Consider the following 57251-nt stretch of genomic DNA (forward strand, 5'->3'; position numbering starts at 1 on the left):
TGTCCGTGCATACCTCGAACAATCAGGAAGTTGTCACCACACCACCGATCACAGGACCTTCCGGCGTAGGGGCGCCGGTGAACGGTTTAGGTGTACCGAATGAAGTCGATGTGAAATTGACCACGAGTGAAACCAACGAATTGGCCCAAGCCATTGCAGAGGGAGAAAAGCTGTTGATATCCGGAAGTGCTCAAGGAGGGCAAAGGTCGTGAAAGTGTTAGGGGAATTAGAAACCATACAGGGAATGGAACTCGTCTCCTCATTGGAAGAGTTGAGTGCGACGCGCGAGGATGTGATCATTGACAGCCGCAAGGTGTCCAAAAGTGAACTATACGCCTGGCGACAACAGCATCCAACAGGGAAAGTTTACTATCTGGTTGAGGAAAAAGATCCCGTCCTGGACGCTTTTGCGAGAGCGCAGGACGTACAGCTGGTCTTGTCGGGAGACATTCCTCACTTGCTGCGTGGACAAACACTCTCGGACCAACCCGTACTGGCTTTGTGGGGCGTGGTACCGCGTGTAGGGACGACCTTGCTTGCCTTGGCTTTGGGCCGTGTCATGACCGAGATGCACGGGGGCCATGTGGGGGTCATCGGGTTAAACGGCTACAATCCTGGATTTTGGATGCTCAAAGAACAAGATCATGCACTGGACGATGTGCTTTCATCCGTCAGAACGAAGCGTATAGATGGGACGACACTGCAAACAGCCATGGTGACGATGAGCCACAAGCTGTCCTATTTACCGGGTTTGCGTAACGCTTTACATGCGCTGGAATTCCAGCCAGAGGACGTCCAATTCCTCTTGTCCGTGGCCAAAAGATCGTTTGATGTCGTGATCGTGGATGTGGGGAGTGTCCTGAACACGGCGCTGGCGCTCGAAGGAATTCGTCAGGCGACACATCGGTACTGTGTGTCCAGTGATCGGTTCTCGGCACAACAGCAATACTTTCAGCAGATGGACTACTGTTTGAAGCCGATGGGATTGAGTTCGGAACACTGGATGCTGGTGGGCAATCAGTTGTACGGGAAGCAGGAAGTGCTGGCCAAATCCTTAGGGATGTTGCCAGTCGCAGGGATTGCTTATCAGGATCGGTTCGATATGTACGCTGAACAACAACCCGATCCCATTCAGTATTTTCTCGATGATCGACGCACGAAAAAAGCTCTGGAAACCATTGTGACTTCCGTTATCGATACCAAAAGAGAGCGGGTGGTGAAATGAAAACGATAGAATCGCTTTTACCCGAACACCCCTTTCGAGCCGATCAATACCTGCAAGCTGTGCAAGAACAGCAAGTGCGCATGTTTGGGGATATCCCCTTTGATAAGGCGCTCGCCGCGTTTTCGGCGTATATGGATGCGCAGCTGTTGCAAAGAGGGGCCAAGGGTCAGGATGATGAGACGTTTTTGGCCAGAAAGCATCAGGCGATGGTCGGGGACGCGGCAGCGAAACACTATTTTTTTCAGCAGATTCGCGATTTTTTACGAGCTGAGCCGGTGTATCGCCGTACCCAATATCCGTCTTACTATCGAAGCTTGGAAGAAGCAATTTTTGAGCACTTGTACGGGTTCGGGCCGATGGCCGCATGGTTTCGAGATCCGACGGAGTCTGCCATGGTCAATGGCGTCGATATCCTGTTTGGTGTTCCTGGGAAAAACACGAAGGAACTGCAACCGTATCGCTTTGATTCCATCGAGCAAGTTGAAAAACTGGTGCGTACGCTGACCCTGAAAGATCCGTCGACCCAGGTGAATCACAAACAGAACTGGACGCAAGTGGATATGTTGAACGGGACACGCGTGACCATCTTTACGCCGCCTTTATCCGAAACCCTGGCACTGGTTTTCCGCCAATACCTCTTTCGCACCTACAGTTTTGAAGAGGAGGCGAAGATGGGGACGATTCCTGCCGAGAGCGTGGAGTGGTGGAAACAACTGAGTCGCCTGATGCTCTCCATGTTGACGACGGGGCATAGACGTTCGGGCAAGACCACATTTTTGAAGGTCATCTACGGAGCCCGTGATCCCAATCTCGATGTACTGACGGTGGAACGGGGCACGTTTGAAGCGCACCTTCGACGTGACTTCCCCGAAAGGGCGGCTCATATCATCGCGCTGAGGTCTGAGTTGGATGGTATGGAATCTCTTTTTCCAGCGTTTTTACGCTCGGATGCCCACTACATTTTGGTTCCAGAGATTCGCAGCCAGGAAGTGTGGCTGGCCATACAGTCCAGAGAAAGAGCGGACGGCTGGCTGGGCAGTTATCACGGGCAGTATGTAGCGAATATTCCTTTGGAACTGGCGCACTTGATGCTTGAAGGACAAGCCAATCTGGACTTTCGTTCAGCCTACATTCGTGCGGCTCAAAGTGTCGATGTGGTCATCGTGATGGGGGAGGATGAGCAGGGAAAAAAACGCGTCCTCGAAGTTCATGCGTATGACTATGATCCGGACACAGAAAGCTTTACAGTGACACCCTGGATGCGTTACCACAAGCCAAGCGAGACCTGGACGTTTCATGATGAGATACCGCCTCAATTACTCACCAGGCTGCGACAAAAAGTACAGCCCCAACTGCTCCAGGCGTTTGAGAGCGAGTTTGCAGCACTGGCGTCGGCCTTCCCGATGGAAGAGACCAGCGTCCGGCGTCTTTCCATCGGAGGTGGGAAAAGGTGATCTACCGTGTGCTCAATCTGGCGTTGCAAGGATTTTGGTACGCTCTGGCAGTCGCAGGGTTTTTGATCCTCTTTCGTTCACTGCGCCAAGATACCATCGAACGATTGCGCAGGATGTATTACGGGTTCGGTCATCGGCAGTTGCTGCGAGTGCATGGAGGATTCCAAAAACGCACACTTCCTGATCGGGAACAAGAGACATGGTTACATGGGGTGAATCATCATCTGGAAACGCTGATTTATACCGTGCGAAAACGTCCGAAAGATCCAGTGGTACCAAGGTTTCTCATCACGTCGGGCAGTATCGGAGGATTGACTTTTCTCTTTTGTCTGGTGGGTGTACAAAGTTTCGCTTTTGCACTGATGGCTGGACTTTTGGTCACGGGACTGCCCTATCTATGGTTACAGGTGAGGCGGTACCAAATTGGCGTACAAAACAGTTATGAAATCTCAACATTGCTCGATACGCTGTTGGCGGAGTATCGCAAGCACGATCACAGTATGATGCATGCGCTCGAAGCCACGGTCAAAATCTTGCCGGATCGTCCCATTCGCCGGGCCTTGTTTCGACTGACAGATCGGTTGGCCAACTATACTACGCCCGAAGAAGCCAGACGCGCGCTGCGTCGATTTTCCGAGGAGATGTCCACGACTTGGGCACTGCAACTGGCGAACGATTTGGAGCACGCCTTTCTCGATCAACTCGATGTGGAGATGTCATTGGCCATGACTCGCAAAGAGCTTCAGTTCATCGAAGATGCCAGAAAGGACGAGAAGTGGGTCAGTTCGGACAACCTCCTCATTGCCATTGTGCCGTTTTTGCTCTGGCCGCTCATCCTGGCCATCTTGCAACTGAAACTCTCACACCATATCCTCTATGACCAATTTGCGACTCGTGAAGGTTTGCGGTGGTTTGTACTGACACTCTTTGCCACGTTGGGATCGTTTGCGATTGGGATTATCTTCTTTCGTCCCAAGCAGGATTTGTAGGAGGCGAATAATGATGGGAGCCTGGTGGGTTTTAGCGCTTGGCGTGATACCGGCAGTCTTTTTCTTTGTGTCGGGTGTCCAGACCGAATCGGAACGGATACGGTTCCGCGCGCGTGTGATGGGAAGGTTGTACGCAGCCAGAGCCAAGATGCGATCCCGATCCGAGGAGAGCGAACTGCAAACGTTATTTTATGCCGCCGATATTCCCTGGAAAGTTTCCACCTATCGGATGTTGCGCTGGATGATCGTGGCGTTTCTACTCGTTTGGGCAGGGTTTCAGGTTTGGCATCGACAACTATGGGGCGTATTGCCACCGCTGTTCTTTGTGGTGTTGACGGATCCGCATAAAGGTTTTCCCATGCACTCTTTGCTTCTTTTGCTTCAGAAGCAGGCTACGAAAAAACGCAATCGGAGTGTGTATCTGCTCTACCGTTTGTTGTATCAAGCAGTGTTGGTGTTTCAGGATCGTCCGGTCAGTGTCTATGATTTATTGCGCCGCCAATGGCCGCGCGTGCCTCGTCTGGCTCCGTTTTTACAACGTTGTTTGCTGACATATGTGGAAAACCCCAAAGCCTCGCTGGAACGGTTTGCGGAAGAAGTCGGTACGAAGCAGGCCAAAACGCTGACCGATATGCTGTGGCAAATGGAAGAGGGCGGCGCGAAGGTGGCGCTGGATGTGTTCCAAGCGAACTATGAGAGCTTTCAGGCCGATCGCAAGGCCGACTTTAAGGCCAAGATCAGTGCGAGATCTTTGTTGGCGACGGGTTTAGTGATGATGGGGCTGCTGGCACTTGATCGGGACATCAATGTGTTGGTGCAGATTTATACCTCACATATCTTGCAGTCAGCCATGAAATGACGGATTCAAAAATGACGAAATGTTGATGATAAAAAAGTGATTCCATTTGATATGTTTAAGTTAGCCGGAAAGGAGGGGGGCAAGTGTCTGTCACCAGGCGGGCAATTTTGGGTTTGCTTTTGCTTTTAGCGGTGATATTACCCGTTCTCTCGAATGTGGTGAGTGGGGTTGCTGCAGAAAAGCAAAGCGCCAGCACGAGTGCAGGTCAGAGTTTGGTACACATCACGCAGCAAAATTTGGCGACAAGATGATGGAGGAGAGGAAATCATGGGTTCTGTCAGTCGATGGTTGTTGTATGGGTTAATTGGGTTGGCGGCAGGTTTAGTCATGGTAGTAGGCTATATGGCCTGGAGTAACAACCAACAATCCAGCGCGCAAAATTATGCGGGACAACAATTAACCAAAGCGGAACAAACGTACAGTGTATCGTAACGAGTAGGGAGGGCGGAGCTGGTGAGCTTTGGGTTGAGAAATATCCTCATTGTAATTTTGCTTTCGATCATCGTCCTTTCTTGGAACTATCAGCCGTATATGGACATGATCAATGGTGTGAGAGAGCAGTATCTCCAATCCGCCGTCTATACAGCCCTCTCCGAGGCGAAAATCAAGGGGGAGTTCACCAGCTCCGATCTGGATACCATTCAATCGACAGTGGCGGATACGCTTGGTTATCCGCCCCAGGATGTGCTGGTGCAAGGGACAACCACGTTTACTACAGTCGGCTCTCCCATGAGTCTGACGATCTCGATACCGAGTCAGATCAGCCTCTTTTCAAGTAGTGCGTCCAATGCTTTGCAGTTGACAGCTTCTGAAACGGTGGATAGCGAGGCCATCTCATGAAGTGGATACTCATGGTGACGTTTCTTGTCGTACTCTACGGGATGACGCATATTCAAGTGCTCAACATGACCACGCAGGAAATCGCGTACACACGCATTGAAACTGCCATGCGATTGGCCGATCACGATGCTACGCTGGATGTGACAGAGGCTAGTGTAGCAGCAGGTGAGCCTGTGTTTGATCAAACGGCTGCACTAGCCACGTTTGAACAGTCGTTGGCGGAAAATTTAGACTTGAATCCAACCACACTACAACCGTATCCCAACACCCTGCTGACCGTGGCCCCGAAAATTCTGACGGTATCGTATTTTGACTGGAGCGATGTGACGGCCTTCCCGACTACGATCGTGGATACCACTGATGGGGTGGATATGCCTGTATCAGCTCCGTCGATCCTGGCAGTGGTGCAATTTACCATCCCAAGCCACGCGCCGGGTGTACCAGCGATTACCGAAGCGGTACCTGTTGTGGAAAGCTACCACGGTGAGATGTGAAAGGAAAATTCGTTGAGTCAAAGATAGGTGAGACGGAAGCGATGATGCTCAACATGCTTCTGTCTTTTTTTTTGTGAAATACGCAAGTATACAAGGGTGTTATTTATGAATATAATAAATTACAAAATTAATAACAGGGGATGCCTGACATGCAGCAAGAAAGTTTGCGTTTGGTTAATTCAAATGGGCAAATTTCCATTGGGAAAAAATATGCGGGTAAAACATTCAGTGTCATCGATATGGGTGATGGGATTTTACAGTTAAAAGAAGGTACTTTTATACCAAAGAGTGAAGAATGGTTATTCGAACCGGATGTATCTGAAGATTTAAAAAGAGCTATTGAATGGGCTGAACATCATGAGCCTAAAGAGACTGATTTAGAAGAGTTGGGAAAGCAGGTACAAAACGACGATGAGTGTTAGACTGGATTTGAATAATGAAGTTTTCCAGGAACACTGGCTTTCACTTGAGAAACAACAACAACTTGATGTGCTTCGGACTTTAAAAAAAATCCGTCAAATGACTTGGCAACAAATATACTCTGATCAGGGATTGAGATGGGAAAAAATCCTGTCTAAAAAAGGCCCTGATGGTCGAGATATTTTTACCATTCGAGTGACAAAAGAGCATCGTGCTATCGTATATCGACGAGAGGAATGGATGATTTTTTTGTCTCTCCATCCGAATCACGATTCGGCTTATACGAGATAGTTCAACACAAACAGCCGCCTTGGTTAGACTGGGGCGGCTTGCTTTTCAAAAATGTGTTTGGAAAGTCGTTGAAGGCTTCCCTAACTTGGTACAATTTGGGCAAGAACATCGAAGGGACTGACCCATGTGAAAAAAAGCATCGTAGGTATAACGGCAGCACTTGCTACACTATCCACTTTATCTTTATGGGCAACACCAAGTGCCATGGCGGACACATATGCGCGTGCTAACACAGAAATCGCATTGAACAACAGTTCAGTGATGAATGCGGTACATCTGATCGCCAATGACCCGTGGGCTGGAGACAGTACCAGTTGGTTGCCCGTTTATTATCTGGATGAGGCCATGCAAAAGTTGGGATTTCAAGCGAGTTGGAACGGAGACAGCTATATTTGGTCGTTGACGGTTCCGAATACGTATAGTCTTGCACCTGATGTCTCCAATCCACCAGCGAATCAAAGTCTCAACAGTGGGCGGTTGGCGATAGCATTGAATGGGACGATTGTGGAGTATGCACCACGTCTGGTTGCACCCGATCCATACAGCGGCGTAGAGACGACGTATGCCCCCATCTACTACATCATGCAAGTGATGAAACGTGTAGGGATCACAGCTACATGGAACGGTACGATGTGGAACATGACAACACCGTCAGGTACAGGAAGTAGTCCAACGGTCAATAGCAACGTGGTGACCCAGCAATTGATGGCGGACCAGATGTGGGCGATGTTTGACGCCAAAACGTGGGATGTGTATACGCATCCAACGATGAGCGAAGCTGGAGTGATGCCAAGTGCTACTGCGCCCGTCACAGCAGGAGATGTTGCCAATTACCTGTCTGATTGGGCATCTCACGCGATTGGGTATGAGGCTCAAGGTTATGGGGAAACTGCCCCATCTTTTCATTGGTTCAGTATACAGTATACGGCTTCGACGAATCCGTTCGATTGGGGAGAGATCAATGGTCTCTACGACAATACAGGGGTTACGAGTGCCAACCAAACCTTAACACCAAGCCAAACGCAAACAGTACTGTCAAATCTCCAGTGGTGGTTGAATGGATATAAAGTGTTGCCTGATGGAGCCTATGAATTGCATATGCCGTTAACTTGCTATTATGTGGCGTATGCGGACGAAGTGAATGCGCAGTCGCCTTATACCTTAGCGGACTATGAGGCTGTATTGACGGAAGATGCGAAGTTTTACGACGAGGTGACGCTGCAAAAGTCGGGGAACGATTGGTTGTTGACGTTACCCAACACCGAAGGAAGTCCGACAAATGTGGCATGGGCCGTAGCTTATGACGGTAACAACATCTATGGCTATGAAGGAGGACCAAATGATACAGGGGATCAAGGAGGTAAGACCCTCACGGTATCTTTTCAGCCTGGCGGAGGTTTTGCCATAGGTATCCATTCACTAAATGAAAACGGCTTTGGTGATGAATTTGGAATACCAGCTAACAAGACTACCTTGATGCCTCTTTATGTATTAGATACATTAGGAATGCAGTCAGCCTCTGATTTGCCTAGTGGGTTGTCTATTTAACTGAACATAGTATAAGAACCGCCCTACGAGTGTAGGGCTTTTTTGATAGGATGACACATGGAAGGTGCGGAACTTCCGCCTTCACTCCCGCGAGAAAGGGGGTGAGGGGTGCCTATGGACATGTTTCGTGTTGTTGAATCTTTCTGCAACTTGATAGTTGCCATCCTAAACACGTGCAAAGCGTGGATTGAATGGCAGACGGTCAAGAAGATGCAGGAAAAGGAGACAGGCGAAAACGGGGATGGCGTCCAACCTAATCCCCGTTCCTAGCACTCCGGCGGAAGGGCTGGTTCTAGCCAGCCTCGCCCTTCCGCTTTTATTATCTTTAGCATATGACTTATAAGATATTTCTGCAATAGTTCTTCTCTACAAAAGAAAAAATGGGAATGGGTCAATGATTTTTGATTTGACTGTTTGTTGCACATTCTTCCTGGAGAACACAAAAAATGACGAAATAATGATGATTAATAAGACCTTCCGTATGCTACGCTCAAAGAAACAAGTCCAAAGGAGCGTATGCTGTGGAGAAACGCAAAAAATGGTGGATCACGCTCGGCGCAACAGGTCTGGCGGTTGTGGCCTTGACTGCCTTTATGACGGAAAAAGCGTTGGCCTACACCTTTTACCCATCCAGCTTTCAATATGGATGATTTTTTCTCTCCATCCGAATCACGATTCGGCTTATACGAGATAGTTCAACACAAACAGCCGCCTTGGTTAGACTGGTGCGGCTTGCTTTTCAAAAATGTGTTTGGAAAGCCGTTGAAGGCTTCCCTAACTTGGTACAATTTGGGCAAGAACATCGAAGGGACTGACCCATGTGAAAAAAAGCATCGTAGGCATAACGGCAGCACTCGCGACACTATCCACTCTATCTTTATGGGCAACCCCCAGTGCTATGGCGGACACATATGCGCGTGCTAACACAGAAATCGCATTGAACAACAGTTCAGTGATGAATGCGGTACACCTGATCGCCAATGACCCGTGGGCTGGAGACAGTACCAGTTGGTTGCCCGTTTATTATCTGGATGAGGCCATGCAAAAGTTGGGATTTCAAGCGAGTTGGAACGGAGACAGCTATATTTGGTCGTTGACGGTTCCGAATACGTATAGTCTTGCACCTGATGTCTCCAATCCACCAGCGAATCAAAGTCTCAACAGTGGGCGGTTGGCGATAGCATTGAATGGGACGATTGTGGAGTATGCACCACGTCTGGTTGCACCCGATCCATACAGCGGCGTAGAGACGACGTATGCCCCCATCTACTACATCATGCAAGTGATGAAACGTGTAGGGATCACAGCTACATGGAACGGTACGATGTGGAACATGACAACACCGTCAGGTACAGGAAGTAGTCCAACGGTCAATAGCAACGTGGTGACCCAGCAATTGATGGCGGACCAGATGTGGGCGATGTTTGACGCCAAAACGTGGGATGTGTATACGCATCCAACGATGAGCGAAGCTGGAGTGATGCCAAGTGCTACTGCGCCCGTCACAGCAGGAGATGTTGCCAATTACCTGTCTGATTGGGCATCTCACGCGATTGGGTATGAGGCTCAAGGTTATGGGGAAACTGCCCCATCTTTTCATTGGTTCAGTATACAGTATACGGCTTCGACGAATCCGTTCGATTGGGGAGAGATCAATGGTCTCTACGACAATACAGGGGTTACGAGTGCCAACCAAACCTTAACACCAAGCCAAGCGCAAACAGTACTGTCAAATCTCCAGTGGTGGTTGAATGGATATAAAGTGTTGCCTGATGGAGCCTATGAATTGCATATGCCGTTAACTTGCTATTATGTGGCGTATGCGGACGAAGTGAATGCGCAGTCGCCTTATACCTTAGCGGACTATGAGGCTGTATTGACGGAAGATGCGAAGTTTTACGACGAGGTGACGCTGCAAAAGTCGGGGAACGATTGGTTGTTGACGTTACCCAACACTGAAGGAAGTTTGACGAATGTGGCATGGGGTGTTAATTACGGAAACTGGGCCTACGGATATCAAGGAGGACCAAATGGTGCTGGTGATTACGGTGGAAAAACATTTAGTGTACCTTTCCAACCAGGCGTAGGATTTTCGATAGGACTGAATTCGTTGGACGAAAATGCATTTGGAGATACAACGGGAATACCAGCTAACAAGACTACCTTGATGCCTCTTTATGTATTAGATACATTAGGAATGCAGTCAGCCTCTGATTTGCCTAGTGGGTTGTCTATTTAACTGAACATAGTATAAGAACCGCCCTACGAGTGTAGGGCTTTTTTGGTAGAATGGCAGATGGAAGGTGCGGAACTTCCGCCTTCACTCCCGCGAGAAAGGGGGTGAGGGACGTGAATGTGTTCAACTCTTGGATTGGTTTGATCACTTCTGTCATAGGTCTATGTACTGCTTTGGTACAATGGGCATCTACACGAAGGATCAAGCGGCATTCAAAGGGAAAAACACGAAAGAGCGGCAGGGACACCACCCGTAATCGCCGCTCTTAACGTCCCGGCGGAAGGGCTGGTTCTAGCCAGCCTCGCCCTTCCGCTTTTATTATCTTTAGCATATGACTTATAAAATATTTCTGCAATAGTTCTTCTCTACAAAAGAAAAAATGGGAATGGGTCAATGATTTTTGATTTGACTGTTTGTAGCACATTCTTCCTGGAGAACACAAAAAATGACGAAATAATGATGATTAATAAGACCTTCCGTATGCTACGCTCAAAGAAACAAGTCCAAAGGAGCGTATGCTGTGGAGAAACGCAAAAAATGGTGGATCACGCTCGGCGCAACAGGTCTGGCGGTTGTGGCCTTGACTGCCTTTATGACGGAAAAAGCGTTGGCCTACACCTTTTACCCATCCAGCTTTCAATACGGGAATCTGGTGCTGAATCAGCAAAACCAGACGCAAATTGATGGTGGGGCAACTATGACGATTGAAAGTCCAGGAACTGAGTCAGGGCTAAGTCATGCCACAGTGCATGCTTTTGTAGCACACGCGGATGTCCCTGGAGATGCTCAAGGGAACTGGCAGATTCCGGATATCAATATTGAAGGCACAACATTTAATGATGGCTACCCCATGATTGGTGGGTTAGGTTCGAATACTTATGACATTAACTCTTGGGTTTCCAGATTGGATGGAAACATCAACTATGTCCAAAGTTATATTCAATCGCATGGTGGAAATACGGAGGCTAACGATAAATCGAATTTTCAAAATTACGATCTCGTCGATCTCGCCACAGTGGTCATGACTTCGGGCGGGTCTATGACCGTCTACAACACGCCAACTGGGCAGTATGATGCCGAGGGGAACGAGATCTTGTCCAGTCAGTATACGGTTATCCCTTCCGCACCTCCCACGGCGGAAAGCATCACGGTATCCGATCCTTCCGCGCAGCCAGGCACGATCTATACCAACGATCCCCTTTATATCAGCGTAACGTCGCAGCAAAATGTCAACAATGGCAGTTATCAGCACCACTATGACGCTGTTGAAATCGTCAACAACAGTACGGGTCAAGCCACATGGGTTGTCGGCAGTGGATATGAGCATGCGTCACAGATGGCAGAGGAGAGCGGAGCTTATGGGACTCTGACCGAAAGTTTTCAAGCGAACGCATTGCCTGCTGGCAACTACACAGCGTACTTCTATACCAAAGACGCCGTGCACCGTTTGGCGGCTGCGCCAGCTACAACCACATTTACGGTTACAAACAGTGGTGGTGGTACGCCGACAGGTGGAGGAGGGGGCGGTATCGGGATCACGCTGTCTGCGTCTCCCACATCGTTGCCGACAGGGCAGTCCAGTACCTTGACTTACAATGTGACGGGTATGTCGAATGCGGAAATGAACAACAACATGGACTATGTGGCCATCATGGATGAGTCGGGAGATCACACTTTGAGTGGTCAAAATGAGGCAGATAGCTATACGACATCCGGTTCCGCGCAAGCCACAGATAACACTGCACAAACGGTGAGCTATGTAGCAGAGTTGATCAATTTCAACACGGGGCAAGTTTTAGCGGAGTCGAGTCCGGTACAAGTTCAATGGACAAGCGGTTATGTACCAACCTCCCCACCGCCACCACCGCCGTCGATTAGCCTGTCTCCGTCGCAAAGTGAATATTTGAACGGTGGACAGAGTGCGACCATCTCTTATACCGTCACCAACTGGGAACCATCTTATCATGTCGTTATCTTATCTGCTGGAGACGGCACAGATACCTGGAATAACAGCTACGATACCAGTGCCAGTGGATCGTATGTTGAAACAGAGCATCCAGCTCCCGGTCAATCCATCTATGTGACCTATATTGCCTACGTAGAAAACGCAGAGGGAGCGGTATTGGCTACCGCAGAGTCCGGCACGATCACTTGGCGGGCGGCTGCGCTACCAAGCATTACGATGGGAGCGAGCCCGCTTCGTACCACCAGCGGGAACACATCTTACATCTCGTACAGCGTCAGCAATATGGCGCAAGGGGATACCGTAGATGTCACAGCCGTGGGGAATGGAACGGACGAATGGCATGTGACAGGCAGCACTTCTGCCTTTGGAGCTTATGATGAAATGGAATTTCCAGAGAACGGGAATTCGACAGTAGTGACGTATACAGCGACGGTTTATAACGCCGAAGGTCAAGCTGAGTCTACAGCATCTGTGACAGTCACCTGGACCAGCTCTGTGCCGAGTATCAGCATGTCTTCACCCGCGCAAACCACAACGGGTCAACCCATTCAGGTGAGTTACCAAACGCAAAACTTGGGTTCTGGCGACTATGTGGTGGTCAAAGGTACAGGTGGGCAAGATATGTGGAGTGAAACGAGAGATACGGCTTCTTTTGCCAACTATACCGAAGTGGAGAATCCAGAAAACGGGCAAAAAACGGTGGTGGACTATACGGCCACAGTGTATAGCAAGTCAGGGCAACCACTCGCTCAAGCGACCACGACGGATACCTGGACAAGTCAGATGCCGACGATTACCCTAACGGCTAGTCCAACCTCGATGCAGCCTGGGCAACCGAGTACCCTCACGTATACCGTGGAAAACCTGGGGGCGAATGATACCGTCAGTGTGGTACCCGATGGTAATGGATCGGATATGTGGGACGTGAAAGGCCAAACCAATGCAACAGAGAGTTACCGGGAGACGGAAAGTCCGCCGGAGGGGCAAACCATCGCGGTCGAATATACGGCCACGGTCTATGATGATGCTGGAAATGCCTTAACCAGCGCAACGGTGAAAGTAGACTGGGTGAACGCTTGGACGGGCAATGTCACGCTTACGGCAGAGCCGAAGTTTCTGGCTACAGGACAGAGCACGACATTAACGGCGACATCGAGCGAAGCGATCCCAAACGGCTATGCACTCACCATCTACGATGCTTCAACCGGACAAGTTGTAGCGAGTGGTACGTCATCCACATTGACGGCTCCATACAGTAGTGGTGTACCAGAAACCGAACAGTTTGTGGCGCAGATATCCGACAGCTATGAAAATGTAGGCAGTCCTTCCAATACGCAAACAGTGGTGTGGAGTTCATTGAGTTTATCGGCTAACCCGCAACAATTGCCGTCAGGTCAGACCACGACCTTAACCGTGACGGGAGAGAATGTTCCAAACGGTGATTTTCTGGTGCTCTATAACGTCAGCACAGGTCAGGTGGTGGGATATAGCAACTCGACACCCTATACGACGACAGTCACGGAACCGACACCGCAAACGGATCAGTTCATAGCCTACATCAGTTCGGATACTTCGGATGGTGGAGCTTATGCTTCCTCAAATATGGTGGCCGTGGATTGGTACGGCGTCACACTGACGGTGAATCCGGCCTATTTGCCTACAGGTCAAACCAGCACATTGACAGCAACGGCACAGGACTTGCCAAGTGGGTACGTTCTCGATATAGAGAATCAAACGACAGGCCAGGTCATCGCAACAGGTCAACCCGGCCAAACGTCACTGGTCACAACACAGATGTATACCACGCCACTGACGGATCAATATGTGGCACAAGTGGTTCAGCCGAGCAATCCTACCGTACCAAATATGAACGTACCTGCTAGTGGTGAAACGATCAATGTAGGCGATCAAGGAGAAGTTTGGGCGGGTACCTCCAACCATGGCGTGGCCTATTGGAATGGTTCGACTTGGGTAGATGTAGGAGATCCGAATGGTCAGGGTCAAATTTTGGCACTCGCATATGATCCAGTGACGAATCAGGTATGGGCAGGCACCTCGAACGGAGCTGCGTATTGGAATGGATCTCAATGGATAGATGTTGATAGTCCCTGGGGACGGGTGTTCCTATTCAGGCTTTGGCTTACGACACATCTACAGGAGATATGTGGGCGTCTACCTATGAAGGCGTGGGTGTTTGGAATGGGACAACGTGGTCGAATATCCCAACACTACCTGGTGGCGGGCCAATTGGTTTGGAAGCAACCAATCAAGTTGTCAGTTTGGCCTATGATTTTGAAAATAATGTGATGTACGCCAGTGACTCTAATGGAGAAGTAGCCTATTGGAATGGCTCTAATTGGATAAGTGCTGGTAATGAACATGGAGATGGGCCAATCTATTATGATCCGACTTTGAATCGTATATATGCAGGAAGTTACACCTATGGTGGCATTGGGTATATTTCAGCGCTTGGATCGAATTGGACAACAGTTTCAAATGCCAGTGCAGATTGGGGTATTGAGGCCATAACTGGGATAGGTGGAACTATCTATAACGGAGCGTATAACAACTATCAGTTGTATGCCTGGAATGAAAATCAAAGTGGTGCAAGTGCGGTAACGTCGCAAGGTGCGGACGCTATTTCCATGACGATTGGTCCAAAAGGTACCGTTTGGGTAGGGACAGATGGAAATGGTATTTATGAGTACAATCCCTGGTCGGGTTCAGTTTCTTATCCAGCGCCAACTGATGTCAATGGTTCGAGTTCGATTACGGCTCTAGTTTCTACGGCGCCTATGAATTTTATCAGTAATAGTCATCAAATTCTAAGCAATATACCGCAAGAAACGCCTAATCCAGGGTTTTCAGAAGATACACCGTGGAACCAAGAGGTGAATTTACAGACAGGTGAGTATGCCGAACATATGTATTTTGCTCCTTCCGGACAAACCATATCGTCTGTTTCAGCCTCTTTGGAAACCAATATGTTTGGGTACAACGGAGGCACATATTATTCGAATCCTTTTATCAAAGCATTCAATAGTAGTGGTCAACAGATTGGAATAGATAATATCCAGGCAACATTTGATTCGCCTGGAGATCAAAGTGTGCATTGGACGCCGCCTTCTGGTACAACAAGCCTTGCATTTGGGTGGGTTTATAACAGTGGGTATAATGGCGCGATCAACTGGACTGCTGAGTGGAGTGGTGTACAAATTCAACTGGGTACAGGCAATCAATACTTTCCATATTGGTCGTTTCAGTCTATGCCAAGTTATATTCCTCAATCGTTGTTTCCTTATCAAGCGGTGGCGAATGGGGAGGGTTATGGTTTTTGGTCCAGCAATCAAGAGGATGTTCCGAATGGAACAGAATTTTTTGAGTCCACTTTCCACTTGACATCCAGCCAAGAAGTACAAGTGTCTGTGCCAACAACTGCGGACGACTTTGAAGCAGTTTATATTGATGGACAACCTGTATTACAAAATGGGTATTCAGCTGGATATTTGAATGCTCCCAATACTTCTTCAGTCAATGTCAATTTATCAGCAGGAGAACATCAAGTCATTATTGAGGCGATGAATACCAATGGATTTTATAGTGCTGTTAATAATCCTGCCAGAGCAGACTTGCAAATTCTTACGATGAATGGACAAATTCTGGTTCCCAATACACCGTCTGCATGGATGACAACGGGGTATCTGACTCAACTACCTCAAGGATGGTTTAGTGGTGCTGTTGGAACGTATCACTGGACGGAGTACGTTTTGCAAGAAAATCACAGTCAACCGATCTATGAACAACAAGCCTTTAGCGTCACGACCACGGCACAAAACGTGGCAGCGACATCTACAGTACAAAGCATCACGTGGTTACAGCATGTTTTGGATTTATCGGCTTCGCCTACTGCACTAAGTGCAGGAGATCCAACCACTCTTTCTGTAACCGCACCAAACGGTGCAGGTAGTCAAGATGTGATCAAAGTAGTGGATATCACCACGAATCAGGTGGTAGGCACGAGCACACCTGGTGCAACGAATTGGACGGGTCAGTGGACGGAAAACTCTGCACAAACCGATACGTTTGAAGCGTACTTGATCAATACGCAAAACGGTCAGCAGGATGCAGCGAGCAATTCAGTGCAGGTCACATGGTCGCAGGTGCCGTTGACGCTATCGGATGCAGAGGTTTATCACACACCAAGTTGGCAGAAAAACCTGGATGACTATAACTCGTACATGCAGATCAACAACCCAAGCATGATTCGGCCCGAAAGTGATTTTTGGGCGGGAGAGATGCTGATGTTCAAAGCTAAACCAAGTCGACCAGATATCGTTTCCGCCCACGTCACTGTGCAAGGGTTGACCTTTAGGTCAGATGTTCCAGGGGGCATGCCCATCGACTTTACCATGCCATTTGAAATTCCGCTGACGTATGACGCAGCTACAGGCTATTTGGAAGGGAACACATCGGGCGATTGGACAGAGTGGTTTCAGTACCTTGCGAATGGGACGTATACCGTGCAGTTCTGGGCTAAAAGTTCAGACAATCAAATTGCTACAGCTTCAGCAAGTTTTACGATTCTCCATCCTTGGCTAGGTGGGAATCTGGGCTCCTATTTCCAACTTCATGAAACGTATTAACCAACGGGCCGCCATTTGCAGGCGGCCATCAAAAAGCTGCGGATTGAGTCAAAGTGAAGTTCACGCCTGTGGTAGCGTAGAATTAAAGTCCAATAGAGGAGTGTTGTAAGATGAAGTCCAAATGGTTCATAGGTTTCAGTATATCCCTTATCGGTCTTGGAATGATCACTGGCTGCGGGAGCAAGCCAACGCCTGTTTCCAATGTGGTCATCAAGAAAACGCCGCAAAATGTGAGCGATAAGCTTATTCCCGTGAAAGAACGAGAGATGTACGTCAAAGATCTACCCACGAAGGTGGATGCCGAGAATGTCGTGTATCTGTCACCGTTTGAAGGCTTTGCCATCCAACAGTACGCAGCGGTTTGGCCAAAACTGAAGCCGGAACCGGCCGTAGTTTGGGTAGGATGTGACCAGGTCATTGCAGAGAAAGCGTGGAAAACCGAAGGATTTTCTGTCGATCCTCTGCCCTCACAAAAGATTTTCTATGATCCTCAATTCTTGGCTACACCTGTGGCGTACCATAAAACGAAAGATATGTGGCTGGAGTTGCCGGGTATATTGAATGATCAAGCAAACAAAACATGGATAGCGTTTTTTAATTGAATCAAAATATCATAAAATCTAGTTTTTCCTGGAGCGGAAGAACCCTAAAAAACCTTTTTTGTGTTCATTCCGCTCTGCTTCCGTAGCGTTTTCTTGCATTTGACGAAGCGTTTGCATCAAGATTTTATCTCTATCTGTAAGTAGTTGCTTGATTTCTTCGTTTTCTCTACGTATAGCTGATATTTCATCGAGAATTGTAGGTAGAGTATTTATTTTCTCTAATAAGTCAGAATAACGTTCTTCAAAACGATAAAATTCGAGTGTTTTTTCTTCTTTATTTGAAAGTGCTATGCTTTCGGACGTTTTTAATCTATTGAAATGCTTGGCAACTACAACTTCAGCTGCTTTTTCAACGGATAAACCGCTGTTATCTCGAAGCGTTTTTAATTGCTGGAATATCATAGCGTCTTGTTCGGAATATTTTCTATGCCCTGTTGGAGTGTTTTTTGAACGAACAAATACATAACCTGCGTTTTCAAGAGCAATAGCATACTTCCTTACCGTAACGCTTTCCAAACCCATCATTTCTGCGATATCACTAGAAGAAAATTGGTTATAAGAATCGTTATGTGTCACGTATTACACCACCTCCTCGCTGATGATTCTATAAAAAACCCCATGAATCCTGTGTCGAATGAAGGAGGTTGTGTGCCGACTGAATGAGATGGAACGTGGCAAAGGGTGAAAGGAGGAGCCAAGCGGCTCCTTGTTAGTTACAATGGTTGTATCGGAGGGATTGAAGGGCGTTTCTTCTCCGGGCGCTGAGTATTGGATGATGAAGAACTCACAGGATGTGAAAGAGAGTTGTTCTTTTGTTCAGCTTCCATGCCTGCCCGTAAGAGTTGTCGGACTCGTTCGGACTGACGTCGTTTTGGAGTGCTTTCTAGCATAGCTGATATATCTGCATCATATTCGTCATCGTAGGAAAACACGAAACGTTTAGTTGTCATGAGTATCACCAAACTTCAATATGCCGTATTTCATCAATCCACGTGCGACAGACAGTTGAGGTTCAGGCATAATTTCGATAGTAGGCATCCATTTCACAAAGTAATTTCGAAATGCGTCTCCCGAACCGCCAGCTAAGAGTACTCTTTTGAAAATTGACCTGTCCGGATAGCGCTGTTGTATTCCTTGCTGCATGCGATCCCAAACTTGTCGCATAGCTTGATCTCGGAATTTTGTAATGTCCATTTTTACACGTCCATATTCAAATTGGAACTGAGATGAGCCATCTTGAGCACGTAATTGATGTTCTAAATCATAGGTCGTTGCATAAACTTTGGGTTCCCGTTGCTGTATTGATTCTAAAATATGTTGATATACATCGTTAAGGCCTGCTGGAATCGAACTCTGCTTGGAAAGTTCTAAACGATGGATTTCACTTAAATCGAGCGTTCCCGAGCCACTGTCGATGACAAGAATATCTTCCGTTTCCATTTCCTCTTTATCGACGAAGCCATCTTCTGTTACATAAGCGTCAATGAATACAGCAAACGGCTGTGGAGTGATTTCAATTCGTTTAACCATAATCACAACTTGTTGACCGTTTTTTGCGCCAGTTACGGGTGTGGAGAACCACTGATGGACAATTTCTTTTGTCCTTGCGGTATAGTCTTCGGCGGGTGTTCCAAAAACCAAATCAACTTCTAGTACGCCCGTCTTTCCATTACGAGTGGCAGCATCAAGCAAAGACAATTTACTGAGTGTTTCAAATTGAGTACTTTCAAATCGATTTTCACGATCGTACGCCCCAATAGGAGTACTATGGACGGTGCGGATGTTTTCGTATCCAAGCACAAAGGATTCCGACCCCAAAGTAAATACATCTGGTAGCTGTTTAGATTTACCGGATACAGACAGCACTTCGTGTGTACTATCGAATCGTCCATAAACGGAAGGCATCAGATTATAAAGCACGCTGCCATTATCGTGAATTCCCATTCCTATACTTCCATTGCCAACGTCGAGTCCAATAATCACCACTGCCAGCTCCTTCAAACATATTCAGTAATACTGTAGGTAGCATTAAATTACAATAAAGCATACAAATTATCAATGGGGGAATAAAATGATACTTTAAACATATTATAAACATACTTAGAGTTACTGTAGTATGTTTTATAGATCACAAAAACATAAATACGCAAATTATATGCGTTAAAACATACTATATGGCATTTAGGTATGAATAAATGTGTTTTATTATCAAATGCGCCGTAAAACCCCTTGCTTTAGCTATGGGGATATAAGGCACTCGCCGTGAGGCGAAAGTCTTTTAGTTCTTACACAAGACGATATATAATGTAACCATGACACAGAGAGCCTATAAATTCCGCTTCTACCCAACAGAAGAACAACAGCAAATTCTAGCCAAGACGTTTGGCTGTGTTCGCTACGTCTATAATTGGGGATTACGTCTCAAAACCGATGCGTACTACCAGACGGGCAAACGTCTGTACTATAAGGATTTGTCTGCTCAAATGACGGTCTTGAAACGGCAACCAGAGACGGTGTGGCTCAATGAAGTTTCCAGCGTCGCGCTCCAACAGGCGTTGCGGCATCTTGATCGTGCGTTCATCAACTTTTTTGAAGGCCGAGGAGAATATCCGCAATTTCACAAGAAGCATGGTAAACAATCGGTTACCTTTGCATCATCTGCTTTCAAATGGGATGGAGAGAGCATCACGCTTGCGAAAATGTCCGAACCACTGAACATTCGCTGGTCAAGGCGGTTTACAGGCTCTCCTTCATCCGTCACGGTGAGCCGAGATGCGGCAGACCGATACCACATCTCGATCCTTGTAGATGAGGAAATTCCTCAAGCACCTGTTTGTGACAGCCAAGTGGGTATCGATCTTGGGTTGACCGATTCCGTCATTCTTTCGACAGGTCAGAAGTTTGGCAATCCACGTTACTTCCGTAAAGACGAAAAACGTCTTGCCAAAGCGCAACGCCGACTTGCAAAGAAGCAGAAAGGTTCCAAAAACAGAGACAAAGAACGTCTTAAAGTTGCACGTATTCACGCCAAGATTGCGGATCGTCGTCAAGACTTCCTGCATAAACTCAGCACACGGTTGATAAACGAGAACCAAGTGATCGCCGTAGAGAGTTTGCAGGTAAAGAACATAATTCGCAATCACCACCTTGCAAAATCCATTGCAGATGTAGGATGGGGCGAGTTTGTACGTCAACTCGAATATAAGGCTGAATGGTACGGTAGAACGGTCGTCAAAATCGACAAATTCTACCCCTCCAGCAAACGGTGTTTTGATTGCGGACATATCATGCCGAAGATGCCACTCAGCGTTAGACAGTGGACATGTCCAGAATGCGGGGAACATCACGACAGAGATGTGAACGCCGCTCAAAACATCTTAGCCGCAGGGCTTGCGGTGTTAGCCTGTGGAGAGGCGATAAGACCCGCTCGAAAGCTCAACAGCCAACGAGAAGGCAAACCTCAACGAAGCAGGAAAGCCAACTAGTGATGGTTGGAATCCCCTGCCTTTAGGCATGGGGAGGAGGTCAAAAGATAACAGTTCCTGCATAGCCTATCGGTTGAATTGACAGAAACGTAATGATACATTGTAAGCAAACCTGCCTAAGTATGAGATTTTCCCTTCCTACATCTCATACAGGTCAGGAAGTGTGGAGTAGCCAAAACCAAGAAACCTGGTCGGAGTAGCCGAAGCCAAGAAGCCTGCCGTCATGGAGTAGCGAGAGCGAAGAAGTGAAGGATGGGTGGAGTAGTGGAGGCGAAGAAGTCAGGCGGAGTAGCGGAGGCCAAGAAGCACGAGAGTACTGACCTGGCAACCATCAGGGAGGTCGGTGCTACGTTCCTGGTTGCGCAGCATCGGGCGGTAAAGAAGCCTCGATGGAGTAGCCAAAACAAAGAAGCCCTAATGGAGTAGCGGCAGCGAAGAAGTTAGCGGTGGAGTAGTGGAGGCCAAGAAGTCGTGCGTGGAGTAACCGCAAAAACCAGGGAAACTGTCTCATCTGTACTGGCCGGATGAGGTTGGGATCGCAGGAACTGCCAGAATGGTCACGGGGAACACTCCTTGGAACAGGAGCAACGAAGCGCTAGGCGCGAACGTGACATCGATCCCATCGGGCATGGTCTACCGAATCAATGGACTAGAATTGCGAGTTTGACCGAAGTGGTCAAAGTGTGTGGCTGATCTATGGATCGCTCGCAAGCTGCACTCATCGTTCCATGAGGCCCATCGGGGTGATGCAGCATTGGTGCTAAACACCATTTTTTTTACCCTTCAATTAGAAGGTGACAGTTTTATATGATGATAAAAAAATCAAATAATATAAGGACTGTCATTTAAAAATATATATTTAGAAAAAGTAATAGAGTAGAAATGCTCTGCGCAGCCTTAGGAAAGCTATGCCCAAAAGCCCTCGTTTGAGCGTCGCAGACCCTAGCGTGAGCAGGGGCGAGACGTTCAAATGAGGGCGCACGAGGAGGCAGGAAAGTGACGGTAGGTACATATAGCAACTTGATGGCACAAGTAGAGAAGTTGCGCAGGCATGCGAAACAGGGGAGTGTGCAGACAAGGTACCGATATTATCACGCGGTAGATCGATTTTGTCGGTTTGTTGCAGAAGAGTACAAGTTACAGAAGCTGGCGAATGTGAAAGAGAAGCATCTCGTGGCGTATGCGAAGCGATTGCAGGAGACAGGGAAGTCAGCAGGGTATGTGAAGACAGAGTTGTCAGGAATACGATACTTCTGTCACGAGCTAGGTGTAGAGGTAGTGACTAACGAAGAAATTGGCGCATTACTAGGGAAGAAATTAGAGCGTCGTCGATTTGGTGAAGTGCCAAGGGCGTGGAGCGACAGCGAGGTAGAAAACGCGTTGAAGTGGGCGCGGTTGGAAGGGAAAGAGGACTTAGTATTGATCATCAAGCTGGCGCGGGTGTTGGGATTGCGGATACACGAAACCATCCGTTTGCGGCAAGGACAAGTTCAGCAGGCTTTGGCAGAGGGGTATCTGACGATCAAGGGCAAAGGCGGTCTGGTTCGGGAGGTTCCTTTAACAGGGAAGGCGCGAACGGCATTGAAGGCAGCGTTAGAATTGGCGCAACAGGAACGCCTTTTTGTGCGTTCGAATGAAAAAGCGCACCAGGTACAAAAGCGGGTCGAGAATTGGATTTACAACCGACGATCGGAGTTTACAGAAGGAGAGACAAAACTTACGTATCACGGATTGCGTCACACATACGCGCAAGAACGGTATGCGTATCATTTGCGCCGTCTGGATGGGAACGAGAAGTGGGCGCGGTTGGCGGTGGCAGAGGAGCTAGGCCATGGCCGGGACGCTGTGACGCGGATTTACTTGGCCGGATACAAAGCTAAAGTGGCGGATGGGGCGACAGGTCGACGCGTTCACTTGAAACGGGAGTGAGAGGCGGAGATGGAGTGGATGACGCATCGTTTGAGTGGTATGTGGAGCATCGACTTGAATATTTGCAACACCGTCAAGAACGCTTGCGGTCGGAATTAATGTCGGAAACGGTGGATAGTGAGCATTTTCCCTATGATAGACTGCGCGAGTATATGGAAAACAAGGGAAGGATTGCGGAGTTGAAAAGGCTAAGAGAGCGGTCAGAACGATGGTAGATGTAAATATGAAGCGAGCGTGCAAGAAGTGCGGAAGAGAGATGCCGTGGACGGAGCGGTATTTTTCGCAAAAAAACGGTCAAATGAAGCAGATCTGCCATTTATGTGCTGAGCGTGCGAAAGAGCGCAAACGGAGTTTGCAACGGGTGAGAAACGGTGAAGAACTCGAGTATGTGAATCGGCTGATGCTGATGCGTTTGGTGGCAGCGGTGGTGAGTGCGATGCGAGAAGAAGAGCAGCTGGAGCAAGCGCGGATACGTCGAGAACTGTGGGAGAGGTCGAGGCGAAAAAATATAGGAAAATGAGAAGTGGTAAGAGTAATCGGTAAATTGATATAATTATATCAATAGGGGTGATGAACTTGATTCAAAAGGTATCTGCTATGGACGTTCGTAAACACTTTGGGGACTTGTTAAATGATGTACATTATCGACATAATACTGTACTCATTACCAAAGCAGGGAAACCAATGGGAGCCCTTATCGATGTTGAGCTATTTGAGAAAATTCGTCTTATGGAGACAGAGTTTCATCGAATGACCAACGAACTGGCAAAAGCGTATGAAGGTGTCGATCCCATTGTTGCTGAGGCAGAAATTCAGGAAGCAATTGAGGCACTGAAAAATCAATGAAAGTCGTACTGGATACCAATGTTTTTATTTCTGGACTTTTAATGCCCCAAAGTGTTCCGGGACGAATTGTACAAGCGTGGAAAAATTCACAATACACGCTCGTAATGTCAGAAGCGTTGTTGAATGAAATTGAACGAGTGTTGAATTATCCGAAAATACAGCGACGGTTACATTGGGAGCCTGAAAAAGTTAAACAATATGTATCGTTGTTGAGATTTTATTCAGAACTCGTGTCAATTGAAGAAACGTTAATCAGCATTCCACGAGAATTGTTGCGTGATGAAAAGGATTATCCGATTTTAGCAACATATATTTCTGGTCAAGCAAATTGGCTTGTATCGGGTGACGAACATTTTCAAGATATAAGGAGACAATATTCTATTTGTACTCCAAGCGAATTTTTAAAAGAAATAGGAATCTAAACAAAGTTAAAAAGATGGTAAGCAGGAGCGTGGTGAGAGCCATGCTTTTTTTGCTATCGAAAATCCTGGCATTTTTTTGGCGCTTTTTCGGAGACGAGACGTGAGACAATCCATAGAGGGGGAAAAAGAGGTGAGATCGCCGCTCAAAGTTGAGGAAAACTTGACGCTGCGTCTAGTCAAAAAAGTCTCAAAATGGGGGCAAGGGGGAGTGTAGGTATGTTGGCAGATGTTGCATGGATCAATCCGCATCAACTCACACCACATCCTGAACGAGCACGTGTGGGGACGATATTGAAGAAAACAGATGGGAAGTATCAGCTATTGAGAGATAGCATAGCAGCGAATGGGATCGAAGTGCCGCTCAAGGTGCAGGCAGGGACGAACATCATCCTGGCCGGGCACACACGTCAACGCATCGCGATAGAGCTTGACATGCAGATGGTACCAGTACAGTACATGGACGTCGATGATGAAACAGCGGAGTTTACGATGGTGATCGATAATCATCTTCGTGCGGGTGATGAGAAAGATCCTATCAAGATGGCGGAGACGTTTAAAGCTATCGTTGATTTGATTGGATATAGTCGGGGAGGTCATCGGAATAGAAAAGTCGATGTAGAGGATATTCACTTATCAATGGTCACATCGGACACCTCTATTGAGGGAAGTTCAAACGGACCTAATGTCAGTTTGATAGGTTTAATAAGAAAAAGAACATTAAAAGAAATATCAGGATATTATGGGATGACAGAAAGAAATTTTTATAGATATCTGGAGTTGTTAAAACTGATACCCGAATTAAAAGAAATGGTTTCACAAGAAAAAATCGGGTTAAAAGCTGGCACTATATTAGCAAAACTTCCCGAAGAACAACAAAAGAAACTATATGACAGTATCCCTGTAGCGCAACGGATGAAATCGGAATATCGACTCGGAGAAAAGGAAGCCATCAATCTGGCAGAAATCTATGCTATAGACAAAAAACCAACGACATCTGTAGCTATGCCCATGCAATCAGATGTCATCAAGAAAACGTTAAAGATCGAAGAAGAACAAGATAGTCAGGGTTCTAACGATGAGTTGTGGATGTATGGTAAATCAAATGACAAAATCTCGGTGGGAGCGGCAGCGCTCCACTATATCAGTGATGAACATCGCAGGGATTATTTAGAGGCAGCCAATGCTGTGGATGAAGCTCATGGTAAGAATAGTACTGAAGAACGAAAAAAAATCGAAGACGCCACACAAGAAATTGCCGAAAAAATCGTTTTAATGGAAGACGAATCCACGCGAATAGCTTATGGGAATCGACAATTAGAAAGTTCATGCAAAGAAGCATTGGCAGATATCCAAAGACATGAAGTGAGACTAATAGCCAATCGATCGGTAGTAGGAAAAAACTTGGATATGAAAGTCATAGAATCTTGGGATCGGGTGATGTCCGAAATAAAGAGGCTATACGAGAAAATGGAGCAGATGAGAAATCTGGATGGCGATGTTCATGCCTGAGCTCATCTATCACTACAGTGGGAACCGTATTCGATATGGGGACTATAGCGATATTATCGTGCCTGGTGAACGTGGAAAGAAAATTTGGAATCAACAGGTATTGAGAAAGCTTGTAGAGCCTGAACGACCTTGGCTGGTTGAGTGTTGTTGTCAGACCAACCCTTCCAAGCGTGTGAGCATGCACGTAGTCGAGAGACCAATAGGTAAGCGGAGATATTATCTTGCGAATAACCCGAATTCCCCTTATCAACATACATCCGATTGTCCCAAAAAACAGATAGAATCGGTGGTTTCTCTTCCGCCGATTCTATCGAAAGATGATGCCGTGCGCTGGAGTGTCAATGAAAACGGTGAAATGCAAGTGGACGTACATGTCTCACTTTTTGCCGGTGGATTAAGAGAAATAACAGAAGATAATGTGGTTTCGGATACCGTAGAAATGAATAAAAGTAGAATCGGAGTATCTGGTGATAAAGAAGAGACGGAAAGACGCCGTACGGTACGATCACACGTGGAATTTGGTGGACTCATTCGTGAGTGGTACCTAATCGCCAGACATTGTTTGCTGGAGAATCGACCGGCATCTAATATTTCCAGTCTTATCACGCCAGCGCTCATTTTAGGTGTTATGCTGAAGACTCTTTTAGAAGGAAAAATCACAGCGAATGGAAAGGAATTGCGCTCGATAGCACACATCCCCCATCCCAGTGTTAAAAGGCACATAGAAGGAACAAGAAAAATTTTGTTGGGTATCTATGATGGAATGTTCGAGTCGGGTAAATTTGTGAAGCTTCGCGGTCTAAAATCAGCTAGTTGGCGAATAGACATTCCGGAACAATTCGCAAAATCGTTTGTTGGGTACTCTGTAGGAAAAACCTTAACGGCCGTTCGTGTGATGCGTAAAGGTGATCATTGGCGTCTTACACATGCGCCGTTTGGTGCGCTTTTGGCTCAACCAGACGCCATGTGGGTAGAATCTCGATATGAGGCTGAAGCATATCAGACGATGGTAAAAGAAGGTTGGTATGTAGAAAAACCACTTCGAATTCGTGACGATCTCGGCGGACTGAGACCGGACTTTGTGTTGCATGGTTTGGATCGTGATGTAGTGGTGGAAATCTACGGACGTGTGGGCGACGAAAAGTACAACGTCCACAAAGAGGCCAAGCGCGAATTTTATCAGGCAATGCAACGGGAAGGACTGATTCACTACGTTGAGTGGGATGCTGAGGAAAAGGATGGACAAGTTCGGTTTATGCGCTCGTTGCAAGAGCTGAAGCGAAAAAAGTGGTTGAATCAATCCAATCCAGGCTAAAACGTGTGGCATGATGAGAAAAATTCAAGGTTGTTTGTCTATCCTGATAAAAGAATAGCTTTTGCGTGGAGGGATAGGACATGAACAAACCGTTGAATCCAACATATTGCACGTTTTGTGAAAAGAAACTAACAGGCAAGGAAATGTATGAGGACATGTGTGATTCGTGTGCAAAGAAGTATGGTTGGCTGGTTGAGTTGGATCGGAGGTGACCTACGCTGGCATGTTGTGCTGTGGTGTGTTGGCGTGGTGGGCAATAGCCTAGTTGGTTTTTCATATCGCTTTGCACGTCCACAGCGCATGGTGGTATTTTAACAAGGTTGAGTTGGTTGAGCTGGTGTCGGGTTTCATTTTGAACCATCTTTTTCTAAAACGAGAATTATTGTGGACGCATATCCGGATGAAAGTCCTCTGAGCTAAACGGGTTCTGAGTTAAACGGGTTTAGAAATTCGTGCTAGAATGACATCAGGTACCGAACCTTGGGGGCCACTCCCTACCCGAATGGTGGGAGGGGGTGAGGCCAGCCATGACTGTAGCCAGTGCGTTAATGCTCATGATTCAGTTTGGATCATTTGTCATTGCGCTTCTGACACTCGTTGTGACTATCATACTTTCCGTTAAACGGAAGTAGCCGCCCCCATTAGGTTCACGCCGATTGGGGCGGCTCTTGCCTAGAATTAATCCATATGGGCAGGAAGTGCCCAAGGCGATGGTATCTGAGAGTCAGAGGCCGAACTCTGGCTCTCTTTTTCATCTTTAGTGTACCACATGCGTTTTATACGTCAATCCGGTGAATGCAGGAAAACGCGCCCCTGCTGTTGGTTCGGCTGGCCCCGGCCTACCGAGGCTACCAGATTCGCTCTCAGGGCAAGCGCCGGCGCTTCTTATCCTCCGCGCTGCGCTCGTCCGGTACCGCGCCTTTCCGCTTGCCTTGAGCCTCCCGCTTCGTCTGGTTTGTTGCCTCAGGCGGAGCCACCCCTTAAAGGGCGCAGGGGCTAAAAATCAAAAGAATGGAATGATTAAATGTGAAAAAACAACTCAGCATTGCCTTTGTAGCCGGAACTTTGCTATCGCCATTCGGTATTGTGACCGCTAAAGCGGATAGTGCTTTGTCCACAACGCTCAGTTACAACCATCGGGTGGTCACGTCAGCTGAGCATCAGGTGGCCACTGATCCTTGGTCAGGACAAATGACCAGCTGGTTACCCATTTACTATGTTGACGAGCTTCTGTCTCAGATGGGGATTCAAACTTCTTGGGACGGAACGAATCAAACCTGGTTATTGTCCGTCTCAGGGAACGTCAATACGTCTCAAACACCTGCTCCACATACGACCAGTGCGGATGTATTGGCCATCGAGATCAATGGCACGGTCGTAGAATATGCTCCTCGTTTGGTAGCGGTCGATCCTGCAAGCGGAAAAGAGACAACGTATCTGCCCATCTACTATGTTTCTGAAGTGCTCACAAGACTGGGAGATACGTCTTCGTGGAACGGATCGGATTGGTCTGTCTCTCAAGTGGTTGGCGTACCTCAGTCGACCGTCGCATCTCAGGTGTGGCCGATTTTGAACAGCTTGTGGGACGCTGCGGCACATCCTACGATGAGCGAAGCAGGTGTATCGGTGAGTACGACGACCGATACGACAGCTGGGGATGTTGCAAGCTGGATCGCGGATTGGGCCAGTCATGCGCTAGGGTACGTGGATTACAACCAGAACGGGCAAAACAACAAATTTCGCTGGTTTAGTTTGCAGTACGAAGCTTCTCAAGATCCGTTCACGTGGGCACAAATCAACGGACTCTATCAAGGAACAGGCATTACATCGTCGGAAACTACCCTATCGTCTAATCAAGTACAAACGGTCCTCTCTAATTTAGAGTGGTGGATTGATGGCGGTAAAACCTTGCCAAACGGCGCGATACAGCTTCACGCACCAATGTACTCCAAGTACAATTCCTGGAATCTGGTTCCGGCCAATCTTTTGACTCAAACAGAGTACGACGCAGTAACAACGGATGACACGATCTATTATGACAAAATTACGGTTCGAAAATCCGGACAGAATCTACTGGTTACGCTACCCGATACGGCAAACTCGGCAACGAAATTGGCGTGGAGTGTGGCCGATGGGAACTGGTCAGGCTACGGATATCAGGGTGGGCCAAGCGGGGCAGGGGATTGGGGTGGAATCACATTAACGGTTCCAGACGATGGACCGTTTTTAAGCATTGGTGAAAACTCCTTAGGCATCAATGAACAGGGTCCATACGGCCTTTTATTTGGTACACCAATTTTGAATGGTACACCAAACACTGCCTATACCATCGATATCTCCGATTTACAAACCGTCGATTCGTTGCCGAGTACGATACGTGCACAACTGACCAACGAACCAAGCTAAAACGAAAGATCAAGGTGGGGCAGGGATGCCCCAAGAACCTAGGGGCTTTAGCCGTGTGGAGTTTCAAAGAAAGGAGGTTACGTTGTGCCAAAACCGAAAATTAAAGCTAAAGATGCTGTCCAAGGTTCTAGGTTGTATATTCGCATACAAAACCAGTGGCATCATGTACAAGTCGTGGGAACCAAACCATCTCCCAAAGGTCTGAAAGTGTTGTATCAAATGGACAACGGTACGCAAGGCGAACAACTGCTTTCGGCGTTTTATACGCAAATTTCGGATGACTCAATCTAGTAGAAGGACCACTAGCCAAGGGGAAAGTATTACCTTGGCATTCGTATCCTCTGGAAAAAATCAAAATGCTAAATGACTTGTGAATACATTTCATCCTCCTTTCATAGATTGAAAAGGCTTCCAAGACTCACAGCATGAAGAAAAAAATGAAGGAGGAACTGTTGTGCCCAATTACACTTTGAACATTGAAATTGATGCGGAATCCTTAAAGAAAATCTATGCATCCAATGAAAAATTAACGCTGGTTAAACAAACCGATCCTAGTCAAACTGAAGTAGCTTGGGTGGCTTTCTATCCATTCGAAAACAATACCGTGCAATGGACAGAATCCTATGCGGTGTATGCCTCACAAACGGAACTTACCGCAGGCACAACGATCAAAAAGGTATCGACACGTTCAGCTGCTGATCAAAATGCCTATGCATTTGCTCAAGGTTCGTTCGATTTAGCCACACCCAAACAAAGCCTTGGAAAAGGGCAATATCAAGTTATCAAATGCGCCGTAAAACCCCTTGCTTTAGCTATGGGGATATAAGGCACTCGCCGTGAGGCGAAAGTCTTTTAGTTCTTACACAAGACGATATATAATGTAACCATGACACAGAGAGCCTATAAATTCCGCTTCTACCCAACAGAAGAACAACAGCAAATTCTAGCCAAGACGTTTGGCTGTGTTCGCTACGTCTATAATTGGGGATTACGTCTCAAAACCGATGCGTACTACCAGACGGGCAAACGTCTGTACTATAAGGATTTGTCTGCTCAAATGACGGTCTTGAAACGGCAACCAGAGACGGTGTGGCTCAATGAAGTTTCCAGCGTCGCGCTCCAACAGGCGTTGCGGCATCTTGATCGTGCGTTCATCAACTTTTTTGAAGGCCGAGGAGAATATCCGCAATTTCACAAGAAGCATGGTAAACAATCGGTTACCTTTGCATCATCTGCTTTCAAATGGGATGGAGAGAGCATCACGCTTGCGAAAATGTCCGAACCACTGAACATTCGCTGGTCAAGGCGGTTTACAGGCTCTCCTTCATCCGTCACGGTGAGCCGAGATGCGGCAGACCGATACCACATCTCGATCCTTGTAGATGAGGAAATTCCTCAAGCACCTGTTTGTGACAGCCAAGTGGGTATCGATCTTGGGTTGACCGATTCCGTCATTCTTTCGACAGGTCAGAAGTTTGGCAATCCACGTTACTTCCGTAAAGACGAAAAACGTCTTGCCAAAGCGCAACGCCGACTTGCAAAGAAGCAGAAAGGTTCCAAAAACAGAGACAAAGAACGTCTTAAAGTTGCACGTATTCACGCCAAGATTGCGGATCGTCGTCAAGACTTCCTGCATAAACTCAGCACACGGTTGATAAACGAGAACCAAGTGATCGCCGTAGAGAGTTTGCAGGTAAAGAACATAATTCGCAATCACCACCTTGCAAAATCCATTGCAGATGTAGGATGGGGCGAGTTTGTACGTCAACTCGAATATAAGGCTGAATGGTACGGTAGAACGGTCGTCAAAATCGACAAATTCTACCCCTCCAGCAAACGGTGTTTTGATTGCGGACATATCATGCCGAAGATGCCACTCAGCGTTAGACAGTGGACATGTCCAGAATGCGGGGAACATCACGACAGAGATGTGAACGCCGCTCAAAACATCTTAGCCGCAGGGCTTGCGGTGTTAGCCTGTGGAGAGGCGATAAGACCCGCTCGAAAGCTCAACAGCCAACGAGAAGGCAAACCTCAACGAAGCAGGAAAGCCAACTAGTGATGGTTGGAATCCCCTGCCTTTAGGCATGGGGAGGAGGTCAACAATGAATATACCGATATGCTGGTGTTTGGATTGGCTCAAGATGTGGTAGCCAACGGCAGTAAGATTGTTGCTTCTCCTATTAACGCTCAAAATGTCCCCAACTTTCATTTTGCCACTTTCACACCCTTTGAAAAGGTCAAAATCTATCTACATGCTAGTGCCATGAGTGGTATGGTTTTAACAGAAGTGGCGAGCGACGTGTGTGTGGTGACGTTTGGCGGAGATGTAACGACGATATCCGTTCGTTATGAGCCGTCGACAGGTAATTTTGTTCAACTATAGAGGATTTTTGTCGTCCTCCACTTGGGGAAGTGGAGGACGATGAGTGATCTTTATGCAACCGCTTGACAATTGGGGCAAAAAACAAAAAATACTTGAACATCATTTTGCAAGTCATCTTGCAAGCGGCTGAACTGGATGTAAACGGCATGGAAAGGTGGGAATACCTTTTGTGCGGACGTTTCGCTTTCTACTTTGACGACTTTTCAGATGTGAGACGTTTTTTCCACGTGGATGTAGCCACCGAAATCCCTCAATCGCACTACAACCTAGCACCAGGTCAAGCGATTCCAGCGATTGTATCGGACGGAGAGAAACATCGGTTTGGGACGCTACATTGGGGCCTTCAACCCGCAGCCTGGTATGGACAAGGTCCGAAACCAATTAACACTCGTGTGGAGACTTTGCATACGAACATCGTTCTGCGTCAACTGGCCGAACGCAAACGGATTATCATTCTGGCCTCTGGATACTACGAATGGGATCGCCAGAAACAACCGTACTACTTCAGTCTCAAAGATCAACCTTGGTTCGCTTTGGCAGGAATCTATGATGTTTGGCGTGCAGAAAACGGTGAAACCATCCGTACATGCAGTATCCTCACCACGAAAGCCAACGCTGTCGTCAGTGACATTCACACACGGATGCCAGTGATTTTGCAGCAGCGACATGTTCCGGAGTATCTATCCCGACAAGAGATACCTTTGGCCAAATTGAAGTCGATGCTGAAACCGTTTCGAGAATCCGACATGCGCCATCACAAAGTCTCCCCCAAAGTTGGGAATTTCCGTTATAATCGTGTGGAATGTGTAGAACCTGTGGAGTGAGAAGGTTTGGCGAGAGAGTTTCAAGTAGGCGACTTTGTGCGGATTATTGCATTAGACGATTATTGCGGTCAAATTGGACAAGTCATACGCGTTTTTCAAGCCACCTGTCACGTTAAAGTCACAGGCGTGGCTCGTATTTATTTGCGATCGGAATTATTGCCTGCCCGTGTACGTCTCATTCGAGTGCGCAACTCTCGACCGATTCCCAATGTCAAACTCATGCCTTGGGCAATCCACCAATTGGCCAAGGATTTAGAGCATCAAGGACTGATGGTGAGCAGAACTCACTACGGGCTTCATGCCGCCCCTGCCTACGATATAGAAGTGTCCTATTACCCAGTTGGTCGCTGCATACAGGAAATGGTTCTTCAACATATCCGCTAAACATCTTCATTTTGATCTCATCTGCTAGACACTTCTTTTTCATTTTGATTTGTTTGGTGAACGGAAGATTCCAAAAAAAATTGGTGCCAAATGAGCACTTTTTTTTGTGCTGTTTTTGGTACGGTAGAAAGTGGAATTGGACGAGATCAATGGTTGTGCTCATTTCTGGAAGATGGAGTGAAATGTTGAATGCCAAAGCTTCAAGAGTTGAATCCAGCGCAGCAAGAAGCTGCCCAACATAAAGACGGTCCGTGCCTGGTTGTGGCCGCAGCCGGTTCGGGAAAAACGGCGATGCTCATGGCTCGAATTCAGTATTTGATCGAGTCCTGCCACGTCCAACCGAAGAAAATTCTGGCCTGTACGTTCACGCGCAAAGCGGCGGAAGAGATGAGAATACGCTTGGCCAAACTGATCGGTGTTGAGGCAGCAGAAGAAGTCACCATCAGCACACTGCATGCCGTGGCTTATCAAATGGTGCGTGGGGTATACGCGGCAGATTGGAAGCTGCAAGCCGATACATCCTGGCTTGTAGAACGCGTGTTGGAACCAGCTGGTCCGTACAATACACATGGTGTAGGACCAGTGATGAAACTGTCCGAAGCCATAGCCGAAATCGCTCGTGCGAAAGCAGATTTGCGTGTACCTCAAGCGGATAGTTTGCTTGGGAAAGTCTACTACGCCTACGAAGCGTTAAGGCAAGAAAAAAAGTGCTACGGCATGGAAGATATGCTCCAGGACGCTGTTCGGCTCTTGCGATCAAGAGAAGAGATGCGCCAACTCTGGCAAAATCGGTGGGACTACGTCATGGTAGATGAATTTCAGGATACCAACTGGGCACAATGGCAGCTGTTGCTCGGACTGTCGGAACGGACACACAATCTGTTTGCTGTCGGGGATGACTGGCAAGCCATCTACGGCTTTCGTGGTGCGCGTCCAGAACTCATGCAAACTTTTTTAAACACGTTTCCAAAAACGAAGGTTGTTCGCCTGGTTATGAATTATCGGTCGCACGAGCTCATTGTCGAGCTTGGCCAACGAGTCATTGCGCTCAATCGAGGATACCAGTTGGAGAAACAGGTCATTGCGGCGCGAGACATGGAAGACGCCGTGGTACAAGCTGTGCAGGTTAAGAACGAAGTCGAAGAAGCCAGGTTTATTGTGACGGAAATTAGACGCATACACCAGAAACATCCGGAACTACCGTGGCAGCAGATGGCGATTTTGTATCGGTCGAATCTGCAATCTCAAATCTTTGAAGAAGCTTTGGAGGAAGCGGACATTCCGTATCAAGTGGTCGGTGACAAACACTTCTATGAGTCCTACGTGGTCAAAGGTCTGTTGGACTATCTACGAGCCTTAAATCCTTATGCGGAGCCACAGGTGTGGGGAAAACTCATCAATCGCCCAAACCGAAAAATTCCTCGATCTGTAGTGACGGAAGTGACAGAACGGGGCTGGGTGTCCATGATGGAACATCCGAAATGCAAACCGTTTTCAGATGTATTGCGCGCGTTGGGGAAGGTGGCAGAACAAGGGGGACCTGGTGGCGCACTACAGTGGTTGGTACAAAATGTACCGGAATTGATCCCGGAATCTATGCAGGGCGAGTCGTGGCTGGATACGTTCATCTTGTCAGCTCGTCGATTTGGACAACTGCACGAATATTTGCGTTACGTGGATCGGATGGTGGAGAAAGGAAGAAAACAAAAAGGAAACGCCGTGTGCCTGTCAACTCTCCATAAAAGCAAAGGGTTGGAGTACCACACTGTGTTTTTGGCGGGAATGGTGGAAGGCGTATTTCCTCATCGTCGTTCCACGACCCCGAAGAGCTGAGAGAAGAAACCAGACTTTGCTATGTGGGCATCACACGAGCTAAAGAAAACTTGTTTCTGCTATCCGCGAAGCACTATGGTGGGGATGCGAAAGTTACGTCGAGGTTTATCCGTGCTTTGTCCGATCCAAAACGATAATGACGAAATGATGACGTTAAAAAAGGCAATGTATACGTTATTCTTGGACTGGGAGGTAGAAGAATGTAAAGAAGAGGTGGAAAGTATGGCTATTATCCGAGAAATGTCAGAACCTGAGCATGAGTATCTAGAGCGTCAAATGGCTGAACGGTTGTTAAGAGGGAGTTATGACTTTGCAGGCACACATGTTTATCGTTCTTTGTGGGTTCCACAAGAAGACTTAGCTTTTTGGTTAAAATTTTTAGATTGGACACTTGAACAAGTTTGCGAGAAAAAAACTTTACATTTGTCCAGTCGTTATGCTTCATGCGTTCAAGATATGTATGAACTACGAACACTGATAGCAAATAGTTTCCAGACGCGAAATGTTGGAGAGTTTTTGGAAATTCGACTGATGTATGCAGAAGCATTCTGGCTTATTGATGCTTTGCAAGATTACATACAGGATAGAGAAGAAGAGGATAAAGCGAGTAAATATTTGCATTTTCTTACACCTTATCACGAACGATACTTTTTTGACGAACTGAAAAAACACAGCATGAGAGGGTGAGGGCTGTTGGATCGGATCGAATGGACGCTCGAACTTACTCAACTTAGCCTGTGGGAAGATTCAGAAGAAAACAGATGCAGACATCTCGCTCGTAAACTCTATCGTTTCAAGACACAGTTGCCTTGGTGCGCTTGGGAAACGCTTGAAGAAGCTTGGAACTCCGACGTTTTACAGGTTTGGTGTAATCAACCCTTGATCGTTGGCCACGAACTGGAACATGCTGCGACCTTGGCAGAAGCCACTATACCGTTCGTATCGAATTCAACTATGTTGCGTCTGGATATCGGACGAGCCAGACAACATCTGATGAGCGACCCTACACCCCTCTCCAAGCGTCAGGTCGAACTGTGGCGTGAAGCCCTAGAACATCTGCACAGGTGTGAGTTAGCCCAGTGGGAACAGGCGTACCTCAAAATGGTCGATTTTATCGAAAACCGTAACGACGAATGGACAGCGGCAGAAAACTTCTATACGTCTGCTTTGGTTTCGGCGATGATAGGAAGTGCACATAGCGATGCAATTGGTTAGAGGAAGGATGTTGGCAGACTATTGGACAAACCGTTTGACAAGAAAAAGGTAGCGAAACATCTCACGAAAGATAAAGTCGTTGTTCCTCGTGAAGAATATTTAAACAACTGGTATTACATGCACAATATGAGAAGTTTCATCGAACGAATTGACGCTAAAATCCAGTATGAAGCCTCTCAAGAAGCGGAACGAACGAAAACAGAGCACGAAAAGATGATGGAACGGTTACTGGAGGTGAAAGGCTGGAAAGCGCTGTATGAAGACTTGCAAACGATTCTCAACAACAAACCAACACGCATGGTGATGCGTCTATACTACCTGGAGCGTTTGGAAGAGCAAGTGGATGCCTATATGACCCGGATCAGCATGCGGCGCGTTTTAGGCGAAGAACAAGATGAGGACGAAATGAGAGAAATGGAAGATGACATCATGAGAACCTTGGAAAAGGCCTGGTTGAATGCGCCCGATCCTTATGAAGAAAATCCAGAAAATAAAGATTTTCATTAGAAAAATCTTGTAAAATGAATCTGTGTTTTTTTCACCAGACTCGGAGGTGAGAATTTGAGTGGTATCCGGCTTCGTCCGTATCAAGTGGAAGCAGTAGAAGCGTTTTTTCGAGCCTTGCCTGAACATTCGCGGCAGTTGATGGTCTTGCCAACAGGCGCAGGAAAAACCATTGTTTTTGGTGAAATCGCGAGGCGCTATATCGAACAAACGAGGACGGACAAGCCGGTACTCGTGATGGCGCACCGAACCGAACTGTTGGATCAGGCGGAAGAAAAAATCCGTATGGTTTGGCCTGGAGCAGTGGTCGGCCGTATCCAAGGTCAACAGAATGAGCAACTGGCCCAGGTGCTGGTTGCGTCCACGCAAACACTTGTGATGGGGAGGAAGGTTCGGGAACCCTCGCTTGTCATCTACGACGAATGTCATCACAGTCGAGCAGAAGGCGCTGTGCAGGTTCTGCAACGTTTGGGTGTGTTTGAAACGAACGGCCCGAAACTGCTCGGCGTAACAGCTACGCCAAAGCGCGCAGACAAGCGTCAACTACCCGCCACCTAAGAGGTGGGGGCTTGTATCTCCCCAGAAGTGCAAGCGACCTCGGTCTCCTTCTTTAACTTGGGGATACATCGTGGGATGGTTGACAACACCCCGACCACACAGGCTATGCCGATGTGGTCACTGCAACCAGGTACTCAATTCCCTTTCGGTGCAGATTCATGCCACCTATCCGATCATCATTGGACCGATAATGGCAGTTTTTACACGTAAAACGATGGTGTTTTTTATCGCGGTTCGCTTTTTCGATATGCCCACACTTTGGGCAAGTTTGGGACGTATAGCAGGGATCGACAGCAATCACTTTCGATTGCAATTTAATGGCTTTATATTCGATCATCTGCCGAAGCTGATCATACGCCCACGATACCGATTCGTAGCGATGCCGTTTGCGTACTTTTTCTGTCGCTTCACGAACGCCCGTTAAGTCTTCCAAAACATACAAGGCGTTGGCTCCATACCGTTCTACGAGTGCCTTACTGACCTGATGATTCACATCGGTCATCCAACGGGTTTCTCGTTGTCCGATCTTCTTGAGTCGCCGCCTGGCTGATGCCGTTTGACGTTGTTGCAAGTGCCTTCTTAATTGTTTGTAGTGCGCACGCTTGTCTTTCACATGGCGACCTTTGACAAACCAGACTTTGCCATGCGAATCGTAAGTCGTGACAAGAAAATTCATTCCCATATCCACGCCAACAATCTCGTTGATATGTTCCCATTCTGTCTCTTCGATATGTTTGGTCATGGGGATATGCAAAAAGAACTTCCCGTGTTTATAGACCACTTTGGCCGTACCAAACTTCCACGTTCCATCAAAGTAATGTTCCATGCCTTTCGTTACGAACGGCACTTTGACTCTGCCTGCTAAGGTGTTGACGGAAAACACACCGTGTCCCAGCGAATAGTCACGATTCCAGACTAAATCCAGTTCTGGCTTTTTGAATCCGACTTTCGTCCAGTCGTGACCGTTTTCCATCATGCTTTTGTATCGGGCGATGACGGTCTTTATGACGGACTGGGCCATTTGCGAACGCAAACCGAACGTTTCTCGCAGATAGCGATACGTGGTGGTATGTAGACGGGCTTGTATGAGATTTTTTGTGGTGTAAATCACACCCGACAAATAATTGCAACCTTCGCGATAGGCCTGTAATGTTTGTTGTAACATCGTGTGTTGTTCCTCAGTCGGTACAATTTTCACTTTTGCCGTGAGCACAAGTTCCACGCTCTCACCACCTTTCACTAAAATTAGTGTATCATATTTTTAGTGATATGTGAAGAGGGGAAGTTCGTGGCAATTCCTCCCCCACTTTATGCAGTGGGAGTATCCTTGCCACATTATGATGAACTGGGCGACATTTTTGAACATCTCGCGTATGAGCGTACGATTTTAGATATGATCGTGGACGGATATTTGTCGGATGTGCGTGGCCAAAAGGTGGTCATTCCCGACCTGCATTTGGGACATATTCGGACCACTGCTGGTGACTACAATGCCAAAGATCTGGCGAAAGTTATGAATGAATCGAGGGCGCTGGATGCGGTTGTGGATGCGGTGCAAGAGTTCGCACCTCAGCGTAAATCTATCGTATTTGCTGTCGACATCGCCCACGCTCAAGCGCTCGCCAGACGATTTCAGGATCAAGCAGTAGCCGCTGCCGCAGTAGATGGACAGATGTCGGTGGAAGAACGTGCGAGGGTTCTCCAAGATTTCGCAGCCAATCGATTGCGTGTGGTGGTGAACTGTCAGATCCTGACCGAAGGATTTGACCAGCCGGATGTGGACTGTGTAGTCATTGCCAGGCCCACTCGATCCCAGGCGCTCTACACACAGATGGTTGGAAGAGCGTTACGGTTGCATCCGAACAAACAAGATGCGCTGGTTCTGGATTTGGTGGGGGCGAGTGATGATAAGTCCTTGCAGACGTTCACGAAACTCGTGAATAGCCAAAAGAAGCAAACGAAATCTGTACACGCTCTGGAGGGGCAGCCTAGAGAAGATCAGAGTGTTGCCCAGTGGATACAAGAGGAAGTCCAAACCCAGCAGGCCAAAACTCAAGTGGAAGAACGGTTGGTACAAGCTGTAAATCTCTTTGCCAATCGCAGTCGTTTTCGTTGGCAGCACATTCGAAGAAAAGATCGGGAAGTGTTTGCCATTGCTTTTGGTGAAAACCGTTGGGCCTATTTGTTCCAGGTAGACACGCACTTCTGGCCTGTGCTCGAACTGAACGGTGAACGTTTTATGCCCTTGCATGCGTCAGCACTGCCGTTGGAATATGCGCAAGGTGTGGCAGAAGCTTTTCTGGATTTGCTGGATACCCGCCTGATTGAAAAAGAAGCCGATTGGCGCGCGTTGCCAATGACAGAGAAACAGAGCTATATGCTCGACAAATACAGGATTCCACACAACAAGACATGGACACGCGGGATGGCAGCCGACGTGCTCACGGAACGATTCGCCCGGAAGCGCGTCAAGATTTTGGTGAAAAACTTTCAGGCGGACAAGTGGAGAGAAGCGCTACAAAAACCAGAAGTGCGTGTGTGGTTGGAAAAGAAGCTGGAAATGTTTCGTGTGTATAGTGAAAAACAAAAACATGTAGGTTGAAGCGGGGATGAACATGAACACATCGACCGTCATGCATCAAATGAGCGGAGATTTGGGCATTTTATTGGCAATAATCTTTATTCTGTTCGTAGGACTTCGGTTGTTTGGCGCAAAATTCAAGGGAAAAATGGGCGAATTGAAAGTCGATGGATTGCTGGTCAAACTTCCGTCTACAACCTATCACACCTTGGACAATGTGCTGCTTCGCAAGAAAGATGGTCGCACATCACAAATCGATCACATTGTGGTTTCCAAATTTGGTGTATTCGTGATCGAAACCAAAAACCGTGGTGGACAAATTGTAGGCACAGAACACCAAAATCAGTGGACACAATCGATGGGCCGTCAACGTCACACCCTTCAAAATCCACTGCACCAGAACTTTGGGCATGTCAGGACGCTTCAGGAAGTCTTGCCAGAATTGCCGGAAACAGCGTTTGTGCCCATTGTGGTCTTTCCCAACCACACAAGCCTTCGTGTTCACGCTTCGTCTCCTGTGCTCCACATGAGGGACTTGGTACGATGGATACTGGCGCAAAAAACGGTGCGTTTAACCGATGGGCAAGTTGGACAAGCCTATGCCAAACTCAAAGAGATGCGTGTCGTAGATAAAACGGCGTACAAAGAGCATGTTCGTCGAATTCAGAAGGATACCAGGGCGATGGAGCAAGCCATCCACACAGGCGTTTGTCCAAAGTGTGGAGGGAAGCTGATCCAACGACAAGGTCGATACGGGAGCTTTTGGGGTTGCAGTGGCTTCCCACATTGCCGATTTCGAGCCAGTATCCGCTAAAACCGTGCTGATTTTGCCAGAAGTGTCATATTCATGAGAAAAGAGCGTGATTCAGACGCCTATGGCGAAGAACGGACTTCTCCACGTCAACTTCATGAATCTGGAGCCTCCTGTGACGTACGTGGAAACCTGTTTTTCGCATGAGCGACATTGGTGTCTGAGAAACGCTCTTTCCTCACTACAGGCCAAGATCCCAAAAATCTGTTGTATCCACTCCGTACTCCCTCAACACCGGCCGTAATTTCCGCTCGGTTAAACGAGAAGGTCTTTGACTAGGATGACCTGCCAGCTTGCTCAACGTCGTATGATGAATACCACTCTTTCTAGACAACTCCATCAAGGATATACCGTTTCTCTCCAACCATAGACCAAACCGACTTCTTGGCGGATGAAATTTGCGCATAGTGTTTCTATCACCTCTGCCATCATCCTTTCCCTTCTGCAAATTGTGTAAACGTGCTCATCTTGGACAAACCGTCTTGCATATTCTGGAATACTGGCAGAGGGGATGACGGTACGTGGAAAATGTTGTAGGATAGATACGAACATACGTTCGTTATGTTTGTCACATTTCTTCGTGCTTCGTCGTCATTTTCATACCCGCCTTGCTGATAGAGAAAGAAGGATCCTTATGAATCCCCAAGTGTACTGGCCCATCGTGGATCAGATTCTGATGCAATCATCACCGATACTGCACGACGAAGATGGTCTTCAGAGTTTGCGATTGGCCGTTTGGAAAGCGCTTCGAGAGATGGAAGAGAAAGAAGCCTCTGTATGCACACCTTTGAAACGCTAGAGGATATCAAACGTTTTGTGATCGCTGTGGCCAAAGCAAAGTCAGTGGACTATTGGCGCAGGGAGAGTCGGTATCGAAATCATGAACAATTGACCTTAAATCAAGCGAATGAGCAAGGTGAGGAACCCATAGAGACTTTGCCTTCCACGGATGCGGAAAGAGATTTTCAAGAAGTGGAAATGAGGTTGGTTCTAGACACTTTGCCCGAAAAACAGAAAAGAGTCATGGTGGGTCTCGTTTTGGAAGACAAGACGGAACGAGAGTTAGCGGAGGAACTGAAGCTATCTCAGAGTACGGTTCATCGGCTGAAAACAAAGGCTATTCAGCAACTGCAAAAATTTTTTTGAAAAAAGTGAATCAAAATGGCCAGTCAAAACGGTTTTAAAAGTAGGGGGAATTTTAGAACTGCAAGGGAGGTGCAAAAAAATGGAACCGTTGTTTACAATCTCTTCCCTGCACACCGTGGATGGTGGAAGTTTGGCCGTCATGCTGGTGGTACAGATGGTGAAAACGTGGCCAGTATTTCAGCGTTTACCTACGCGTTTTCTGGCTGTGATGGTGGGAGAAATGTTGGTGATTTTCACGACAAGACCACTACCTACCCATGTGGGAGGTTGGACAGTGCTCATCCTCAACGGCGTGTTGTTAGCGGCAACCGCCGTTGGAGGGTGGCACCTGGTCACGAAAAGTGTGACCGAAAAAACAAACATGGACTTGAGAGGATGATACCACATGATATGCAAAGAACGCCTTATTGAAGCGTTGACCCAAACGCACAAAGCGTTGATAGCCTATACCAGGTGCGCGGAAATGTTGGAGAACGAGGAAGACCAGAAGCGGTTGGAACAGGTGAGTTTGTTGTTGGCGGAACAGGCCAAGGTTATCCAGGACGAACTGCTTGGCTATGCCCTCTACTGGGGACGTGGACGGCGGGATTGATATTCAAAGTCAGAATAAAAATCTCATCAAATGGAGTGAAAATATGTCATGAACTTAAAGAAACAGTTTGAACCAAAACAAGAAGTTGCATGGTGTCTTAAAGTCATTCGCAATCATGCTCATAATATGCGTAAACAATATGCGCGTTGGAGTAAGGATGAATTAACTTTGAACGAACTAACAATGACAGGGGAAGAGAGAGAAGAATCATTCCCATCAGAGGCAGCAAGTTATGAATTGTCAATGACTGAATGGGAAATTTTTTTCAATGAGACATTGACGAACACAGAGAAATGCATTGTGAAAAAAATTTATTGGGAAGGATCTTCTCAACGAGAAACAGCAAAATCTTGTGTCTTGAGTCAAGCTGAAGTAAGTAGAGTCAATTATCGTATCTTACAAAAGTTAAAGGAGGAATTAAAACAATATGAAATGTAGTGCTCATCAAATTCAAGAGCATTTACAAAATGCTCGAGATGGAAATAGGAAATCTGCCAAAATGTTATGTAAGTGTTTTGAATCTGAATTCAAAAAGCAAGCATATAGTATTTCGTCAAGCTATGCACAGGAGATAGAACAGGAACTATGCCATGAACTTCTTAAACAAATTTTAAAAGACCTTTCTTGTGAATCAAAATAACGATTCAAGTTGTTTGTATAGAGTAGAGAGCCAAAAATCGGTTCTCTACTCTTCACTTTTGAAAGGAGGGATTACGATTGGCTAAAGTCAAAGTTTACGCCAGTTCGACATGTGTCTACTGTAGGAAAGCCAAAGAGTTCCTTAAACAAAACGAAGTGGACTATCAAGAAGTAGACGTAATGACGGAGATTGGCAAACACGAGTTAGAAAAACTTGGATTCAATGTGGTTCCCATTCTACTTATTGATGATCAAGTAATTCGTGGATTTAACAAGGTAGCCATCCAAGAAGCACTGCATCTAGATATGGCTACTCCCTGATGTGAACAAGACCGACAGAATCAAAAAAATGAGGTGACAATTATGACAATACCAGCAGGAAATATATTACTTTATCCCGCCGATTCATCCAACTATGACATGGCTATGGCGGCGGCAAGCATTGCCGGTGTACCCATTTCTCCCAATGTACTAGGTGATTTCTATGATATTTGGAATCATACGGCAAGTGGTGAATATCTCGTCATTACAGTGGGGGCAAACGCGAATAATGCTCTTTACTATAATCCTTGCGGATGGAGCAATCCTGCAGGTGATGCCGGTGGGTCAACACCTTTTGCATATGCTTCGGAGCCGCAGTCGTCATTGCCTGGGGCAAACTACTATGAGAATGGTGCCGGAACAACAGCACTTGGAACTTTAAAGTTAGTCACCATGCTTGCCTATTATGCGGTAAATGGTAGTTACCCAAGTGGATGGGGAGATACTTTACCAGCTACAGCTGTTGCAAGCAACACTTGTTCTTCATCTATGAGTTCTGATCAAGGATGCACCTGTTAAAAATTCTATATTAAGGAGGAAACGAATCATGAGTATATCAGCATCGCAGTTAGTGTTATATGCTGCTACAACTGGAGACCTAGAAAAGGCAAGAGGTATAGCTGCGGCACTTCAATTGCCAAGCACCAGTGTACAGGCTGATTTTTATAATGCTTGGAATCAAGTAACAAGTGGAGACTATTTAGTCATAGCGGTTGGCGGAGCAGCCCTTGATTCGCTTTATTACAATCAGTGCGGCTGGAGCAACCCAGCTGGGGAAGCAGGTGGGAGTACACCTTTTGCGATTGCAACTGCACCTCGCGATACGTTGCCAGGAGCGAATTACTTTGTCAATGGAGCGGGTGCAACAGCATCTGATACTCTCTATATTTCAGCGGCATACGCATACTATGCTCTTTATGGAGAATACCCTACGGAATTCCCAAGTCCGCCATCACCCGAGGATCCATCTGCAATTTGTGAAAGCTCCTTTAACTCAGATGTATCGTGCCCATGTTCAACGAATAGCTGCAATAGTACGGCTACGTTCGTTGATGTATGCGGATCGGAAAGCAGTTTTTTAAATAACTCTGACGTAATCTGTTGGGCAGAACAAGCATCCAAACAGGCTCAGATTCCCATCGCGTTACTCTTAGCTCAATGGTTGTATGAAGGAGCCTGGGATTGTAACTCTATCGCAGTCAACTGCAATAATCCAGGAAACGCAAATTCCGGACTGTTTGATAGATGCTCCACTTCATATACCACTTCGTCTTGCACTATATCAGGTGATAGCGGGTATGCTGGTACAAACACTGGCTTGGGTGGAGCTTTAATGAACGCGGATATATACAACGCAGGTTATTGTTTGGTAGCTAGTGCGTATCAAAATTCAACCCTAACATCCGGAGGAGAAGAGCTGAAATCATATGCTGAAAGCGGTGGGTGGACTCTCATGTCCAATAATATGTATAATGCTCTGTACCAGTTAGGTAACTACAACCCCGTGTGGGCAAGTAGTTATTACGTCGCAAATTCTCCGTATCTCGATGGAGCAAGTCCTACCTCTAATGTCCCCGGCTCGGGTTTGGTATATCTGATCGGAGTGCATAATCTAGCACAATACGACTACATCTACTCATAAGCATTAAGAGGGTCTGCTTTACCCCAGGGCAGACCCTCTCCTATGAATGTCATTATTGATTTGCCCCCAAATAGACCATCGAACTTGCCATTTTTTCAATCTGAGTTTGTGACACGGATTTCAAGTTTGAACTGATGGTGATGTGGGTCTTACCAATCCAAGTCATAAAGTAGTCACTGAGTTTATTTGTTTCAGTTGGTACTCCTTGATTGGGCACGTACCAAGTACCCATCGCTCCGTTAGAAAGTTTAACTGAATTAGTTTTGTGAATAGCCAACAGAGAAGGTTGTTGACCGCCGATTCTCACTTTGAATCCGCTAAAATACAGAGTCACGCATGCCCCAAATACTGCACTCGCACCAAAATCGGCATTCAGAAATAGCTGTCCTTGCGGAATTTGTTGGGGGACATATATCTTTATCTCTCCATCTCCAAACGTCATTTGGCTTGGGTTGCCTCTGAGTTTAATGATGGCCGTTTTAATCGTTTGGATTTGAGCCTGAGTTAAATTCAGATGTACCATCCCTGATGTTGAAGAAGACGCCTGAGAACTTGGTTTTGTATTGTTACTGACTGTCGAGTTATTGTTGAATTGATGAGTACTAGTCGACGTGCTGTTTGCCGTTTTACTTGCAACGCTATTCGATGGTGTTGATGTATGTGTAACATTCGATGTGGGGCTATTGGTCACATTAGTAACAGGAGTCGAACCTGAACTCACTCCACCACCTGTCCCACATCCTGTTAGGAGCCCGACTATTGTCAATGCAATCCCTGCTGTAGTCCATTTTTTATATCGTTTCACTTTGAATTACCTCCTGAGTATTTTGCACATGATGATTATACGACAACTTTATTGAATCGTTGAATCAATCAAAATCCAATTACTGGACGGAATCAAACAACGCATGAGGCGATTCTATCAATCCCACACCCGGTCACGGTCAAACACGTCAATGCAAGCATAGACGCCGTCAGTCCCCAGATTCGTTTTTGCACAAAAACCACCCCTAGTTTCGATTGTTCACCTGTATAGACGTACCCGATACACATTTTGTGACAGGAGCATTTTTCCATCCACACGGTATATCTTCGTGACCGCAGAGCGTGTTCTGTCATCATCGGACGTGCTTACCCCATCGTACCCATCTACCTCATCCCAAACGCACAAAGCGTTGATAGCCTATACCAGGTGCGCGGAAATGTTGGAGAACAAGGAAGACCAGAAGCGGTTAGAACAGGTGAGTTTGTTGTTGGCGGAACAGGCCAAGGTTATCCAGGACGAACTGCTTGGCTATGCCCTCTACTGGGGACGTGGACGGGGACATGTGCAAGGACGTGACCGAGCATGACCACCTATACCCCTGAGCAGGAAGTAGCCTGGATTCGCAAGATCATACGGCATGCCCTACTCAACGAGCAAAGACGTTATCGGCGTTGGGATCGAGAAAAACTGGTGCTTAATTCCCCAACAGGTGAGGAGGAAAGCTTAGAAACCATAGATACTTTGGGGGATGAATCGGCGATTCATTTTATGGTTGATCTGGAATGGAACATGTATTTACAAACTTTAAGCCCCAAAGAACAATTCATCATTCGCGGTTTGTATTGGAAGAATCATACACAATCTGAAGTGGCTCAGAAATTAGGGATAAGTCAATCAAGAGTAAGTCAAATTCATCAAGTAGCTCTTCAAAAATTAAGGGAGATGTTAGAACGTGATTTGTAAACGGGAACATGTACATGAATTATTGAGCGAAATCCAGCAAGGACATGAAGTGGGGAATGCATTGATTCGTTGTTTTGAAGATGAGATCCGTTGCTCTATTTGTAGAAGCAGGAAAAGCCGATATGAGGACGTAGAACAAGCGATTCGAATGGCTCTGGTGAGGAATATCCAAAAAAAATTCAACAGAGCTAATAAAAATCGCAAGTCGAAGTGCTTTTAAAGAGTAGAGGGGCAAAACGAAAGCCCCCTCACCACTCCGGCCGGGTGGAATTCATAAACTTGGAGGAATCAGCAATGGTAAATACTGTAGATTTTTTCTGGGGAGTCGATTCGGCAACTGCAGCAAATCAGCCACTAACATTCAATGGTATATATTACAATTCGCTCTATGATCTTGTAGTAAATGCCTATGGAGAGCCCACGTTTTGGGGAAGATATATAGACCAGTATTCAATAGATTCTACTGAAATTGAGTTTTTGCATAATAACAATGTGTCAATTATGCCTATTTTCGGAGCCTCTTTTACTGAATCAGAGTTTGAATCTTATGTGTATGAAGATGGACTAAATATTGCTACAGAGGCTATAAACACAGCAATGAATTTGAATATTCCTGCGGGCACGCTTATCTTCTTTGATTTAGAAAACTGGTTAGTCCACTATAGTTTTCTCGAAGGATTGGCAGATGGTATGTTTGGATACGATTATGGCGCAGGCTACTATTCTGGAGGTTTTTATGCAGCTATGGGCGGTACAGAACCATTTAATAGTCCTTATTGTACGGCTCTTAATGCAAATGAAAATATGTCAAATATGTATTTGTACTCAAATCAGCCGGAACCTTTTGGATGTACAATAAAAACCAATCAACCAACTTATATGCCTGCTTATCCATCATGTAATACAAACATTACAGTATGGCAGTATGCCGAACAATGTCTGACATCGTCTTCTTCAGGATATCCTAATGGTATTGTTGACCAAGATATATGTATTTCTAGTGCCTTTGATTTATTTTGGCAACCGTAACTCAAAAAATGTAGGAGTCGATTAATTAGGATCGACTCCTACATTTGAAATTTGGTAACCATCCAGATTACCATCTATGTTATTTCCGTTCATAAGATTAATTTCTTGATAATTAGCACCAGCTTGATAACCTAAGATCACATCGTTATGAGTGAAAAAGTCAACAGCAGGATTATTAATCGTCGTGAAGTGTAAAAACATTTTATTGTTCAAATATTCGATAAAAACACCGCCAACAATATCTAGTTGTTGAGCAATTATCTTATTATATTGAACCAAATTACCTGCTAAGATAATAAATTTTTCCCCTTTTAAATTTCCAAAAAACTCATTGGTAAGTTCGATTCTATTCGTTTTCCAATAAATTTCAGATTTGCTAGGAGGCGAACCGTTATTTAACTGAATTGTAGAATATGGATAAAAAAAAGATAGTGGAAAAAGATGATGATGTTTGGTTCCGAGTACTCCAATCACTTTAACAGAGCCGTTAAATTTCCTAATCATATTCCAATCTGAAGGTATGGTAGATGAATTATGAAAAATAATATTTTCTTTTGATGATAGCAATACCGGATTTTGAGTAATTTTATTAGAGATGTGGGTAGAAAATTTTTTAGGAGTTTGGTGAATCGAGTTTTTTGAATTTAATTGCTCTTGATTACTCATACTAAAAATACTCGTCCCACACCCGGTCACCGTCAAACATGTTAACGCAAGCATAGACGCCGTCAGTCCCCAGATTCGTTTTTGCACAAAAACCACCCCTAGTCTCGATTGTTCACCTGTATAGACGTACCCGCTACACATTTTGTGACAGGGGCATTTTTCCATCCACACGGGTTATCTTCGTGACCGCAGAGCGTGTTCTGTCATCATCGGACGTGCTTACCCCATCGTACCCATCTACCTCATCCCAAACGCACAAAGCGTTGATAGCCTATACCAGGTGCGCGGAAATGTTGGAGAACGAGGAAGACCAGAAGCGGTTGGAACAGGTGAGTTTGTTGTTGGCTGAACAGGCTAAGGTTATCCAGGACGAACTGCTTGGCTATGCCCTCTACTGGGGACGTGGACGGCGGGATTGATATTCAAAGTCAGAATAAAAATCTCATCAAATGGAGTGAAAATATGTCATGAACTTAAAGAAACAGTTTGAACCAAAACAAGAAGTTGCATGGTGTCTTAAAGTCATTCGCAATCATGCTCATAATATGCGTAAACAATATGCGCGTTGGAGTAAGGATGAATTAACTTTGAACGAACTAACAATGACAGGGGAAGAGAGAGAAGAATCATTCCCATCAGAGGCAGCAAGTTATGAATTGTCAATGACTGAATGGGAAATTTTTTTCAATGAGACATTGACGAACACAGAGAAATGCATTGTGAAAAAAATTTATTGGGAAGGATCTTCTCAACGAGAAACAGCAAAATCTTGTGTCTTGAGTCAAGCTGAAGTAAGTAGAGTCAATTATCGTATCTTACAAAAGTTAAAGGAGGAATTAAAACAATATGAAATGTAGTGCTCATCAAATTCAAGAGCATTTACAAAATGCTCGAGATGGAAATAGGAAATCTGCCAAAATGTTATGTAAGTGTTTTGAATCTGAATTCAAAAAGCAAGCATATAGTATTTCGTCAAGCTATGCACAGGAGATAGAACAGGAACTATGCCATGAACTTCTTAAACAAATTTTAAAAGACCTTTCTTGTGAATCAAAATAACGATTCAAGTTGTTTGTATAGAGTAGAGAGCCAAAAATCGGTTCTCTACTCTTCACTTTTGAAAGGAGGGATTACGATTGGCTAAAGTCAAAGTTTACGCCAGTTCGACATGTGTCTACTGTAGGAAAGCCAAAGAGTTCCTTAAACAAAACGAAGTGGACTATCAAGAAGTAGACGTAATGACGGAGATTGGCAAACACGAGTTAGAAAAACTTGGATTCAATGTGGTTCCCATTCTACTTATTGATGATCAAGTAATTCGTGGATTTAACAAGGTAGCCATCCAAGAAGCACTGCATCTAGATATGGCTACTCCCTGATGTGAACAAGACCGACAGAATCAAAAAAATGAGGTGACAATTATGACAATACCAGCAGGAAATATATTACTTTATCCCGCCGATTCATCCAACTATGACATGGCTATGGCGGCGGCAAGCATTGCCGGTGTACCCATTTCTCCCAATGTACTAGGTGATTTCTATGATATTTGGAATCATACGGCAAGTGGTGAATATCTCGTCATTACAGTGGGGGCAAACGCGAATAATGCTCTTTACTATAATCCTTGCGGATGGAGCAATCCTGCAGGTGATGCCGGTGGGTCAACACCTTTTGCATATGCTTCGGAGCCGCAGTCGTCATTGCCTGGGGCAAACTACTATGAGAATGGTGCCGGAACAACAGCACTTGGAACTTTAAAGTTAGTCACCATGCTTGCCTATTATGCGGTAAATGGTAGTTACCCAAGTGGATGGGGAGATACTTTACCAGCTACAGCTGTTGCAAGCAACACTTGTTCTTCATCTATGAGTTCTGATCAAGGATGCACCTGTTAAAAATTCTATATTAAGGAGGAAACGAATCATGAGTATATCAGCATCGCAGTTAGTGTTATATGCTGCTACAACTGGAGACCTAGAAAAGGCAAGAGGTATAGCTGCGGCACTTCAATTGCCAAGCACCAGTGTACAGGCTGATTTTTATAATGCTTGGAATCAAGTAACAAGTGGAGACTATTTAGTCATAGCGGTTGGCGGAGCAGCCCTTGATTCGCTTTATTACAATCAGTGCGGCTGGAGCAACCCAGCTGGGGAAGCAGGTGGGAGTACACCTTTTGCGATTGCAACTGCACCTCGCGATACGTTGCCAGGAGCGAATTACTTTGTCAATGGAGCGGGTGCAACAGCATCTGATACTCTCTATATTTCAGCGGCATACGCATACTATGCTCTTTATGGAGAATACCCTACGGAATTCCCAAGTCCGCCATCACCCGAGGATCCATCTGCAATTTGTGAAAGCTCCTTTAACTCAGATGTATCGTGCCCATGTTCATCTAGTTCTAGTTCAGGTAGTTGCTCCTTCCCATCCAGTCCGCCAACGTCATGCAGTAGCAATCAGCAAACATTTATCAATAACTACCTCAGTTACGCAGAAACTGCATCCAGTCAAACGGGTTTGCCTGTGAGTTTTATACTTGGACATTGGGGGCTTGAGACAGCTTGGGGAACATCAGCAGGGTTACCGAGCTGTAACAATCCGGGCAATCTTGTCGTGTCAGGCCAACCAACGTGTACTACATGTGGAGGTTGCAGGGTCTCATCATTCTCAACATTGGCCGATGGTGTCAATGCCTACATTTCAGCTATGAACAACAACCACGCATTTGTGAAATGGGCATATGACAACTATGGCTTGGAAGAATCATGTAAAGCCATTGGCGGTGGTTGTGAGCCTGGCTCTGGATATACCGCTAATATTTATGCTACTGGTCGATATAACGGAGTCTATTGTGTCATCAACGGCTACGATGAAGCGGTCGATAATAACTGCTACATGAATTCAACGACTGCGGGTAACGGACAATCATATTATAGCTGTAGTGACAACATTTCGGGGTACGATGAGGGCGTGGTTCAAAACTCCTGCGTCAGCAGTTGCAATGGTTGTGGATGGGTTGGATGCAGTCTATATTCCACAGTCACATCGAATTGTCTATCCTCGTACAACTGTGTTTCGTAAGTCTGAGCGAGGCGATTTTTTTGGGCTGTTCCGTTGCATGGAACAGCCCTTTTTGTGCGCCCGGCATGGGCGTTGTCTCTACGGTGAGAGTCCGGAATGGTGAAGGTAGCAGTAGCCATTAGCTTAAGCCAAGGGTGTCCACCGTGAGGTGGAATCTGAAGGAAGGCGGCGGCAAACCTCCGACCCGAGGTTCACGAACTCCAATCGAGGCTAGCGACAGTTGGGTGAGTCTGCAAAACAAGACAAAGCCCTTGCTACCGAAGGCTGTCGAGAGTAAATGGAGCGGGTAGATGGAGGGAAAGACAACGTTCTTACCCGGGGAGGTCTGTCCGGCACGCCAGCGATGCTGGTAAGCGTTTCTGAAAGGAAACGTTGAACGGACAGAAGTCAGCAGAGGTCATACTACCTGCAAGGGGACGCCCAAGCAGGGAAGGACTGAACATGATTGTGAGGGTTGTTCATGGCAAGTTCGAGAGAGAAGCAAAGACAGCCGAATATCCCACGAGGGAGCTATCCTCAGGAGGAAGTGGTGAATCCACGGGGGACTGAGGAAGCGCCGAGTTTCTCTCCGGCACGACCCAATGAACCAGCCCGCGAGGAAAGTTGTATTGACCTGATGGAACAGGTAGTAGAGCGGGAAAACCTACTCTCAGCGCTACGCCGTGTGGAGAAGAATAAGGGAGCTGCCGGTGTCGATGGAATGGAGATAAAATCCCTTCGTCCATTCCTGATGGAAAACTGGGGGCGTATCCGAAGCGAACTCCTTCATGGAACCTACCAACCATTGCCCGTACGTCGAGTCGAAATCCCGAAGCCAGACGGTGGCGGCAAAAGGATGTTGGGAATACCAGCGGTGCTAGATCGCCTGATCCAACAGGCACTTCTGCAAGTACTGACACCCATCTTTGACCCAGAATTCTCATGGTACAGTTATGGTTTCCGCCAGGGGCGCAATGCCCACCAAGCGGTCAATCAGGCACAGATGTACATTGCCCAAGGCTACCGCTTTGTTGTGGACATGGACTTAGCTCAGTTCTTTGACCGGATGAACCACGACATGCTTATGGCACGAGTGGCTCGCAAGGCAAGAGACAAGCGAGTTCTGAAACTGATTCGTGGATACCTAAACGCAGGTGTCATGGAACACGGCGTATGTGTCTCTACCGAAGAGGGCGTTCCACAAGGCGGTCCACTCAGTCCATTACTCGCCAACATTATGTTGGATGACTTGGACAAAGAACTGACGCGACGCGGACACCGCTTCGTCAGATATGCCGATGACTGCAACGTGTACGTGAAGAGTCGCCATGCAGGAGAAAGGGTCATGGAAAGTGTGCGCAGATTTGTGGAAGAGCGACTCAAGCTTAAAGTCAATGTGGATAAGAGTGCAGTAGACCGACCGTGGAAACGCAAGTTTCTTGGGTTCTCATTCACACCTAACAAAGTGCCGCGAATTCGAATAGCACCAAAGTCACTGAAGCGATTCAAGGACAAGGTCAGACAACTTACCTCGCGAAGTCGGGGACAGTCCATGGAACAAAGACTCGATTGGCTCAACGCATATCTAAGAGGGTGGGTAGTCTACTACCGCCACGCTCAGACCCGTAGTGTGTTCGAGGACTTAGACAAGTGGATACGTCACCGATTGAGAATGTGCTTCCTTAAGCAATGGAAGAAACCTAAGACAAAGCGACGAAACCTCGTCGTCCTTGGGATTCCCGAGGAATGGGCAGTCCTGATAAGCGGTTCCCGCAAGGGCTACTGGAGACTCTCAAATACCCCACAAATGAATAAAGCCCTCGGTCTTGCCTATTGGCGTGACCGAGGACTGGTTAGCTTAGTTGAGCGATACGATGTGATTCGTTCCACAACATGAACCGCCGTATACCGAACGGTACGTACGGTGGTGTGAGAGGACGGGGTTAGTCACCCCCTCCTACTCGATTCTCACAAAATTATTGTTGAATTGGATCTACCCACTTTGGCCAAAGATTATTAGCTGGCCACCAATAGGATCCACTACCCGTTGGGGTTTGATAACTTTTCAATGTGTATCCAGAGAGGTATTTAAGCGGAGATTCTTGCGGATTTCGTATACCATTTATTAGTTGTTTATCCAAGGCACGATCTTGTTCAGGTACATAATTAAGCATTCCTAAGGATACCTTTGATGCCCATATCCTGGTTCCTTGTACTATGTCCTTCGGTGGTTCAATTGGACCCACAGAAATATCACGCAACGTAGCGTACATAGCTTTAAGAATTGGTTGACTAAATACGTAGACTTTGGTCTGAGTTTGGCTTGTAAACGTATTTGAAACGGTCGTTTTATTATTGCCATAGGGGGAATTGTTGGATGGCGCTACTGCACTTGTATTGTTTGTGGAAGTGGTATTCGTGATGTTCTTCGTTGGAGTCGAACCTGAACTCACTCCACCACCTGTCCCACATCCTGTTAGGAGCCCGACTATTGTCAATGCAATCCCTGCTGTAGTCCATTTTTTATATCGTTTCACATTGAATTACCTCCTGAGTATTTTGCACATGATGATTATACGGCAACTTTTTGAATCGTTGAATCAATCAAAATCCAATTACAGGACGGAATCAAACAACGCATGAGGCGATTCTATCAATCCCACACCCGGTCACCGTCAAACACGTCAATGCAAGCATAGACGCCGTCAGTCCCCAGATTCGTTTTTGCACAAAAACCACCCCTAGTTTCGATTGTTCACCTGTATAGACGTACCCGATACACATTTTGTGACAGGAGCATTTTTCCATCCACACGGTATATCTTCGTGACCGCAGAACAAGCTTTGTCATCATCGGACGTGCTTACCCCATCGTACCCATCTACCTCATCCCAAACACACAAAGCGTTGATAGCCTATACCAGGTGCGCGGAAATGTTGGAGAACGAGGAAGACCAGAAGCGGTTGGAACAGGTGAGTTTGCTGTTGGCGGAACAGGCCAAGGTTATCCAGGACGAACTGCTTGGCTATGCCCTCTACTGGGGACGTGGACGGGGACATGTGCAAGGACGTGATCGAGCATGACCACCTATACCCCTGAGCAGGAAGTAGCCTGGATTCGCAAGATCATACGGCATGCCCTACTCAACGAGCAAAGACGTTATCGGCGTTGGGATCGAGAAAAACTGGTGCTTAATTCCCCAACTGGTGAGGAGGAAAGCTTAGAAACCATAGATACTTTGGGGGATGAATCGGCGATTCATTTCATGGTTGATCTGGAATGGGACATGTATTTACAAACTTTAAGCCCTAAAGAACAATTCATCATTCGCGGTTTGTATTGGAAGAATCATACACAATCTGAAGTGGCTCAGAAATTAGGGATAAGTCAATCAAGAGTAAGTCAAATTCATCAAGTAGCTCTTCAAAAATTAAGGGAGATGTTAGAACGTGATTTGTAAACGGGAACATGTACATGAATTATTGAGCGAAATCCAGCAAGGACATGAAGTGGGGAATGCATTGATTCGTTGTTTTGAAGATGAGATCCGTTGCTCTATTTGTAGAAGCAGGAAAAGCCGATATGAGGACGTAGAACAAGCGATTCGAATGGCTCTGGTGAGGAATATCCAAAAAAAATTCAACAGAGCTAATAAAAATCGCAAGTCGAAGTGCTTTTAAAGAGTAGAGGGGCAAAACGAAAGCCCCTCACCACTCCGGCCGGGTGGAATTCATAAACTTGGAGGAGATTTAAATGACAACTTTTCAAGAAGTATGTGGAACGGAATCAGGGTTTTTAAATAATTCTGAGGTCATTAGTTGGGCACAACAAGAATCTAACCTTGCATATATTCCTGTTGCACTCATTTTAGCTCAATGGATATATGAAGGAGCCTGGGATTGTAAGTCTATTGCCGTCAACTGCAATAATCCAGGCAATGCAAATTCAGGGTACTTTTCAAATTCAAGTTGTATAACTACCTATGCGGCGGCTGAATGTTCGTATGCGCCTGGTTATGCTGGAAGCGATACGGGGTTAAATGGTGCACTCATGAACGGTGATATCTACAATGCCGCTTATTGTGAAGTTTCTAATATGTATTTTACAGCTTCGCTGACACCGGGGGGACTAGAACTATATAATTATGCTTCCCAATATGGATGGGACGTTCTGTCAAATGGAATGTACAATGCTCTATACCAGTTGGGAGACTATACGCCAGTTTGGGCTACGAGTAAATATACTACAAATAATCTATTCAGAAGCGAAAGCAACCCGTACCCTTCAACAGTTTCCGGAAGTGGATTAGTCTACCTTATTCAAGTACATGGATTACAAGAGTATGACTACGTATATAGTGGCTAAAAATATATAACAATAGAAGATACTATTTGGAATCTTAAATGAAACCAAATAGTATCTCCTATTATTTTTGAGATTCCTTAGTTTTCGATTGGAGATAGGTAGGATTGGAGAATTGAAAAGAATCTAAAACATATGAAGCTAATTTTTTATAATCAGGTTTGTTGGGAATAATAATAGATAATTCAGCACTTGTATACTCACCATAATCTGATTTAGTAATTTCTAAAACATTATTTTTTTCAAGTTGATATTCAAGCAATGTAAATCCATAGGAAGTTTTGAATGGTTTATATAAAAGGACATTCTCGCTTTTTTTGGGCTCATAATCTTTTAAAGACTGATAGGATACAGGTACAACATTGTAACCACCTACAGCTAAAATCAATGCATCGTGAGATACATTATTCCAACCTAACTCATTAGAGAATGATTGTGATATAAATTTTGTAGCTTCTAAACCATCTCTATCCGTTGGTTGCGCTCCAATTTTCCAGCCATTATTATCAGGGAAATCGATTGAAAAACCATATGCCTGATTATGATAGAATTTATATTTGAATTTTGGATAATGAATATTCTTCACTTGTTGATGATTGGTTAAAGAATTATCAATGCTCTTTACATCGCTAAAGCTTGGATGAGTCCCACACCCGGTCACCGTCAAACACGTCAATGCAAGCATAGACGCCGTCAGTCCCCAGATTCGTTTTTGCACGAAAACCACCCCTAGTTTCGACTGTTCACCTGTATAGACGTACCCGCTACACATTTTGTGACAGGGGCATTTTTCCATCCACACGGTATATCTTCGTGACCGCAGAGCGTGTTCTGTCATCATCGGACGTGCTTACCCCATCGTACCCATCTACCTCATCCCAAACGCACAAAGCGTTGATAGCCTATACCAGGTGCGCGGAAATGTTGGAGAACGAGGAAGACCAGAAGCGGTTGGAACAGGTGAGTTTGTTGTTGGCTGAACAGGCTAAGGTTATCCAGGACGAACTGCTTGGCTATGCCCTCTACTGGGGCCGTGGACGGGGACATGTGCAAGGACGTGATCGAGCATGACCACCTATACCCCTGAGCAGGAAGTAGCCTGGATTCGCAAGATCATACGCCACGCCATGCTAGATGAATATCGGAAGTGGAAACGGTGGAATCGGGAAGTTCTGATACTCAATGCACCAGTGGATATGGAAAATGGTGAAGAACGGATAGAGCAAATACCCGATCCAGCATCAATGGCTTGGGAAGAAAAGATAGCCCTTCGTGAAATACTGACGCATCTGCCTCCAAGAGAGCAACAGGTTCTACAAGCTCTGTATGACGAAGGACGTACCCAACGGGAAGTGGCTGAGCAATTGGGAATGAGTCAGATGATGGTGAGCAAAATTCATCGCCAGGCGATCCAACATATCCGAGAGAGGTTATTGTCATGAAATGCTCGATAGAGAAAGTGCATTCACTGCTGAATGAAACTGATA

Annotated in this window: 72 protein-coding genes and 1 pseudogene (2 of these 73 cut by a window edge); 65 read left to right on the forward strand and 8 right to left on the reverse strand. The window is 46.4% G+C overall.

Features of this window, described 5'->3' with window-relative positions:
* The 17 genes from FY534_RS14125 to FY534_RS14200 form a co-directional block, all read left to right on the forward strand.
* Positions 1–212, forward strand: partial view of a CpaB family protein gene (locus FY534_RS14125; protein WP_203115868.1) — the 3' end only. 481 nt of this gene lie to the left of the window's left edge; 212 of the gene's 693 nt are visible here — the last part of the coding sequence; its start codon lies beyond the left edge, outside the window; the stop codon is at positions 210–212.
* Entirely contained in the window at positions 209–1225 is a 1017-nt protein-coding gene (locus FY534_RS14130) for a CpaE/TadZ family protein (protein ID WP_203115869.1), read from the forward strand. Before FY534_RS14125 ends, FY534_RS14130 begins: the two co-directional genes overlap by 4 nt.
* Entirely contained in the window at positions 1222–2679 is a 1458-nt protein-coding gene (locus FY534_RS14135) for an ATPase, T2SS/T4P/T4SS family (protein WP_203115870.1), read from the forward strand. Before FY534_RS14130 ends, FY534_RS14135 begins: the two co-directional genes overlap by 4 nt.
* Positions 2676–3668: a hypothetical protein gene (locus FY534_RS14140; RefSeq protein WP_203115871.1), complete on the forward strand. Its 993-nt coding sequence runs from the start codon at positions 2676–2678 to the stop codon at positions 3666–3668. The genes FY534_RS14135 and FY534_RS14140 overlap by 4 nt, the downstream gene beginning before the upstream one ends.
* A gap of 10 nt (positions 3669–3678) precedes the next feature.
* Positions 3679–4527: a hypothetical protein gene (locus FY534_RS14145; RefSeq protein ID WP_203115872.1), complete on the forward strand. Its 849-nt coding sequence runs from the start codon at positions 3679–3681 to the stop codon at positions 4525–4527.
* A gap of 83 nt (positions 4528–4610) precedes the next feature.
* Complete coding sequence (locus tag FY534_RS14150) at positions 4611–4778, forward strand: hypothetical protein (protein WP_165612062.1); 168 nt, start codon at positions 4611–4613, stop codon at positions 4776–4778.
* Between the two features lie 16 nt (positions 4779–4794).
* Positions 4795–4959, forward strand: coding sequence for a hypothetical protein (locus FY534_RS14155; RefSeq protein ID WP_203115662.1), 165 nt, complete (start codon positions 4795–4797; stop codon positions 4957–4959).
* A 21-nt stretch (positions 4960–4980) separates the two neighbouring features.
* Positions 4981–5367, forward strand: a complete 387-nt coding sequence (locus FY534_RS14160) for a hypothetical protein (protein ID WP_238413770.1) — start codon at positions 4981–4983, stop codon at positions 5365–5367.
* Complete coding sequence (locus tag FY534_RS14165; protein WP_203115663.1) at positions 5364–5861, forward strand: hypothetical protein; 498 nt, start codon at positions 5364–5366, stop codon at positions 5859–5861. Before FY534_RS14160 ends, FY534_RS14165 begins: the two co-directional genes overlap by 4 nt.
* A gap of 149 nt (positions 5862–6010) precedes the next feature.
* Positions 6011–6283 (forward strand): hypothetical protein, encoded by a 273-nt coding sequence (locus tag FY534_RS14170; RefSeq protein ID WP_203115664.1) that lies wholly within the window; start codon positions 6011–6013, stop codon positions 6281–6283.
* Positions 6273–6572, forward strand: a complete 300-nt coding sequence (locus FY534_RS14175; protein ID WP_203115665.1) for a hypothetical protein — start codon at positions 6273–6275, stop codon at positions 6570–6572. Before FY534_RS14170 ends, FY534_RS14175 begins: the two co-directional genes overlap by 11 nt.
* 126 nt (positions 6573–6698) lie before the next feature.
* Positions 6699–8120, forward strand: coding sequence for a hypothetical protein (locus FY534_RS14180; RefSeq protein ID WP_203115666.1), 1422 nt, complete (start codon positions 6699–6701; stop codon positions 8118–8120).
* 114 nt (positions 8121–8234) lie between these two features.
* Positions 8235–8390 carry a hypothetical protein gene (locus FY534_RS14185; RefSeq protein WP_203115667.1) on the forward strand — a complete coding sequence of 52 codons (156 nt, stop codon included), beginning with the start codon at positions 8235–8237 and terminating at the stop codon, positions 8388–8390.
* A 251-nt stretch (positions 8391–8641) separates the two neighbouring features.
* Positions 8642–8770 carry a hypothetical protein gene (locus FY534_RS14905; protein WP_255567435.1) on the forward strand — a complete coding sequence of 43 codons (129 nt, stop codon included), beginning with the start codon at positions 8642–8644 and terminating at the stop codon, positions 8768–8770.
* 170 nt (positions 8771–8940) lie between these two features.
* On the forward strand, positions 8941–10359 hold the full coding sequence (locus tag FY534_RS14190) for a hypothetical protein (protein WP_203115668.1): 1419 nt from the start codon (positions 8941–8943) through the stop codon (positions 10357–10359).
* A gap of 517 nt (positions 10360–10876) precedes the next feature.
* Positions 10877–14629, forward strand: a complete 3753-nt coding sequence (locus FY534_RS14195) for an RHS repeat domain-containing protein (protein ID WP_203115669.1) — start codon at positions 10877–10879, stop codon at positions 14627–14629.
* Between the two features lie 2446 nt (positions 14630–17075).
* Positions 17076–17567, forward strand: a complete 492-nt coding sequence (locus tag FY534_RS14200; RefSeq protein WP_203115671.1) for a hypothetical protein — start codon at positions 17076–17078, stop codon at positions 17565–17567.
* A gap of 18 nt (positions 17568–17585) precedes the next feature.
* Here the strand turns inward: FY534_RS14200 and FY534_RS14205 are convergent, their stop codons facing one another.
* Both FY534_RS14205 and FY534_RS14210 read right to left on the reverse strand, forming a co-directional pair.
* Complete coding sequence (locus FY534_RS14205) at positions 17586–18143, reverse strand: MerR family transcriptional regulator (RefSeq protein ID WP_203115673.1); 558 nt, start codon at positions 18141–18143, stop codon at positions 17586–17588.
* A 363-nt stretch (positions 18144–18506) separates the two neighbouring features.
* Complete coding sequence (locus tag FY534_RS14210) at positions 18507–19550, reverse strand: ParM/StbA family protein (protein ID WP_238413771.1); 1044 nt, start codon at positions 19548–19550, stop codon at positions 18507–18509.
* Between the two features lie 329 nt (positions 19551–19879).
* On the opposite strand from FY534_RS14210, the gene tnpB (FY534_RS14215) reads away from it, so the two are divergent.
* The 21 genes and pseudogenes from tnpB (FY534_RS14215) (at position 19880) to FY534_RS14325 (ending at position 37183) form a co-directional block, all read left to right on the forward strand.
* Positions 19880–21052 carry an IS200/IS605 family element RNA-guided endonuclease TnpB gene (gene tnpB / locus FY534_RS14215; RefSeq protein ID WP_203115686.1) on the forward strand — a complete coding sequence of 391 codons (1173 nt, stop codon included), beginning with the start codon at positions 19880–19882 and terminating at the stop codon, positions 21050–21052.
* A gap of 996 nt (positions 21053–22048) precedes the next feature.
* Entirely contained in the window at positions 22049–22981 is a 933-nt protein-coding gene (locus FY534_RS14220) for a tyrosine-type recombinase/integrase (protein WP_203115694.1), read from the forward strand.
* Between the two features lie 14 nt (positions 22982–22995).
* Entirely contained in the window at positions 22996–23196 is a 201-nt protein-coding gene (locus FY534_RS14225; protein ID WP_203115696.1) for a hypothetical protein, read from the forward strand.
* 41 nt (positions 23197–23237) lie between these two features.
* On the forward strand, positions 23238–23501 hold the full coding sequence (locus FY534_RS14230) for a hypothetical protein (protein ID WP_203115698.1): 264 nt from the start codon (positions 23238–23240) through the stop codon (positions 23499–23501).
* A 56-nt stretch (positions 23502–23557) separates the two neighbouring features.
* Positions 23558–23827: a type II toxin-antitoxin system Phd/YefM family antitoxin gene (locus FY534_RS14235; protein ID WP_072874669.1), complete on the forward strand. Its 270-nt coding sequence runs from the start codon at positions 23558–23560 to the stop codon at positions 23825–23827.
* On the forward strand, positions 23824–24249 hold the full coding sequence (locus FY534_RS14240; RefSeq protein WP_203115699.1) for a putative toxin-antitoxin system toxin component, PIN family: 426 nt from the start codon (positions 23824–23826) through the stop codon (positions 24247–24249). The genes FY534_RS14235 and FY534_RS14240 overlap by 4 nt, the downstream gene beginning before the upstream one ends.
* 216 nt (positions 24250–24465) lie before the next feature.
* A complete protein-coding gene (locus FY534_RS14245) occupies positions 24466–25758 on the forward strand; it encodes a ParB/RepB/Spo0J family partition protein (protein ID WP_203115701.1) in 1293 nt (430 codons plus the stop codon).
* On the forward strand, positions 25751–27073 hold the full coding sequence (locus tag FY534_RS14250) for a hypothetical protein (RefSeq protein WP_203115702.1): 1323 nt from the start codon (positions 25751–25753) through the stop codon (positions 27071–27073). The genes FY534_RS14245 and FY534_RS14250 overlap by 8 nt, the downstream gene beginning before the upstream one ends.
* A 554-nt stretch (positions 27074–27627) precedes the next feature.
* Positions 27628–27705 carry a putative holin-like toxin gene (locus FY534_RS14260; protein ID WP_238413790.1) on the forward strand — a complete coding sequence of 26 codons (78 nt, stop codon included), beginning with the start codon at positions 27628–27630 and terminating at the stop codon, positions 27703–27705.
* Between the two features lie 394 nt (positions 27706–28099).
* A complete protein-coding gene (locus FY534_RS14265) occupies positions 28100–29479 on the forward strand; it encodes a hypothetical protein (RefSeq protein WP_203115712.1) in 1380 nt (459 codons plus the stop codon).
* Between the two features lie 84 nt (positions 29480–29563).
* Complete coding sequence (locus FY534_RS14270; protein WP_203115714.1) at positions 29564–29770, forward strand: hypothetical protein; 207 nt, start codon at positions 29564–29566, stop codon at positions 29768–29770.
* 163 nt (positions 29771–29933) lie between these two features.
* A complete protein-coding gene (locus FY534_RS14275) occupies positions 29934–30305 on the forward strand; it encodes a hypothetical protein (protein ID WP_203115716.1) in 372 nt (123 codons plus the stop codon).
* A 60-nt stretch (positions 30306–30365) separates the two neighbouring features.
* Positions 30366–31538, forward strand: coding sequence for an IS200/IS605 family element RNA-guided endonuclease TnpB (tnpB, locus tag FY534_RS14280; RefSeq protein WP_203115686.1), 1173 nt, complete (start codon positions 30366–30368; stop codon positions 31536–31538).
* A gap of 60 nt (positions 31539–31598) precedes the next feature.
* Positions 31599–31865 (forward strand): hypothetical protein, encoded by a 267-nt coding sequence (locus FY534_RS14285; RefSeq protein ID WP_203115718.1) that lies wholly within the window; start codon positions 31599–31601, stop codon positions 31863–31865.
* Positions 31866–32011: 146 nt separating this feature from the next.
* The gene (locus FY534_RS14290; RefSeq protein ID WP_238413772.1) at positions 32012–32689 is read left to right on the forward strand and encodes an SOS response-associated peptidase; all 678 of its coding nucleotides are present in this window, start codon (positions 32012–32014) and stop codon (positions 32687–32689) included.
* A 6-nt stretch (positions 32690–32695) separates the two neighbouring features.
* A complete protein-coding gene (locus FY534_RS14295; RefSeq protein WP_203115722.1) occupies positions 32696–33073 on the forward strand; it encodes a hypothetical protein in 378 nt (125 codons plus the stop codon).
* A gap of 189 nt (positions 33074–33262) precedes the next feature.
* Positions 33263–35043, forward strand: a pseudogene (locus FY534_RS14300) (ATP-dependent helicase).
* Positions 35018–35593 carry a hypothetical protein gene (locus tag FY534_RS14310; RefSeq protein ID WP_238413773.1) on the forward strand — a complete coding sequence of 192 codons (576 nt, stop codon included), beginning with the start codon at positions 35018–35020 and terminating at the stop codon, positions 35591–35593. The pseudogene FY534_RS14300 and the gene FY534_RS14310 overlap by 26 nt, the downstream one beginning before the upstream one ends.
* 6 nt (positions 35594–35599) lie before the next feature.
* A complete protein-coding gene (locus FY534_RS14315) occupies positions 35600–36121 on the forward strand; it encodes a hypothetical protein (RefSeq protein ID WP_203115730.1) in 522 nt (173 codons plus the stop codon).
* A 21-nt stretch (positions 36122–36142) separates the two neighbouring features.
* A complete protein-coding gene (locus FY534_RS14320; protein WP_203115732.1) occupies positions 36143–36628 on the forward strand; it encodes a hypothetical protein in 486 nt (161 codons plus the stop codon).
* A 54-nt stretch (positions 36629–36682) separates the two neighbouring features.
* Positions 36683–37183, forward strand: coding sequence for a DEAD/DEAH box helicase (locus FY534_RS14325; RefSeq protein WP_238413774.1), 501 nt, complete (start codon positions 36683–36685; stop codon positions 37181–37183).
* Between the two features lie 103 nt (positions 37184–37286).
* Here FY534_RS14325 and FY534_RS14330 read toward each other — a convergent pair whose 3' ends face one another.
* Positions 37287–38405 carry an RNA-guided endonuclease InsQ/TnpB family protein gene (locus FY534_RS14330; RefSeq protein ID WP_203115734.1) on the reverse strand — a complete coding sequence of 373 codons (1119 nt, stop codon included), beginning with the start codon at positions 38403–38405 and terminating at the stop codon, positions 37287–37289.
* A 66-nt stretch (positions 38406–38471) separates the two neighbouring features.
* Between FY534_RS14330 and FY534_RS14335 the strand changes: the two genes are divergently transcribed.
* The gene (locus tag FY534_RS14335; protein ID WP_238413775.1) at positions 38472–39785 is read left to right on the forward strand and encodes a DEAD/DEAH box helicase; all 1314 of its coding nucleotides are present in this window, start codon (positions 38472–38474) and stop codon (positions 39783–39785) included.
* 13 nt (positions 39786–39798) lie between these two features.
* On the forward strand, positions 39799–40578 hold the full coding sequence (locus FY534_RS14340; protein ID WP_203115736.1) for a nuclease-related domain-containing protein: 780 nt from the start codon (positions 39799–39801) through the stop codon (positions 40576–40578).
* A 178-nt stretch (positions 40579–40756) separates the two neighbouring features.
* Here the strand turns inward: FY534_RS14340 and FY534_RS14345 are convergent, their stop codons facing one another.
* Positions 40757–40981, reverse strand: coding sequence for a helix-turn-helix domain-containing protein (locus FY534_RS14345; RefSeq protein ID WP_072875409.1), 225 nt, complete (start codon positions 40979–40981; stop codon positions 40757–40759).
* Between the two features lie 228 nt (positions 40982–41209).
* On the opposite strand from FY534_RS14345, the gene FY534_RS14350 reads away from it, so the two are divergent.
* The 9 genes from FY534_RS14350 (at position 41210) to FY534_RS14390 (ending at position 44915) form a co-directional block, all read left to right on the forward strand.
* Positions 41210–41374: a hypothetical protein gene (locus FY534_RS14350; RefSeq protein ID WP_203115738.1), complete on the forward strand. Its 165-nt coding sequence runs from the start codon at positions 41210–41212 to the stop codon at positions 41372–41374.
* On the forward strand, positions 41353–41721 hold the full coding sequence (locus tag FY534_RS14355; protein WP_203115740.1) for an RNA polymerase sigma factor: 369 nt from the start codon (positions 41353–41355) through the stop codon (positions 41719–41721). Before FY534_RS14350 ends, FY534_RS14355 begins: the two co-directional genes overlap by 22 nt.
* Before the next feature lie 79 nt (positions 41722–41800).
* Positions 41801–42100 (forward strand): hypothetical protein, encoded by a 300-nt coding sequence (locus FY534_RS14360; protein ID WP_203115742.1) that lies wholly within the window; start codon positions 41801–41803, stop codon positions 42098–42100.
* Between the two features lie 6 nt (positions 42101–42106).
* Positions 42107–42313 (forward strand): hypothetical protein, encoded by a 207-nt coding sequence (locus tag FY534_RS14365; protein WP_203115744.1) that lies wholly within the window; start codon positions 42107–42109, stop codon positions 42311–42313.
* 48 nt (positions 42314–42361) lie between these two features.
* The gene (locus FY534_RS14370) at positions 42362–42751 is read left to right on the forward strand and encodes a sigma-70 RNA polymerase sigma factor region 4 domain-containing protein (protein WP_203115746.1); all 390 of its coding nucleotides are present in this window, start codon (positions 42362–42364) and stop codon (positions 42749–42751) included.
* Complete coding sequence (locus FY534_RS14375; protein ID WP_203115748.1) at positions 42741–42953, forward strand: hypothetical protein; 213 nt, start codon at positions 42741–42743, stop codon at positions 42951–42953. Before FY534_RS14370 ends, FY534_RS14375 begins: the two co-directional genes overlap by 11 nt.
* Positions 42954–43030: 77 nt before the next feature.
* The gene (locus tag FY534_RS14380) at positions 43031–43273 is read left to right on the forward strand and encodes a glutaredoxin family protein (protein WP_203115750.1); all 243 of its coding nucleotides are present in this window, start codon (positions 43031–43033) and stop codon (positions 43271–43273) included.
* 42 nt (positions 43274–43315) lie between these two features.
* A complete protein-coding gene (locus FY534_RS14385; protein ID WP_203115752.1) occupies positions 43316–43792 on the forward strand; it encodes a hypothetical protein in 477 nt (158 codons plus the stop codon).
* A 28-nt stretch (positions 43793–43820) separates the two neighbouring features.
* Positions 43821–44915 (forward strand): hypothetical protein, encoded by a 1095-nt coding sequence (locus FY534_RS14390; RefSeq protein WP_203115754.1) that lies wholly within the window; start codon positions 43821–43823, stop codon positions 44913–44915.
* 52 nt (positions 44916–44967) lie between these two features.
* Here the strand turns inward: FY534_RS14390 and FY534_RS14395 are convergent, their stop codons facing one another.
* Positions 44968–45720 (reverse strand): hypothetical protein, encoded by a 753-nt coding sequence (locus FY534_RS14395; protein ID WP_203115756.1) that lies wholly within the window; start codon positions 45718–45720, stop codon positions 44968–44970.
* 289 nt (positions 45721–46009) lie between these two features.
* Here FY534_RS14395 and FY534_RS14400 point away from each other — a divergent pair, with 289 nt between their 5' ends.
* The 3 genes from FY534_RS14400 (at position 46010) to FY534_RS14410 (ending at position 47673) form a co-directional block, all read left to right on the forward strand.
* The gene (locus FY534_RS14400; RefSeq protein ID WP_203115758.1) at positions 46010–46267 is read left to right on the forward strand and encodes a hypothetical protein; all 258 of its coding nucleotides are present in this window, start codon (positions 46010–46012) and stop codon (positions 46265–46267) included.
* Complete coding sequence (locus FY534_RS14405; RefSeq protein ID WP_203115760.1) at positions 46264–46644, forward strand: sigma-70 family RNA polymerase sigma factor; 381 nt, start codon at positions 46264–46266, stop codon at positions 46642–46644. The genes FY534_RS14400 and FY534_RS14405 overlap by 4 nt, the downstream gene beginning before the upstream one ends.
* A 294-nt stretch (positions 46645–46938) precedes the next feature.
* Entirely contained in the window at positions 46939–47673 is a 735-nt protein-coding gene (locus FY534_RS14410; RefSeq protein ID WP_203115762.1) for a glycoside hydrolase domain-containing protein, read from the forward strand.
* 21 nt (positions 47674–47694) lie between these two features.
* Here FY534_RS14410 and FY534_RS14415 read toward each other — a convergent pair whose 3' ends face one another.
* Entirely contained in the window at positions 47695–48426 is a 732-nt protein-coding gene (locus tag FY534_RS14415) for a hypothetical protein (RefSeq protein ID WP_203115764.1), read from the reverse strand.
* Positions 48427–48521: 95 nt separating this feature from the next.
* On the opposite strand from FY534_RS14415, the gene FY534_RS14420 reads away from it, so the two are divergent.
* The 7 genes from FY534_RS14420 (at position 48522) to ltrA (ending at position 53299) form a co-directional block, all read left to right on the forward strand.
* Entirely contained in the window at positions 48522–48758 is a 237-nt protein-coding gene (locus tag FY534_RS14420) for a hypothetical protein (RefSeq protein ID WP_203115766.1), read from the forward strand.
* 48 nt (positions 48759–48806) lie between these two features.
* Entirely contained in the window at positions 48807–49196 is a 390-nt protein-coding gene (locus tag FY534_RS14425) for a sigma-70 RNA polymerase sigma factor region 4 domain-containing protein (RefSeq protein ID WP_203115746.1), read from the forward strand.
* A complete protein-coding gene (locus FY534_RS14430) occupies positions 49186–49398 on the forward strand; it encodes a hypothetical protein (protein ID WP_203115748.1) in 213 nt (70 codons plus the stop codon). The genes FY534_RS14425 and FY534_RS14430 overlap by 11 nt, the downstream gene beginning before the upstream one ends.
* 77 nt (positions 49399–49475) lie before the next feature.
* Positions 49476–49718, forward strand: coding sequence for a glutaredoxin family protein (locus tag FY534_RS14435; protein ID WP_203115750.1), 243 nt, complete (start codon positions 49476–49478; stop codon positions 49716–49718).
* 42 nt (positions 49719–49760) lie between these two features.
* Positions 49761–50237, forward strand: a complete 477-nt coding sequence (locus tag FY534_RS14440; RefSeq protein WP_203115752.1) for a hypothetical protein — start codon at positions 49761–49763, stop codon at positions 50235–50237.
* A gap of 28 nt (positions 50238–50265) precedes the next feature.
* On the forward strand, positions 50266–51423 hold the full coding sequence (locus FY534_RS14445) for a glucosaminidase domain-containing protein (RefSeq protein ID WP_203115768.1): 1158 nt from the start codon (positions 50266–50268) through the stop codon (positions 51421–51423).
* A 460-nt stretch (positions 51424–51883) separates the two neighbouring features.
* A complete protein-coding gene (ltrA, locus tag FY534_RS14450) occupies positions 51884–53299 on the forward strand; it encodes a group II intron reverse transcriptase/maturase (protein WP_203115770.1) in 1416 nt (471 codons plus the stop codon).
* Between the two features lie 79 nt (positions 53300–53378).
* Here ltrA and FY534_RS14455 read toward each other — a convergent pair whose 3' ends face one another.
* Positions 53379–53939: a hypothetical protein gene (locus FY534_RS14455; RefSeq protein ID WP_203115772.1), complete on the reverse strand. Its 561-nt coding sequence runs from the start codon at positions 53937–53939 to the stop codon at positions 53379–53381.
* A 288-nt stretch (positions 53940–54227) separates the two neighbouring features.
* Here FY534_RS14455 and FY534_RS14460 point away from each other — a divergent pair, with 288 nt between their 5' ends.
* The 3 genes from FY534_RS14460 (at position 54228) to FY534_RS14470 (ending at position 55767) form a co-directional block, all read left to right on the forward strand.
* Positions 54228–54485 carry a hypothetical protein gene (locus FY534_RS14460; RefSeq protein WP_203115774.1) on the forward strand — a complete coding sequence of 86 codons (258 nt, stop codon included), beginning with the start codon at positions 54228–54230 and terminating at the stop codon, positions 54483–54485.
* Positions 54482–54862: a sigma-70 family RNA polymerase sigma factor gene (locus FY534_RS14465; RefSeq protein WP_203115776.1), complete on the forward strand. Its 381-nt coding sequence runs from the start codon at positions 54482–54484 to the stop codon at positions 54860–54862. Before FY534_RS14460 ends, FY534_RS14465 begins: the two co-directional genes overlap by 4 nt.
* A gap of 293 nt (positions 54863–55155) precedes the next feature.
* Positions 55156–55767: a hypothetical protein gene (locus tag FY534_RS14470; protein WP_203115778.1), complete on the forward strand. Its 612-nt coding sequence runs from the start codon at positions 55156–55158 to the stop codon at positions 55765–55767.
* Between the two features lie 61 nt (positions 55768–55828).
* On the opposite strand, the gene FY534_RS14475 is transcribed toward FY534_RS14470, so the two are convergent.
* The gene (locus FY534_RS14475) at positions 55829–56482 is read right to left on the reverse strand and encodes a hypothetical protein (RefSeq protein WP_203115780.1); all 654 of its coding nucleotides are present in this window, start codon (positions 56480–56482) and stop codon (positions 55829–55831) included.
* Between the two features lie 95 nt (positions 56483–56577).
* On the opposite strand from FY534_RS14475, the gene FY534_RS14480 reads away from it, so the two are divergent.
* The 3 genes in view from FY534_RS14480 to FY534_RS14490 are tightly spaced (each overlapping or abutting the next) and all read left to right on the forward strand, a layout consistent with a single transcriptional unit that may run on beyond the window.
* On the forward strand, positions 56578–56835 hold the full coding sequence (locus FY534_RS14480) for a hypothetical protein (RefSeq protein WP_203115782.1): 258 nt from the start codon (positions 56578–56580) through the stop codon (positions 56833–56835).
* A complete protein-coding gene (locus FY534_RS14485; RefSeq protein ID WP_203115784.1) occupies positions 56832–57206 on the forward strand; it encodes a sigma-70 family RNA polymerase sigma factor in 375 nt (124 codons plus the stop codon). The genes FY534_RS14480 and FY534_RS14485 overlap by 4 nt, the downstream gene beginning before the upstream one ends.
* Positions 57203–57251, forward strand: partial view of a hypothetical protein gene (locus FY534_RS14490; protein ID WP_203115786.1) — the beginning only. The gene runs 194 nt beyond the window's last position; the window shows 49 of its 243 coding nt (coding positions 1–49); its start codon is at positions 57203–57205; its stop codon lies off the right edge, out of view. The genes FY534_RS14485 and FY534_RS14490 overlap by 4 nt, the downstream gene beginning before the upstream one ends.

Origin of the sequence: Alicyclobacillus sp. TC (assembly GCF_016804365.1) — a bacterium.
Lineage (GTDB): Bacteria > Bacillota > Bacilli > Alicyclobacillales > Alicyclobacillaceae > Alicyclobacillus_I > Alicyclobacillus_I tolerans.

Bases quoted from the DNA above. Each gene is read 5' to 3' on its own strand.
- FY534_RS14135 (WP_203115870.1), top strand. From the start codon at position 1,222: ATGAAAACGATAGAATCGCTTTTACCCGAACACCCCTTTCGAGCCGAT.
- FY534_RS14145 (WP_203115872.1), top strand. From the start codon at position 3,679: ATGATGGGAGCCTGGTGGGTTTTAGCGCTTGGCGTGATACCGGCAGTC.
- FY534_RS14155 (WP_203115662.1), top strand. From the start codon at position 4,795: ATGGGTTCTGTCAGTCGATGGTTGTTGTATGGGTTAATTGGGTTGGCG.
- FY534_RS14165 (WP_203115663.1), top strand. From the start codon at position 5,364: ATGAAGTGGATACTCATGGTGACGTTTCTTGTCGTACTCTACGGGATG.
- FY534_RS14170 (WP_203115664.1), top strand. From the start codon at position 6,011: ATGCAGCAAGAAAGTTTGCGTTTGGTTAATTCAAATGGGCAAATTTCC.
- FY534_RS14175 (WP_203115665.1), top strand. From the start codon at position 6,273: ATGAGTGTTAGACTGGATTTGAATAATGAAGTTTTCCAGGAACACTGG.
- FY534_RS14185 (WP_203115667.1), top strand. From the start codon at position 8,235: ATGGACATGTTTCGTGTTGTTGAATCTTTCTGCAACTTGATAGTTGCC.
- FY534_RS14200 (WP_203115671.1), top strand. From the start codon at position 17,076: ATGAAGTCCAAATGGTTCATAGGTTTCAGTATATCCCTTATCGGTCTT.
- tnpB (WP_203115686.1), top strand. From the start codon at position 19,880: ATGACACAGAGAGCCTATAAATTCCGCTTCTACCCAACAGAAGAACAA.
- FY534_RS14230 (WP_203115698.1), top strand. From the start codon at position 23,238: ATGCCGTGGACGGAGCGGTATTTTTCGCAAAAAAACGGTCAAATGAAG.
- FY534_RS14240 (WP_203115699.1), top strand. From the start codon at position 23,824: ATGAAAGTCGTACTGGATACCAATGTTTTTATTTCTGGACTTTTAATG.
- FY534_RS14245 (WP_203115701.1), top strand. From the start codon at position 24,466: ATGTTGGCAGATGTTGCATGGATCAATCCGCATCAACTCACACCACAT.
- FY534_RS14250 (WP_203115702.1), top strand. From the start codon at position 25,751: ATGCCTGAGCTCATCTATCACTACAGTGGGAACCGTATTCGATATGGG.
- FY534_RS14260 (WP_238413790.1), top strand. From the start codon at position 27,628: ATGATTCAGTTTGGATCATTTGTCATTGCGCTTCTGACACTCGTTGTG.
- tnpB (WP_203115686.1), top strand. From the start codon at position 30,366: ATGACACAGAGAGCCTATAAATTCCGCTTCTACCCAACAGAAGAACAA.
- FY534_RS14285 (WP_203115718.1), top strand. From the start codon at position 31,599: ATGCTGGTGTTTGGATTGGCTCAAGATGTGGTAGCCAACGGCAGTAAG.
- FY534_RS14290 (WP_238413772.1), top strand. From the start codon at position 32,012: ATGGAAAGGTGGGAATACCTTTTGTGCGGACGTTTCGCTTTCTACTTT.
- FY534_RS14340 (WP_203115736.1), top strand. From the start codon at position 39,799: ATGAACACATCGACCGTCATGCATCAAATGAGCGGAGATTTGGGCATT.
- FY534_RS14345 (WP_072875409.1), bottom strand. From the start codon at position 40,981: ATGCGCAAATTTCATCCGCCAAGAAGTCGGTTTGGTCTATGGTTGGAG.
- FY534_RS14350 (WP_203115738.1), top strand. From the start codon at position 41,210: ATGAATCCCCAAGTGTACTGGCCCATCGTGGATCAGATTCTGATGCAA.
- FY534_RS14355 (WP_203115740.1), top strand. From the start codon at position 41,353: ATGCACACCTTTGAAACGCTAGAGGATATCAAACGTTTTGTGATCGCT.
- FY534_RS14360 (WP_203115742.1), top strand. From the start codon at position 41,801: ATGGAACCGTTGTTTACAATCTCTTCCCTGCACACCGTGGATGGTGGA.
- FY534_RS14365 (WP_203115744.1), top strand. From the start codon at position 42,107: ATGATATGCAAAGAACGCCTTATTGAAGCGTTGACCCAAACGCACAAA.
- FY534_RS14370 (WP_203115746.1), top strand. From the start codon at position 42,362: ATGAACTTAAAGAAACAGTTTGAACCAAAACAAGAAGTTGCATGGTGT.
- FY534_RS14375 (WP_203115748.1), top strand. From the start codon at position 42,741: ATGAAATGTAGTGCTCATCAAATTCAAGAGCATTTACAAAATGCTCGA.
- FY534_RS14385 (WP_203115752.1), top strand. From the start codon at position 43,316: ATGACAATACCAGCAGGAAATATATTACTTTATCCCGCCGATTCATCC.
- FY534_RS14390 (WP_203115754.1), top strand. From the start codon at position 43,821: ATGAGTATATCAGCATCGCAGTTAGTGTTATATGCTGCTACAACTGGA.
- FY534_RS14405 (WP_203115760.1), top strand. From the start codon at position 46,264: ATGACCACCTATACCCCTGAGCAGGAAGTAGCCTGGATTCGCAAGATC.
- FY534_RS14410 (WP_203115762.1), top strand. From the start codon at position 46,939: ATGGTAAATACTGTAGATTTTTTCTGGGGAGTCGATTCGGCAACTGCA.
- FY534_RS14425 (WP_203115746.1), top strand. From the start codon at position 48,807: ATGAACTTAAAGAAACAGTTTGAACCAAAACAAGAAGTTGCATGGTGT.
- FY534_RS14430 (WP_203115748.1), top strand. From the start codon at position 49,186: ATGAAATGTAGTGCTCATCAAATTCAAGAGCATTTACAAAATGCTCGA.
- FY534_RS14440 (WP_203115752.1), top strand. From the start codon at position 49,761: ATGACAATACCAGCAGGAAATATATTACTTTATCCCGCCGATTCATCC.
- FY534_RS14445 (WP_203115768.1), top strand. From the start codon at position 50,266: ATGAGTATATCAGCATCGCAGTTAGTGTTATATGCTGCTACAACTGGA.
- ltrA (WP_203115770.1), top strand. From the start codon at position 51,884: ATGGCAAGTTCGAGAGAGAAGCAAAGACAGCCGAATATCCCACGAGGG.
- FY534_RS14465 (WP_203115776.1), top strand. From the start codon at position 54,482: ATGACCACCTATACCCCTGAGCAGGAAGTAGCCTGGATTCGCAAGATC.
- FY534_RS14470 (WP_203115778.1), top strand. From the start codon at position 55,156: ATGACAACTTTTCAAGAAGTATGTGGAACGGAATCAGGGTTTTTAAAT.
- FY534_RS14485 (WP_203115784.1), top strand. From the start codon at position 56,832: ATGACCACCTATACCCCTGAGCAGGAAGTAGCCTGGATTCGCAAGATC.